At 44.6% G+C, this 57,671-nt stretch carries 52 protein-coding genes, 1 riboswitch and 1 other annotated feature (1 of these 54 only partly in view); of the genes, 14 read left to right on the top strand and 38 right to left on the bottom strand.

Features of this window, described 5'->3' with window-relative positions; translation table 11 throughout:
* Positions 1–107: 107 nt before the first annotated feature.
* The 9 genes from hisIE to AACT19_RS04590 all read right to left on the bottom strand — a co-directional run bounded on the left by hisIE (position 108) and on the right by AACT19_RS04590 (position 9,368).
* Positions 108–758, bottom strand: a complete 651-nt coding sequence (gene hisIE / locus AACT19_RS04550; RefSeq protein WP_076645492.1) for a bifunctional phosphoribosyl-AMP cyclohydrolase/phosphoribosyl-ATP diphosphatase HisIE — start codon at positions 756–758, stop codon at positions 108–110.
* Positions 755–1,528 (bottom strand): imidazole glycerol phosphate synthase subunit HisF, encoded by a 774-nt coding sequence (hisF, locus tag AACT19_RS04555; RefSeq protein ID WP_017060270.1) that lies wholly within the window; start codon positions 1,526–1,528, stop codon positions 755–757. The genes hisIE and hisF overlap by 4 nt, the downstream gene beginning before the upstream one ends.
* Entirely contained in the window at positions 1,510–2,247 is a 738-nt protein-coding gene (gene hisA / locus AACT19_RS04560; protein WP_017083265.1) for a 1-(5-phosphoribosyl)-5-[(5-phosphoribosylamino)methylideneamino]imidazole-4-carboxamide isomerase, read from the bottom strand. Before hisA ends, hisF begins: the two co-directional genes overlap by 19 nt.
* Before the next feature lie 43 nt (positions 2,248–2,290).
* Complete coding sequence (gene hisH / locus AACT19_RS04565) at positions 2,291–2,905, bottom strand: imidazole glycerol phosphate synthase subunit HisH (protein WP_016794414.1); 615 nt, start codon at positions 2,903–2,905, stop codon at positions 2,291–2,293.
* Positions 2,906–2,929: 24 nt separating this feature from the next.
* On the bottom strand, positions 2,930–4,018 hold the full coding sequence (gene hisB, locus AACT19_RS04570; RefSeq protein ID WP_054541046.1) for a bifunctional histidinol-phosphatase/imidazoleglycerol-phosphate dehydratase HisB: 1,089 nt from the start codon (positions 4,016–4,018) through the stop codon (positions 2,930–2,932).
* A 131-nt stretch (positions 4,019–4,149) separates the two neighbouring features.
* Positions 4,150–5,190 (bottom strand): histidinol-phosphate transaminase, encoded by a 1,041-nt coding sequence (gene hisC, locus AACT19_RS04575; RefSeq protein WP_017086080.1) that lies wholly within the window; start codon positions 5,188–5,190, stop codon positions 4,150–4,152.
* Between the two features lie 9 nt (positions 5,191–5,199).
* Entirely contained in the window at positions 5,200–6,501 is a 1,302-nt protein-coding gene (hisD, locus tag AACT19_RS04580; RefSeq protein ID WP_076645494.1) for a histidinol dehydrogenase, read from the bottom strand.
* A complete protein-coding gene (gene hisG, locus AACT19_RS04585) occupies positions 6,501–7,397 on the bottom strand; it encodes an ATP phosphoribosyltransferase (protein WP_029222074.1) in 897 nt (298 codons plus the stop codon). The genes hisD and hisG overlap by 1 nt, the downstream gene beginning before the upstream one ends.
* 53 nt (positions 7,398–7,450) lie before the next feature.
* Positions 7,451–7,586 (bottom strand) — a sequence feature (His leader region).
* Positions 7,587–7,775: 189 nt separating this feature from the next.
* Entirely contained in the window at positions 7,776–9,368 is a 1,593-nt protein-coding gene (locus AACT19_RS04590; RefSeq protein WP_026012259.1) for a Na+/H+ antiporter NhaC family protein, read from the bottom strand.
* 112 nt (positions 9,369–9,480) lie between these two features.
* A riboswitch (Lysine riboswitch) is annotated at positions 9,481–9,658 on the bottom strand.
* Between the two features lie 364 nt (positions 9,659–10,022).
* Between AACT19_RS04590 and AACT19_RS04595 the strand changes: the two genes are divergently transcribed.
* Positions 10,023–10,433 carry an H-NS family histone-like protein gene (locus AACT19_RS04595; protein ID WP_004734569.1) on the top strand — a complete coding sequence of 137 codons (411 nt, stop codon included), beginning with the start codon at positions 10,023–10,025 and terminating at the stop codon, positions 10,431–10,433.
* A gap of 166 nt (positions 10,434–10,599) precedes the next feature.
* Here AACT19_RS04595 and AACT19_RS04600 read toward each other — a convergent pair whose 3' ends face one another.
* On the bottom strand, positions 10,600–11,904 hold the full coding sequence (locus AACT19_RS04600; RefSeq protein ID WP_065681205.1) for an inosine/guanosine kinase: 1,305 nt from the start codon (positions 11,902–11,904) through the stop codon (positions 10,600–10,602).
* A 102-nt stretch (positions 11,905–12,006) separates the two neighbouring features.
* Positions 12,007–12,276, bottom strand: coding sequence for a hypothetical protein (locus tag AACT19_RS04605; protein ID WP_004734567.1), 270 nt, complete (start codon positions 12,274–12,276; stop codon positions 12,007–12,009).
* Positions 12,277–12,479: 203 nt separating this feature from the next.
* On the opposite strand from AACT19_RS04605, the gene mnmA reads away from it, so the two are divergent.
* The 3 genes from mnmA (at position 12,480) to purB (ending at position 15,801) form a co-directional block, all read left to right on the top strand.
* Positions 12,480–13,616, top strand: coding sequence for a tRNA 2-thiouridine(34) synthase MnmA (mnmA, locus tag AACT19_RS04610; protein ID WP_004734566.1), 1,137 nt, complete (start codon positions 12,480–12,482; stop codon positions 13,614–13,616).
* Positions 13,617–13,669: 53 nt separating this feature from the next.
* Positions 13,670–14,287 carry a high frequency lysogenization protein HflD gene (hflD, locus tag AACT19_RS04615; protein ID WP_076645496.1) on the top strand — a complete coding sequence of 206 codons (618 nt, stop codon included), beginning with the start codon at positions 13,670–13,672 and terminating at the stop codon, positions 14,285–14,287.
* A gap of 143 nt (positions 14,288–14,430) precedes the next feature.
* Entirely contained in the window at positions 14,431–15,801 is a 1,371-nt protein-coding gene (gene purB, locus AACT19_RS04620) for an adenylosuccinate lyase (protein WP_076645498.1), read from the top strand.
* A gap of 261 nt (positions 15,802–16,062) precedes the next feature.
* On the opposite strand, the gene htpX is transcribed toward purB, so the two are convergent.
* The gene (htpX, locus tag AACT19_RS04625) at positions 16,063–16,926 is read right to left on the bottom strand and encodes a protease HtpX (protein WP_010439977.1); all 864 of its coding nucleotides are present in this window, start codon (positions 16,924–16,926) and stop codon (positions 16,063–16,065) included.
* A gap of 277 nt (positions 16,927–17,203) precedes the next feature.
* Between htpX and AACT19_RS04630 the strand changes: the two genes are divergently transcribed.
* Positions 17,204–17,371, top strand: a complete 168-nt coding sequence (locus AACT19_RS04630) for a hypothetical protein (protein WP_017078977.1) — start codon at positions 17,204–17,206, stop codon at positions 17,369–17,371.
* A gap of 110 nt (positions 17,372–17,481) precedes the next feature.
* Here the strand turns inward: AACT19_RS04630 and bioD are convergent, their stop codons facing one another.
* The 4 genes from bioD to bioB are packed head-to-tail and all read right to left on the bottom strand — an operon-like array spanning position 17,482 to position 21,216.
* The gene (bioD, locus tag AACT19_RS04635) at positions 17,482–18,165 is read right to left on the bottom strand and encodes a dethiobiotin synthase (protein WP_076645500.1); all 684 of its coding nucleotides are present in this window, start codon (positions 18,163–18,165) and stop codon (positions 17,482–17,484) included.
* The gene (gene bioC, locus AACT19_RS04640; RefSeq protein WP_076645502.1) at positions 18,162–18,965 is read right to left on the bottom strand and encodes a malonyl-ACP O-methyltransferase BioC; all 804 of its coding nucleotides are present in this window, start codon (positions 18,963–18,965) and stop codon (positions 18,162–18,164) included. The genes bioD and bioC overlap by 4 nt, the downstream gene beginning before the upstream one ends.
* A complete protein-coding gene (gene bioF, locus AACT19_RS04645) occupies positions 18,966–20,177 on the bottom strand; it encodes an 8-amino-7-oxononanoate synthase (RefSeq protein ID WP_076645504.1) in 1,212 nt (403 codons plus the stop codon).
* Complete coding sequence (gene bioB / locus AACT19_RS04650; RefSeq protein ID WP_004734551.1) at positions 20,164–21,216, bottom strand: biotin synthase BioB; 1,053 nt, start codon at positions 21,214–21,216, stop codon at positions 20,164–20,166. Before bioB ends, bioF begins: the two co-directional genes overlap by 14 nt.
* Positions 21,217–21,375: 159 nt before the next feature.
* Here bioB and bioA point away from each other — a divergent pair, with 159 nt between their 5' ends.
* On the top strand, positions 21,376–22,653 hold the full coding sequence (bioA, locus tag AACT19_RS04655) for an adenosylmethionine--8-amino-7-oxononanoate transaminase (RefSeq protein WP_076645506.1): 1,278 nt from the start codon (positions 21,376–21,378) through the stop codon (positions 22,651–22,653).
* Between the two features lie 104 nt (positions 22,654–22,757).
* On the opposite strand, the gene AACT19_RS04660 is transcribed toward bioA, so the two are convergent.
* The 6 genes from AACT19_RS04660 to lrp all read right to left on the bottom strand — a co-directional run bounded on the left by AACT19_RS04660 (position 22,758) and on the right by lrp (position 30,617).
* Positions 22,758–23,024, bottom strand: a complete 267-nt coding sequence (locus AACT19_RS04660; RefSeq protein ID WP_017083256.1) for a DksA/TraR family C4-type zinc finger protein — start codon at positions 23,022–23,024, stop codon at positions 22,758–22,760.
* Between the two features lie 211 nt (positions 23,025–23,235).
* A complete protein-coding gene (gene serS, locus AACT19_RS04665; RefSeq protein WP_076645508.1) occupies positions 23,236–24,543 on the bottom strand; it encodes a serine--tRNA ligase in 1,308 nt (435 codons plus the stop codon).
* Between the two features lie 142 nt (positions 24,544–24,685).
* A complete protein-coding gene (locus AACT19_RS04670) occupies positions 24,686–26,041 on the bottom strand; it encodes a replication-associated recombination protein A (protein ID WP_017089177.1) in 1,356 nt (451 codons plus the stop codon).
* Between the two features lie 64 nt (positions 26,042–26,105).
* Positions 26,106–26,702, bottom strand: coding sequence for an outer membrane lipoprotein chaperone LolA (gene lolA, locus AACT19_RS04675; protein WP_004734556.1), 597 nt, complete (start codon positions 26,700–26,702; stop codon positions 26,106–26,108).
* A 75-nt stretch (positions 26,703–26,777) separates the two neighbouring features.
* Positions 26,778–29,960, bottom strand: coding sequence for a DNA translocase FtsK 4TM domain-containing protein (locus AACT19_RS04680; protein WP_065607786.1), 3,183 nt, complete (start codon positions 29,958–29,960; stop codon positions 26,778–26,780).
* Positions 29,961–30,122: 162 nt separating this feature from the next.
* Entirely contained in the window at positions 30,123–30,617 is a 495-nt protein-coding gene (gene lrp / locus AACT19_RS04685; protein ID WP_004734558.1) for a leucine-responsive transcriptional regulator Lrp, read from the bottom strand.
* Between the two features lie 156 nt (positions 30,618–30,773).
* Here lrp and ald point away from each other — a divergent pair, with 156 nt between their 5' ends.
* Positions 30,774–31,898, top strand: coding sequence for an alanine dehydrogenase (gene ald, locus AACT19_RS04690; protein ID WP_004734559.1), 1,125 nt, complete (start codon positions 30,774–30,776; stop codon positions 31,896–31,898).
* Between the two features lie 186 nt (positions 31,899–32,084).
* Here the strand turns inward: ald and AACT19_RS04695 are convergent, their stop codons facing one another.
* Positions 32,085–33,293, bottom strand: a complete 1,209-nt coding sequence (locus tag AACT19_RS04695) for a methyltransferase (RefSeq protein ID WP_076645510.1) — start codon at positions 33,291–33,293, stop codon at positions 32,085–32,087.
* Between the two features lie 342 nt (positions 33,294–33,635).
* Positions 33,636–34,610: an HTH-type transcriptional regulator CysB gene (gene cysB / locus AACT19_RS04700; RefSeq protein WP_004734561.1), complete on the bottom strand. Its 975-nt coding sequence runs from the start codon at positions 34,608–34,610 to the stop codon at positions 33,636–33,638.
* 322 nt (positions 34,611–34,932) lie between these two features.
* On the opposite strand from cysB, the gene AACT19_RS04705 reads away from it, so the two are divergent.
* Positions 34,933–35,697: a hypothetical protein gene (locus AACT19_RS04705; RefSeq protein ID WP_004734562.1), complete on the top strand. Its 765-nt coding sequence runs from the start codon at positions 34,933–34,935 to the stop codon at positions 35,695–35,697.
* A gap of 102 nt (positions 35,698–35,799) precedes the next feature.
* Entirely contained in the window at positions 35,800–36,594 is a 795-nt protein-coding gene (gene miaE, locus AACT19_RS04710) for a tRNA isopentenyl-2-thiomethyl-A-37 hydroxylase MiaE (RefSeq protein ID WP_276527053.1), read from the top strand.
* Positions 36,595–36,703: 109 nt separating this feature from the next.
* Here the strand turns inward: miaE and pyrF are convergent, their stop codons facing one another.
* From pyrF to AACT19_RS04765, 11 genes are all read right to left on the bottom strand, one after another.
* A complete protein-coding gene (gene pyrF / locus AACT19_RS04715) occupies positions 36,704–37,399 on the bottom strand; it encodes an orotidine-5'-phosphate decarboxylase (protein ID WP_017078954.1) in 696 nt (231 codons plus the stop codon).
* 122 nt (positions 37,400–37,521) lie between these two features.
* Positions 37,522–38,697: a lipopolysaccharide assembly protein LapB gene (lapB, locus tag AACT19_RS04720; protein WP_004734543.1), complete on the bottom strand. Its 1,176-nt coding sequence runs from the start codon at positions 38,695–38,697 to the stop codon at positions 37,522–37,524.
* Positions 38,698–38,709: 12 nt separating this feature from the next.
* On the bottom strand, positions 38,710–38,982 hold the full coding sequence (locus AACT19_RS04725; RefSeq protein WP_004734544.1) for a LapA family protein: 273 nt from the start codon (positions 38,980–38,982) through the stop codon (positions 38,710–38,712).
* Positions 38,983–39,111: 129 nt separating this feature from the next.
* Positions 39,112–39,396 (bottom strand): integration host factor subunit beta, encoded by a 285-nt coding sequence (gene ihfB, locus AACT19_RS04730; RefSeq protein ID WP_010439923.1) that lies wholly within the window; start codon positions 39,394–39,396, stop codon positions 39,112–39,114.
* A gap of 121 nt (positions 39,397–39,517) precedes the next feature.
* Complete coding sequence (gene rpsA, locus AACT19_RS04735; RefSeq protein WP_017057038.1) at positions 39,518–41,188, bottom strand: 30S ribosomal protein S1; 1,671 nt, start codon at positions 41,186–41,188, stop codon at positions 39,518–39,520.
* Positions 41,189–41,294: 106 nt separating this feature from the next.
* Positions 41,295–41,975 carry a (d)CMP kinase gene (gene cmk / locus AACT19_RS04740; protein WP_017078952.1) on the bottom strand — a complete coding sequence of 227 codons (681 nt, stop codon included), beginning with the start codon at positions 41,973–41,975 and terminating at the stop codon, positions 41,295–41,297.
* A 279-nt stretch (positions 41,976–42,254) separates the two neighbouring features.
* Entirely contained in the window at positions 42,255–43,001 is a 747-nt protein-coding gene (kdsB, locus tag AACT19_RS04745; protein ID WP_004736427.1) for a 3-deoxy-manno-octulosonate cytidylyltransferase, read from the bottom strand.
* Entirely contained in the window at positions 43,001–43,180 is a 180-nt protein-coding gene (locus AACT19_RS04750) for a Trm112 family protein (RefSeq protein WP_004736429.1), read from the bottom strand. Before AACT19_RS04750 ends, kdsB begins: the two co-directional genes overlap by 1 nt.
* Complete coding sequence (lpxK, locus tag AACT19_RS04755) at positions 43,161–44,168, bottom strand: tetraacyldisaccharide 4'-kinase (protein WP_076645512.1); 1,008 nt, start codon at positions 44,166–44,168, stop codon at positions 43,161–43,163. Before lpxK ends, AACT19_RS04750 begins: the two co-directional genes overlap by 20 nt.
* 14 nt (positions 44,169–44,182) lie before the next feature.
* Entirely contained in the window at positions 44,183–45,931 is a 1,749-nt protein-coding gene (gene msbA / locus AACT19_RS04760; protein ID WP_004736248.1) for a lipid A ABC transporter ATP-binding protein/permease MsbA, read from the bottom strand.
* 31 nt (positions 45,932–45,962) lie between these two features.
* Positions 45,963–48,290: a DNA internalization-related competence protein ComEC/Rec2 gene (locus tag AACT19_RS04765; protein ID WP_017095642.1), complete on the bottom strand. Its 2,328-nt coding sequence runs from the start codon at positions 48,288–48,290 to the stop codon at positions 45,963–45,965.
* 17 nt (positions 48,291–48,307) lie between these two features.
* On the opposite strand from AACT19_RS04765, the gene AACT19_RS04770 reads away from it, so the two are divergent.
* On the top strand, positions 48,308–48,820 hold the full coding sequence (locus AACT19_RS04770) for a DUF2062 domain-containing protein (RefSeq protein ID WP_017078948.1): 513 nt from the start codon (positions 48,308–48,310) through the stop codon (positions 48,818–48,820).
* A gap of 214 nt (positions 48,821–49,034) precedes the next feature.
* On the opposite strand, the gene lolE is transcribed toward AACT19_RS04770, so the two are convergent.
* Genes lolE through lolC form a run of 3 tightly spaced genes read right to left on the bottom strand, consistent with a single transcriptional unit; the run spans position 49,035 to position 52,173 of the window.
* The gene (lolE, locus tag AACT19_RS04775; protein ID WP_004736253.1) at positions 49,035–50,279 is read right to left on the bottom strand and encodes a lipoprotein-releasing ABC transporter permease subunit LolE; all 1,245 of its coding nucleotides are present in this window, start codon (positions 50,277–50,279) and stop codon (positions 49,035–49,037) included.
* A complete protein-coding gene (gene lolD, locus AACT19_RS04780) occupies positions 50,280–50,972 on the bottom strand; it encodes a lipoprotein-releasing ABC transporter ATP-binding protein LolD (RefSeq protein WP_076645514.1) in 693 nt (230 codons plus the stop codon).
* A complete protein-coding gene (lolC, locus tag AACT19_RS04785; protein ID WP_076645516.1) occupies positions 50,965–52,173 on the bottom strand; it encodes a lipoprotein-releasing ABC transporter permease subunit LolC in 1,209 nt (402 codons plus the stop codon). The genes lolD and lolC overlap by 8 nt, the downstream gene beginning before the upstream one ends.
* Positions 52,174–52,400: 227 nt before the next feature.
* Here lolC and AACT19_RS04790 point away from each other — a divergent pair, with 227 nt between their 5' ends.
* From AACT19_RS04790 to AACT19_RS04805, 4 genes are all read left to right on the top strand, one after another.
* Positions 52,401–52,970: a hypothetical protein gene (locus AACT19_RS04790; protein WP_009847150.1), complete on the top strand. Its 570-nt coding sequence runs from the start codon at positions 52,401–52,403 to the stop codon at positions 52,968–52,970.
* 6 nt (positions 52,971–52,976) lie between these two features.
* The gene (mfd, locus tag AACT19_RS04795) at positions 52,977–56,438 is read left to right on the top strand and encodes a transcription-repair coupling factor (protein ID WP_017078944.1); all 3,462 of its coding nucleotides are present in this window, start codon (positions 52,977–52,979) and stop codon (positions 56,436–56,438) included.
* A gap of 63 nt (positions 56,439–56,501) precedes the next feature.
* Positions 56,502–57,269, top strand: a complete 768-nt coding sequence (locus AACT19_RS04800; protein WP_076645518.1) for a peptidoglycan binding protein CsiV — start codon at positions 56,502–56,504, stop codon at positions 57,267–57,269.
* 137 nt (positions 57,270–57,406) lie between these two features.
* A protein-coding gene (locus AACT19_RS04805; RefSeq protein ID WP_017080433.1) for a GNAT family N-acetyltransferase crosses the window boundary here: on the top strand, positions 57,407–57,671 show its beginning. It continues 281 nt past the right edge of the window; 265 of the gene's 546 nt are visible here — the first part of the coding sequence; the start codon lies at positions 57,407–57,409; the stop codon falls past the right edge of the window.

The following is a 57,671-nucleotide window of genomic DNA, read 5'->3' on the forward strand; positions in this document are numbered from 1 at the left end:
TGAAATCTTGAAATCTTGAAAATTAAAAAGCTAAAAAGCCCCGTAAACATACTTGTTTACGGGGCTTTTATCTGTCTTTTACGTGGTTTTATTAATCCAAAAAGAGCTTACTTATGGCGCTCTTTTAATTTGTTCACCACATCGTTCATCGATAAGCCTTGGTCTTGTAAAAGAACCATCAAGTGATAAATCAAGTCTGCTGATTCACACACTAATTCCGCCTTATCGCCCGACGTCGCCGCAAGCGCGACTTCAACGCCTTCTTCGCCCACTTTTTGCGAAATACGCTTGGTGCCACGGGCATATAAACTGGCAGTATAAGAAGATTCAGGGTCTGCGTCCTTGCGGGCAGCCAGTAGCTGCTCAAGCTGATGAAGCCACACCATCTGTGTTTCTTCTTGCTTGTCTCCATCCCAACACGTTGTTGTACCTGTGTGGCACGTTGGGCCAATGGGATTGACTTTAACCAGCAAGGTGTCGTTGTCACAATCCAATGACATGTTTTGCAGTTGCAATACGTTACCCGACGTTTCACCTTTGGTCCAAAGGCGCTCTTTAGTGCGAGAGAAAAACGTCACTTGGCCAGTTTCACCTGTTTTCTCGAGCGCTGCTGGGTTCATGTATCCCATCATCAGCACTTGGCTCGATTGGTAATCTTGAACAATAGCCGGCACTAAGCCATCTACTTTTTCCCAATCAATACGCTCTGACAATGCGCCTACTTCTGTTTTTGATAAGCTTGCGGTTTCAAAACTCATAGTCGCACCTCTACATCTTGTTGTTTTAAATACTGTTTAAGTTCACCAATATTGATGACTTGCTTGTGGAATACCGAAGCTGCTAACGCTCCGTCCACGTTGGTCTTCTTATAGGCTTCAGCAAAGTGCTCCATTGCGCCTGCGCCACCAGAGGCAATCAATGGCACATTACACACTTCACGCACCATGTTTAACTGGTCGATATCATAGCCGTTGCGAACGCCATCTTGGTTCATCATGTTCAACACAATCTCTCCTGCGCCACGCTTCTGTACTTCCTGCACCCAATCTTTGGTTTCCCACTTGGTTGCTTTGGTACGCGCTTCATCGCCTGTGAATTGGTAAACCTGATATTTACCCGTCTCTTTATCGAAGTATGAATCGATACCGACAACGATACACTGCACGCCAAATTTATCAGCTAGGTCAGTGATCAGCTGTGGGTTAGCCAATGCAGGCGAGTTGATGGATACTTTATCTGCACCAAACTCAAGAATGCGTGCTGCATCTTCCGCAGACTTAATACCACCAGCCACACAGAAAGGAATATCAATCACTTCTGCTACACGTTTCACCCAGCTTTTATCGACCACACGGCCATCACTTGATGCGGTGATGTCATAAAATACTAATTCATCAGCGCCCTCTTCTGCGTAGCGTTGTGCTAGCGGAACGATGTCACCAATAATTTCGTGATTACGGAATTGAACGCCCTTAACCACTTGTCCATCACGGACATCCAAACAAGGGATTATTCGCTTTGCCAACATGCAAATGCCTCCTCTGCGGTGAACTTGCCATCAAGCAGTGCACGACCAACAATCACACCCGCAACGCCGCTGCCTTTCAGTGCTTCGATATCAGCTAGGCTACCAATGCCACCCGATGATTGGAATTGCACTTGTGGGTACTGTTTACAGAGATCAACATAGAGCTCTACGTTTGACCCTTCTAGCGTGCCATCACGTGAAATATCTGTACACAGAACGTGTTTAAGGCCAACCGTGAGGTAATCTTCAATTAGCGCTTCAATGGTCACGCCTGAATCTTCTTGCCAACCTGAAATCGCCACTTTACGTGTGCCGCTTTCGTCAATGTTGATGTCCAGAGCCAGCACGATTTTTTCCGCGCCGTACTTCTCCATCCAACTTTTCACCAACTCAGGTTGCTTTACTGCTGTAGAACCAACCACAACGCGCTGTGCGCCAGCTTCTAGTAGATCAACAACATCTTGTTCGTTACGCACGCCACCACCAATCTGGATGTTCGCAGGCGTGCTAGCAAGTAGCTTAGCAATCAAGTCTAACTGACGAGCAGTGGTATCTTTTGCACCTGTTAAGTCAACAAGGTGAAGCCAGCCAGCACCAGCTTGGTGATAAAGGTTGAACTGCTCTGCTGGATCGACTTTGTATTCTGTTACTTGCCCGTAGTCCCCTTGAAATAAGCGAACTACTTGGCCTTCAATTAAATCTAATGCGGGAATAATCATTTACATTCCTTATCTGGCAACGGTAGCCGCTGCCTAATCCTTGTTACAATTCCAAGAAGTTCTGAATCAGCTTAGAGCCAGCTTTTGACGAACGTTCTGGGTGGAACTGAACACCATAATAGTTGCCACTTTGCACTGCGGCAGTGAACGGATTGCCGTAATCACATTGTGCGATTGTGTAGTCACCCACTGGCATTGCGAAGCTGTGTACAAAGTAGAAGTACTCGCCCTCTTCAATATCTTTGAATAGAGGGTGGTTAGGTGTCGCGGTTACTGTGTTCCAACCCATGTGTGGTAATGGCAAATCACCCGTTTCAAGTAAACGAACTTCGCCATCACACAATCCTAGGCATTCAACCAGCGCGTCAGCCTTTTGGCCTTTCTCTTGAGATAGTTTGCCTAACAGTTGCATACCTAAACAGATACCCAGCAGAGGCTTCTCTACTTGCTTCACAAGACTAACAAGGTCACGCTCTTGCAAGTTTTTCATTGCCTCACTTGCTGTACCTACACCGGGTAGGAACAGCTTGTCCGCAGCTAGAACAACTTTTGGTTCTTTCGAAATTTCAACTGCGTAGCCCAGACGTTCAATCGCAAACTTCACTGAGGAAACGTTGGCACAACCAGTATCAATAATAACGACTTTTTGATCTTTCATTGTTTTTCCTTGCTAACGTTAGCCTTACAGAACGCCTTTGCTGCTTGGTAACTCATTACCTTCAACTTTGATTGCTTGACGAAGAGTACGACCAAACGCTTTGAACAGGCTCTCAATAATGTGGTGATCATTATTACCAGCTGAAGAAAGGTGCAATGTACAAGCCAATGTATCGGTTAGAGAGCGGAAGAAGTGAACCACCATCTCCGTAGAAAGGTCACCCACTTGCTCGCGGCTAAACTTAGCATCAAATTTTAGGTACGGACGACCAGATAGGTCTAAAGCACACTGAGCTAAACACTCATCCATAGGCAAGCTGAAACCGAAACGGCCGATACCACGTTTGTCGCCTAATGCATCTTTAAGTGCTTGGCCTAAAGCAAGAGCGGTGTCTTCGATTGTGTGGTGATCATCAATGTGTAGGTCGCCCTTCACAGTCAGGTTCATCTGGAAACCGCCGTGTGTCGCGATTTGATCAAGCATGTGATCGAAGAAACCCATGCCAGTATCGATCTTGTTACCACCGGTTTCATCAAGGTTTACGGCTACCTTAATGTCAGTTTCTTTCGTTGTACGAACCACTTCAGCAACACGAGCATTAACCGTTAAATCTTTAACGATCTGTGGCCAGTTGAGTGTGCCTTCCGTTTCTGCATCCGGGCCGTATTGGATACCACGAATTGCCATGTTCTCAGCAAGTTGAAGATCCGTCATTCGATCGCCAATGACAACAGAGTGTTGGAAGTCGACTTTGCCGCCTTGTAGGTATTCTTTAACCATACCCAGTTTAGGCTTACGGCAAGAGCAGTTGTCTTCGTCAAAGTGAGGGCAAATAAGTACATCGTCAAACTTAACGCCTTGAGATTCGAAGAACTCCATCATCATATTGTGTGGCGCATCGAAATCTTCTTGTGGGTAGCTGTCGGTACCTAGGCCATCTTGGTTAGTGACCATCACTAAGCGGTAACCCGCATCTTGCAATGCCAGTAGGCTAGGGATCACTAGCGGTTCGAATTTTAGTTTGTCTAAACGGTCTACTTGAAAGTCAACTGGCGGCTCAACAATTAAGGTGCCATCACGGTCTATAAAAAGTATTTTCTGTTGTTTACTCACTTGAACTTCCTTTTAATTTTAAATCTGCTGGCCTAGCTAAAATCAAACGCTAACCCAAAATATTGGTTTCATTTGCCAGTCTGTTTTTAATCAACTCAGACTGACAAATGTTATTAATGGTAAGCCTTTCGTTACTGAAAAAAGTTACGAATGAATCCAAGTGTCTTTTCGCACTCTTCGCGGTTACCAATACTAATACGAACACAGTCTTCAATTGGCGAATTACGCAAGATGATGCCCGTGTCCCATGCCGCTTTGAACAACTCATCGCCGTTCGGGAATTTAACCAGCAGGTAGTTACCCCAACCATCAAATACCGTCACTTGAGGCATACCCAACAAACCAGCTTGCAAATACGCTCGGTTAGCACTTAAATCCAGAACTTGGAACTTCGCTCGCGCAAGCCCTTGTTCAGAAAGCGCTTGAACGGCAATGTCAGCAACTGGAATCGGAACCGGGTAAGGCGCAATCACTTTCAACAGTACATCGATAAGCGCTTTGTTCGCCAGCGTAAAGCCACAACGTAAACCCGCCAGAGCAAAAGCTTTCGACAAGGTACGCAGAATCGCAAGGTTCGGATATTGCTCAAGCAAGTCGACCGTTGACGCTTCTGGACAAAAATCGATATACGCTTCATCCATCACCACAATCGCTTTGTCTTGCGTCATTTCAAGCAGTTTGATGATGTCTTTGCGATCAACCAAGTTACCCGTTGGATTGTTTGGGCTACAAACAAACACTACTTTCACGTTGTCTAGTTGAGCTTCAATAGCAGGAAGATCCAATTGCCATTCAGCCGTCAAAGGCACAACCTTGCGCTCAACACCAATCGTCTCGGCACTGATAGCATACATACCGTAAGTCGGAGGGCAGTACAGAATCGAGTCTTCGTTCGGCTCGCAGAAAGCTCGAATCAAAAGTTCGATACCTTCGTCAGCGCCACGAGTGGTCAGCGTTTGCTCTGATTTCACGCCTGCATATTGAGCGTAAGCATCGATCAGCTCTTTAGGCTGGCACTCGCTGTAGCGATTAAGACGAGACAAGTTTAGGTTGTACTCGTTATCAAACGGAGACTCGTTAGCGTTTAGCCACACATCTCCGCTGCCACCAATGCGTCTTGCAGACAAGTAAGGTGTAAGAGCCTGAACTTGTTTTCTTGCTAACTTTTCCATGCCCTACCCTTATTTCGCTTTATTTAACTTTTCAATTCGGATGGTCACAGCACGTTTGTGCGCATCCAAACCTTCGGCTTCCGCCATTGTAACTACCGTTGGCGCTAGGCCTTTCAAGCCATCAGCCGTTAACTCTTGTACCGTCATACGCTTAGAGAAATCAGCCAAACCTAGACTTGAATAGGTTTTGGTATAGCCGTAAGTAGGAAGAACGTGATTTGTACCTGATGCGTAGTCACCTGCAGACTCTGGAGACCAGTCACCAAGGAAGATTGAACCTGCATTGTCTAGTAACGGCAGCAATTCACGTGGATTCTTGGTCTGAACAATCAAGTGCTCTGGACCGTAGAAGTTAGAAATCGCAATCGCTTGAGTGATCGATTCAGCAATGATGATTAGGCTTGAAGCCAATGCTTGCTGAGCGATGTTCGCACGAGACAGTTCTTTCAGTTGCTTCTGAACCGCATCGGTTACTTGGTCGGCAATAACTGGCGATGGTGTTACTAATACAACCTGTGAATCTGGGCCATGTTCAGCTTGGCTCAGTAGATCAGCAGCAATGAAGTCAGCATCCGCTGTTTCGTCTGCAATCACCATCACCTCCGATGGGCCTGCCGGCATATCAATCGCAGAACCACGGAAGTCGTTACTCACTTGGCGCTTAGCTTCCGTTACATACGCATTACCAGGACCGAAAATTTTATCTACTTTAGAGACACTCTCCGTACCGTAAGCCATCGCCGCAACAGCTTGACCACCACCTACATTGTAAACCTCATCGATTTTACAAAGATTAGCGACATACAAGATTTCATCCGCGATTGGCGGAGGTGAACAAAGCACAACCTTGCGACAACCCGCGATTTGAGCGGGTACACCTAACATAAGAACCGTTGACGGAAGTGGCGCGCTGCCACCCGGAATATAAAGGCCAACAGTATTAATAGCGCGTGTCACTTGCTCACACACAACGCCTGGCTGTGTTTCAACCTTAATTGGCTGCGGCTTCTGAGCTTCGTGAAACTTAGCAATATTGCTATAAGCTTGCTCTAACGCTTGCTTCATTTCTGGTGTTAAACGAGCACATGCCTCTTCAATCTCAGTCGAGCTGACTCGAATGGATTCTGGAGTCACACGATCGAACTTTCCAGTCAGTTCTTTAAGTGCGGCATCGCCTTCATTTCGTACTTTTGCAATAACATCAGAAACAGTCGCTGTGATGTTTGCACCTTCAGTAATAGCTGGACGCTCTAGTACCGAGTCTTGCTGTGATTCACTTAAAGATTGCCAAACAACGGTTCTCATCGTCACTACCCCATCATTTTTTCGATTGGTAATACTAGAATCGAGCTTGCACCCAACTCTTTCAGCTGTTCCATAGTTTCCCAGAACAAGTTCTCGGTACTTACAAGGTGAACGGCAACTTTGTCTTTGTCTGTTGATAGTGGAAGAACAGTAGGATCTTCAGCGCCAGGCAATAATGCTTTGATTTGCTCTAGCTGAGATGTTGGAGCGTGAAGCATGATGTACTTCGACTCTTTCGCTTGCTGAACACCTTGCATACGAGTCAGTAGCTTTTCAATTAATGCTTCTTTGTCTGCATCAAATTCGCCAGTGCGTTGAATTAACGTTGCTTTAGATTGGAAGATAGCTTCTGCTTCTTTTAGGCCATTCGCTTCTAGCGTAGCGCCTGTAGAAACCAAATCTGCGATAGCGTCTGCTAGGCCTGCGCGAGGCGCAACTTCAACCGAACCCGTTAGCATACAAGCGCTGAATTCAACACCCTGCTCATCCATGTAGGCTTTCAGTAGTTGTGGGTAAGTTGTCGCAATACGTTTGCCTGCTAGATCTTGTGGGCCGTTGTATTCTTCGTCTTTGTTAATCGCGATAGAAAGGCGGCAACCACCGAAGTCTAAACGACGTAGTGTGCGAAACTCTGATGGCTCTTTTAAAGCAACACGGTCTAGGCGAACTTCTTCTAGTTCATTTTCACCGATGAAACCAAGGTCAACCACACCATCCATGATAAGACCTGGGATGTCGTCATCACGAACTAATAACAAGTCGATTGGCATATTTAGTGAATGAACAACTAAACGCTCACCCATGATGTTAAATTTAACACCACATTTTTTAAGTAGATCTTGGCACTCTTTACTTAAGCGACCTTTCTTTTGAATTGCGATTCTTAGGCGTTGTGTCTGCATTGCTGTATCCCTGTGCAAATATTTGAATTTATTGATTATTTAAAAGTGCTAAAACTAAAAAACCCTCGGAAGACTTTGTCGTCCCGAGGGTTTAAATCTAAATTCTTTGACTTAACCTCCGGGAGAATTCTTGCTCCCGGGTATACGTAAATCTCCCCGAAAGACTAGATAGGGTGATGATGGTGATGAATGTTCATTACTAATTTACGCATACTTATCAGCTCTTAGGTTGTTTGCTGTCTTGTCTCCACACTAACTAAGCTGACACCCTTTTTCAACCATTTATTCGAACTTTTTTCACGAAATTTAAAATTAAATTAACGAGCACAAAAAAAGGGAGGCAAACGCCTCCCTTTTCATTATTCAATCAAGTGATGATTAGCTTTTGCACGTCGACATTTTACAACGTGAGAAATAAGCCAATGCAAAACATACTGCCACAAACGTTAGAGACGCTGCCCCGAATGCGATGCCAGTTGATGATGTCATACCTAGAGTGATGAAGCCGATACACGATACGAACGCCACAGACAGCGCATAAGGAAGCTGAGTCGATACGTGGTCAATGTGGTTACAACGAGCACCTGTAGAAGACAGAATCGTTGTGTCTGAGATTGGAGAACAGTGGTCACCAAATACAGAACCAGCAAGAACCGCACTTAACATCGGTAGAATCAGCGCGATGTCAGAAGCTGCAGCCATGTCACCCGCGATAGGAAGCATGATACCGAACGTACCCCAAGATGTACCTGTCGAGAATGCCATTAGGCCAGCAAGAAGGAACAAAATAACCGGTAGCCAGTGGTAATCAATGTTGCCAGTTGCTAGAGATGATAGGTACGAACCTGTTTTCATGTCACCGATGACAGAACCGATAGTCCAAGCGAACACAAGAATCAGGATAGCGCCAAACATAGAGCTAGCACCGATCCACATTGTTCTTGCGATATCAGACATTGGTAGCTTTTGCTTAAACACTGTCGCTAGCGCAACAAGCAGACCTAAAACACCACCGTAAACAAGAGACTTGCCTACATCTGTATTTTCGAACGCACCAAGCAGGTTGAATGCTTGACCGTCAGCAGCCAGCGCTTGGCCACCCGTGTAAAGCATAGCGGCAACTGTTGCTACGATTAACGATACGATTGGCATAACGAGATCAGAAACAGAACCGTTTTCGCTCTCTTGAATATCTAGCTCTTCGTTTAGATCGTGAGCTTGCTTTTGATCGTTGTCGCCTTCAAAGCCACGGCCTTGAGATGCTTCGATCTCATGTTCACGCATCTTACCAACGTCTAGACCGAACCACGCAACGGCAAATACCATTAATAATGCGAACACAGCGTAGAAGTTCATTGGGATAAGACGAACGTAAGCACCCAGTGCAGAATACTCTGTCACACCGTGTGTCACTAGGATGCCACCAATAATAGTGATGATGTAAGCACCCCAGCTAGAAGCCGGCATAATTACACACATTGGAGCAGCGGTAGAATCTAGAATATAAGCTAGCTTAGCGCGAGATACGTAGAAGCGGTCTGTTACAGGACGAGAGATAGCACCTACCGCTAAGCTGTTGAAGTAATCATCGACAAAGATGAATACGCCTAAGAAGGCAGCAAGTAGTTTTGAACCACGTTTGCTCTTCACACGAGACTGTGCCCACTCTGCGAATGCGCGAGTACCACCAGATAGTGTGAGTAATGCAGTTGTCATTCCGAGAATAATTAGGAATGCGATGATGCTCATGTTCCAAGTGTTAATGCCACCATCTTCGATGAAAACACCAGATGCTTTAGTGAACACGTAACTAGCTGCGTTACCTACTGAGTAGTCAGCAAGTAGAATCGCACCCATAAAAATACCAACACCTAAGGAAACCAATACACGGCGGGTAACAATTGCTAGAGTCAATGCAACCAAAGGAGGAAGCAGCGATAAAGGCGATGTTGCAAAATCTATTAAATTCATGATCTTCAAAAACCAGTTTTTTATTTGGCTAGAGATCTACTGCAGACAAACTTGATACGACTTATCAAGCTCATGTTGAACTAAGCGAAAGGGAAGTGAACACTTCACCCAACCCTACAGTAGCGCTCCATAGTTTAAAATTAAGACTATGGCAGTGTTGTACCTATTGAGCACAACCCCAGCAAATTGCTTAGATATACAATTTACTTCGGCAATTAGACCTTTCATTCCCGCTCATTGGCATCACCCCAACGAAAACTACTTTTTATAATTGCACCTCTACGTGCGATAACATTATTAACTGTGTAAACCAGAGTTTAACAACAAATTAACCAAAGCATCGCATCAGGTAGCCGCAATTGTACCCATCAAGAGCAACAATGCAACATATCATTCCGACAAAAATGTCTTTTTGTTAATGAACTAATCAATAAAAAAATAGTCTACATATAACAATTACTCCACCAGTCACATATCGATTTTTAAGATAATCTTAATAATTATTATAAATTCATCAAAAGTGAGTCGTTTCTTTTTCAACTATTCATCTCACTTTTATATTTAAATAACCAATACAAGAAATACTATTTGTTTTATTCCTAGGCTCTGTTTATTATTAGGAGGATTATTTAGTTTACCTTGATGGGAAATATCATGTCTGAATTAACAAAAACACTATTAAATATCCGCAGCCTTCGTGCGTTCTCACGTGAATTAACTCTTGAGCAACTTGAAGAAGCGCTAGACAAGCTGACTATTGTTGTACAAGAGCGTCAAGAGTCTGAAGCTGAAGAACGTGCTGCTAAAGCAGAGCAAGAAGCTAAGCTTTCTGCTATTGCTGAACAAATTGCAAAAGACGGAATTGATGTTGCAGATCTTATTGCTGCACTTTCTGGTGAAGCAAAATCTAAAACAACTAAAGCTAAACGTGCTCCTCGCCCAGCGAAATACAAATACGTAGACGCAAACGGCGACGAGAAAACTTGGACAGGTCAAGGCCGTACGCCTTCAGCTATCCAAGAACAGCTAGATGCTGGTAAATCTCTAGAAGAGTTTGCTCTTTAAGGCATCATGTTTGCTAAGTGAATAATCAATAAAACACTAAGCAATAGAATTAATATTAAGTCGACTAAAGTATTATTTACGGCTTCAATATATTCAGAAACAAAAAAGGCTCCTTTCGGAGCCTTTTTTATATTTCACTATTAGAAATATAAATGAAAAAGATATCTTATCTTTCCCAGTATGCTTCTTCTAGACTATCTTCTCTTTCAGGAAGGCCACGAGACAAGCGAGGAGAGTGCTGAACCAACACTTCATAACTTGCACGGTTTGAATATTTACAAACTTGTGAGAAAGATGAATACGTTAAAAATGCATGTTGGTGTTTGCTAGAATTCGGTACATTTTCTTTATGATATTTATTTGCTGCCATATCATGTAATAAAGCCGACAGCGCCGCATCCCCTGCACCATTGGTATTCTTGATCTTTTCTGGACCACCCATGTAAGGCGCGATATGCGAATAGATTTTCGTTGGGTTGTCACATAACTCTTTATGTGCAGGACGGCTAAACTCATAGCGATTAAATTCTGCAATCGAGCCTGGTAACAACGGCAATGAAGTTTCACGCTTCACCGCGTCTTCAGTATAACCCGCCATGAATAAGCCAACAGGGCCTGCCGTACATAGAACTAAGTCTACCCACTCTAGTGCTTTGTCTGAAGCAGCAAGAGGATCGCTTTCTCCGGTTAAGGCTTCAGCTTCGTCTTCATTCATTGCAACAACAGTGACGTGCTGTTCAAGGAAATCTTTCCAGAACTCTGGATCATCTTGAATAACGAACTTAGTACCAAGAGTTAAAACAACAGGCACATCGTATTTCTTCGCGTATTCGATAGCTTTCATTGTTGCTTCAGGCATAGGGTCACCTGGTTTACAACGAACTAAATACGCCGTTAACACTAAAGCAGAAGCACTTTTGAAAATTTTCTCAGGGATGCTTTCTGGTTTTAATTGGTTCATTTGTCCTTCGCTAATTGCGAAAGTACGTTCACCATCTTCTGTAATTAATGCAAAGCAGCGACCAATTGCGCCATCTACCCCTTGTAAATGGTTCAGATCCATTCTGCTTGATGTATTACATAAATAGCGGTAACCGTAGCTACCAATTTTAATATCTTGGCTCATTACACCCAATAGCGTTGAACGGTCATCCGCAAGTACTGAATAGTTGTGTAATGTATTACCAATAGTGCCACCAGCGTATTCATTGGTAATCAGACACTGTTCTTTTAATTCTTGATACAAGGATTCAGCAGCGTCATCACCAATAACCAGTGAGTGTCCCTTACTTAGGCCATATTTTTCGATTAGCTCAGAACTCACTTTCGCTTCAATATCCACCAAAGTTTGATCAATACCGATAATATGAGTACGTGACATTCTTTTGCTAGTTTGAGCTTGGCTTACTAAAGGATCACGAGCGTGAACCGGAAAATAGTGCTTTGATTTACGTTGTCCAGGGAATTTCATAAGGCTAGTCTAAGTCAAGGGGAAATAGGTGGCGGATTCTACCGCGCTATATTTAACGCGGCAATCTTTCAAACTATAGCAAACGTTTGCGAGGCTATTTTTTTATTCGCCTTCCATAAAGCTTAAGTCAGGTAGCATACCCAAATGCTCGGCGTAACGTTTTTGATTAAACTCAGCGCCGTTTTTCATTACATCAAATACTTCAATAGCCAGTGCACATGCCATAGCCGCAATCGCCTCTTCACGAGGAGTTCCTGTCATCATTAAACGCATCAGCGTCTCTTTCACTTTCACAGGTTGGCCATCTTCAAGTTGGTTTTCGATAATCTCGATCAACTGTTCTTCTTGCATAAACTCATTTTGTTCAGACATTTTTTATCTCAGGTCTTGGATTTCGAGCGACTATGCCACATATAGATCTGACATCCTAGCGAGTCTCCTCGCGTTCATGCGATTCTCTAACGAATTCAGCGCAATATTTGTGCAAATGAAACTGTGATTCCGGTCTCGGATCTGTCGCGGTGTTTCTCTTTCTGTTAGAATCTGCGACCAAGTAATAGTAACGGTGTTTAGACATGTCAGATATCAGCTCTGGAAACAGCGAAAAGAAAGTAATTGTCGGTATGTCCGGCGGTGTAGATTCGTCAGTATCGGCGTATCTTCTTCAGCAACAAGGCTATCAGGTAGAAGGCCTTTTCATGAAAAACTGGGAAGAAGACGATAACGAAGAATACTGCACGGCAGCTGAAGACCTTGCTGATGCTCAAGCGGTATGTGACAAACTAGGTATCCACCTTCACACTATCAACTTTGCAGCAGAGTACTGGGATAATGTATTCGAGTACTTTCTTGAAGAATACAAAGCGGGTCGTACACCGAACCCAGATATCCTTTGTAACAAAGAAATCAAATTCAAAGCATTCTTAGAGTTTGCGGATGAAGTATTAGACGCAGACTACATCGCGATGGGTCACTATGTTCGTCGTACTTTCCCAACACAAGAAGAGCTCGATGCTGGCGTAAAACCAGAAATGCTACGTGGCTTAGACGGCAACAAAGACCAAAGCTATTTCCTATATACGCTAAGTTCAGATCAAGTGGCACGCAGCCTATTCCCAGTTGGTGAATTAGAGAAGCCTGAAGTGCGACGCATTGCTGAAGAGCAAGACTTGATCACAGCGAAGAAAAAAGACTCAACAGGTATCTGCTTTATTGGTGAGCGTAAGTTCACAGAATTCCTTGGCAAATATCTACCGGCTCAACCAGGTAACATCGAGACACCTGAAGGCCAAGTTATTGGTCAACACCAAGGTTTGATGTACCACACGCTAGGTCAACGTAAAGGCCTGCATATCGGTGGCACCAAAGGCGGTGGCGGTAATGAAGACCCATGGTTTGTTGGTGAAAAAGACCTTAAACGTAATGTTCTGATCGCGGTACAAGGTAAAGACCACCCTCTTTTAAAATCAGAAGGTTTGATCGCTTCTCAGCTTCATTGGGTAAATCGCACACCAATTACTGAAGTTATGACATGCACGGTAAAAACACGTTACCGTCAGACTGATATTCCTTGTACAATCATCCCAATTGACGATGATAACATTAAGGTTATCTTCGATGAGCCGCAAATCGCTGTAACGCCAGGCCAGTCGGCTGTGTTCTACCAAGATGAAGTCTGTCTTGGTGGTGGTATCATTGAAAAGCGCATCTAATCGAATCTAATCGAACGAACAACAAACGATAGAAAACAACTAGGAGTTACTACGTGGCTAATACACTTTATGACCGTACTATTGCTTTCGCTGGAATTTGCCAAGCTGTGGCTTTGGTTCAACAAGTAGCGAAAGACGGCCGTTGTGATAAAGATGCCTTCGAAGCTTCACTCAATGCCATTTTAAATACTAACCCAGCGAACACTGTGGGTGTATTTGGCCGTGAGGCGAACCTAAAGCTAGGCCTTGAATGCTTAGTAAAAGGTATCGACAGTACTCCTGCTGGTAGCGACATTACTCGCTACATCATCAGCTTGATGGCGCTTGAACGTAAACTATCTGCTCGTAATGACTCTATGTCACAGCTTGGCGATCGCATTCAAACTGCAGAGCGTCAAACTGAGCACTTCGATCTGTTTGACGAGCAAATGATCAGCAACCTTGCGAGCATCTACTTAGATGTAGTGAGCCCTATTGGCCCTCGTATTCAGGTTTCTGGTACGCCAGCAGTACTTCAACAGACATCGAGCCAGCATAAGGTTCGTGCTCTGCTGCTATCAGGAATTCGAAGCGCTGTGTTATGGCGTCAAATTGGCGGCAAACGTCGCCACCTTATCTTCGGTCGCAAGAAGATGATCGAGCAGGCTCAAATCCTGCTAGCTCGCATGTAATTTATTAGCTCGCGCCTCGTCGCGAGCTTGTTTTTTGTACCAACACAACTCTCACGCAAACGATTGCGCAATATGCGTGACAATTGAGATTGTTACTGGTATAAACCTCTCAAAATTTAGAAAACTCAATTCAGGAGAACACCATGGAACTGTCAGCATTGACTGCTGTTTCACCAGTAGACGGCCGTTACGGAAGCAAGACTGTTGCATTACGCAGCATCTTTAGTGAGTTTGGCCTACTAAAGTACCGCTCTATCGTTGAAGTTCGTTGGTTACAAAAGCTTGCAGCTACAGATGCAATCAAAGAAGTACCAGCGTTCAGTGCAGAAGCTAACCAGTTTCTTGATGAACTAGCAGCTAACTTCAGTGAAGAAGATGCTCTACGTATCAAAGAGATCGAGCGCACGACTAACCACGACGTTAAAGCGGTTGAGTACTTCTTGAAAGAGAAAGTTGCTGGCGTTCCTGAACTTCACGCTGTAAATGAATTTATTCACTTTGCATGTACTTCTGAAGACATCAACAACACCTCTCACGCGCTTATGCTTAAAGAAGCTCGTGACACAGTGATTCTTCCAGAAATCCGTAACGTAATTGATGCTATCAAAGCACTTGCGAACGAGTACCGTGACATTCCATTACTGTCTCGTACACACGGTCAGCCAGCTTCTCCTTCTACGATGGGTAAAGAGATGGCTAACGTTGCGTACCGTATGGAACGTCAATTCAAGCAAATCGAAAACGTTGAGATCCTTGCGAAAATCAACGGTGCTGTAGGTAACTACAACGCACACCTTTCTGCATACCCAGAAGTTAACTGGCACGAATTCAGCGAAGAGTTCATCACTGAATCTCTTGGCGTAAATTGGAACCCATACACAACTCAAATCGAACCTCACGATTACATCGCTGAGCTATTTGATGCGGTTGCGCGTTTCAACACCATCCTTCTAGACTTCGACCGTGACGTTTGGGGCTACATTGCTCTTGGTCACTTCAAACAGAAGACTATTGCTGGCGAAATCGGTTCTTCAACAATGCCGCATAAAGTTAACCCAATTGACTTCGAAAACTCTGAAGGCAACCTTGGTCTAGCTAACGCAGTATTTAGCCACCTAGCACAAAAACTTCCAGTTTCTCGCTGGCAACGTGACCTAACTGACTCTACGGTTCTTCGTAACCTAGGTGTTGGTGTTGGCTACGCTATCATTGCATACACTTCGACTCTGAAAGGTATTAGCAAGCTAGAAGTTAACCGTGCTGCGCTACTTGCTGAACTAGACAAGAACTGGGAAGTATTGGCTGAACCAGTACAAACAGTAATGCGTCGTTACGGCATCGAGAAGCCATACGAGAAGCTAAAAGAGCTAACTCGTGGTAAACGTGTAGATGGCGAAGGCATGCGTGCATTCATCGATGGTCTTGAAATCCCTGAAGACGAGAAAGTACGTCTAAAAGAGATGACGCCAGCGAACTACATCGGTCAAGCAATCGAGCTAACTGACAAGCTGTAAAATTCGAATTTCGAATCACAGAATAGACTAAGGCTTCCCATGTGGAAGCCTTTTTGTTGCGTAGAAAAAATGTCTCGAACAGTAGTCCCTAAGTAAACGACAGTCGTCAATCAAACCTGACTTGTCCTACTCACCTCCCCCATTCAAATACTGCAAGCCACATTAGACAAACATCCTTAAATGCCAAGATCAAAAAAGGCCTCCCGAAGGAAGCCTTTAGAATACATATTGCCGCTTAACGATAGCAGCTTGTGTTAGAAATTACATGTTACGTAAAGACGCAATACGCTTGTCTAGCGGTGGGTGGCTCATTAGAAGCTCTGTTAGAGACTTCTTACCGTTGATACCAAATGCCATCATAGAACCTTCTAGTTGTGGCTCATGGCTCACCTTTAGACGCTCTAGCGCTGCAATCATCTTCTCTTTACCCACTAGGTTCGCTGCACCTGCATCGGCATGGAATTCACGATGACGGCTGTACCACATCGTAATGAAGCTTGCTAAGAAACCAAATACCAATTCCAACACCATAGACACACCGAAGTACACCATCATGTTGCTGCCACCCTCTTCTTCGTTGTCATTCGACGCAACAATGTTGGCGATGAAACGAGATAGGAAGATAACGAACGTGTTCACTACACCTTGCATTAACGTCATGGTCACCATATCACCGTTCGCGATGTGGCTCACTTCATGCGCTAATACTGCTTCAGCTTCATCACGCGTCATGTTGTGCAGCAGGCCTGTTGATACTGCGACCAATGAATCGTCACGCTTAGCACCTGTCGCGAATGCGTTGATGTCAGGCGAGTCGTAGATCGCCACTGTTGGCATACCAATACCAACTTGTTGAGATTGACGGCTTACCGTCTCCATCAACCAATGTTCTGTTTCGTTACGTGGGCTTTCAATTACCATGCCGCCTACTGAGCGTAGCGCCATTTTCTTTGACATCATTAATGAGATGAATGAACCGCCAAAACCAAACACCGCAGCCATTAACAACAAGCCTGAAAGGCTTCCTGGTTGCATACCTGTGACTGCATATACAATATTAAGAACAACACTTAGTACCAATACAACCGCAAGGTTGGTTGCAAGGAACAACATTACTCGCTTCATTACTTATCTCCGCATGAAAGCTGTTTTTATAAAACTTATTGTTATAGACAAGGCAGACAGCAATAGATTCCAACCTTGAAGACTTATACTTACTTATACATATAGTCTTAGATTAAGAAAACAAGGTTAAGCATTAAATTGCAACATTTGATTACGAGATTGTAGATGAGTTAATCACGGTCTATTAGACCTAAGTCGTATGGTGTCGATATAACAATCCGTTTACAGTGACCTCAGATGATTTATTGGCTAGTCCATGTACAAAAAGGGAACGATCATGGTTGAAGGTACTAACACTCAAATGGCTATCGATTTACTGTGCTGTCACCTAGGGATTACTGAAGAAGAAGCAAAAAAGCAGATTGGGATCCTAACACCACAAACGGCACAGACAAAAATCACAGAAACGCAACAAGCATTAATGGGACTGACAAAAGAACATTAATCCCAAACTTGTTCAAAAGACCCGTTTTTACAAACGTATGGTCTAAAGGCTTAAAATAGCAAAAGGGCTGCAATCGCAGCCCTTTTCTTATTTAGTACACAAGGTGAGAATTAAAGCGCAAGCAAAGGCTGCACATCAATGTACTTACCAATGTTCTTAGACTTTGCTCTTGGTACGTAAGGGATTTCACCTAACTTCGGCGCACCTAGCTTGTCTTCAAGCATCGCAATAATATCAGCATAATGTTCAGTGCCTGGATTAATGCGGTTCGCTACCCAACCTACTAGGTTTAGACCATCTGCACGAATCGCTTCAGCAGTTAACAGAGCGTGGCTCAAACAACCCAGCTTAATACCCACAGTTAGGACAACTGGAAGCTGCTCTTTCTTAACCCAACTAGATAAGTATTCGTCATCTGACACGGGGACACGCCAACCACCAGCACCTTCAACTAAAACGATGTCAGAGTTTTGCTTATGCTCTTCTAGCTTCGCTGATAATACCGCTTCATCAACCACGACACCGTCATGCTTAGCTGCGATATGAGGTGATGATGGTAGCAACAATGCATACGGGTTAACGTCTTCGTAAGCAACATCTTGCGTCGCAGCTTCTTGAAGGTGCAATGCATCACTGTTACGTAACCCTTCAGGGTATTGTTCACACCCTGCAGCAACTGGTTTATAACCAATTGTTGATAAATTCTGTGCGGCCAAAGCTTGAAGAATCGCTTTTGAAACCACAGTTTTTCCCACTTCGGTATCCGTACCTGCAATGAATAATGCATCAATCATAATTGAATAACCCCTAAACAAACTTGATATGTTGCTGGTAAGAAACCTTGATGGTTTTTAAACTCTCGATATTCCCGTTCAACAAGCTGCAACATGCGGCGACTTGTTAAACCTTGTGAGCGACCACTTACGTGATTAGCGCCGATACCTTTAAGGTCGCGCATCAGTTCAAACGCAGTGTCGTACCAAACGGTGATGGTGGACAAGTCTAGTTGATGAGCAGTACAGCTAGATTGCGCTAACGCAATTTTTACCTGATTGATTGTAATAAAATGGTTAACGTGTTGATGTGCGTCAATTTTGGACCATGATTTTTCCAGTTCAAACAGTGACCCATCAAGCAAAGTTGAGAAAATCACACGCCCGCCAACCGCTACAACGCGCTTCATCTCTTTTAAAGGCGAGGATAAATCATCACACCATTGCAACGCTAAGCTTGAAAAAACGATGTCAAAACACCCATCTTCAAACGGCAATTGTTCAGCATCGGCTTGTTGATATAAAGAAACCGATGCACCACAGCGCTGCTCTGCCCTTTCTAACATTCCAACAGAAAGATCAGCACACACCACTTCAGCACCACGCTTTATCATCTGCTCAGAGAAGTAGCCAGTACCACAACCTAAATCGAGCACCTTTAAGCCAGAGAGGTCTCTCGGTAGCTTGTCTAGGAGTCGGTAGCCGACATCGCGCTGGAACTCAGCGTGCTTGTCATACGTTGTCGCTGCTTTACCGAAGGCTTCGGCAATCGCACTCTTATCTTGGCCTACGTAATTATGCACTACTGCTTCTTGTGACATTTACTGAGCCTCTTTCTTTAATTCAAAGCTTGATTCTATGCTTGGTTTGCTTCCAGAGTCGTTGCTTCGCTCTATTGCTTGAAGCAACGAGTCAGTTAACTGAAGAATCTGTTCCTGACTATGGTTCGCCGTTAAGGTAATACGCAAACGAGCAGTCCCAATAGGCACCGTTGGTGGCCTTATTGCCGTTACCCAAACTTGATTGCGCTTTAACTCTTCGGCAATAGATAATGCAGCTTGAGCTTCGCCAATAACGAACGGCTTGATTGGGGTCTGAGTATCAATAAAGCCTTTCACGCCACTCATCTGCTCAGCATAAAGGGCGCCAAGTTCTGTCAACTTCTCTCGACGCCATTCTTGCGTCTGAATCATCTGACACGCATGAGACAAAGCCACCGCTTGTGAAGGGGGCATCGCTGTCGAATACACATGATGACGAGCAAACTGAGTTAAGTAGTCACCCACCTCTGACGAACAAAGAATCGCAGCACCAGAAAGGCCAAATGCTTTACCAAAGGTCACCACCAAGATATCAGGTGAGATTTGTGCCGCACTGCAGCTCCCAGCCCCTTTATCACCTAATACGCCAATACCGTGGGCATCATCAACCGCCAACCAACTGTCGTATTGATGAGTCAGGTTAGATATCTGGTTAAGAGGCGCTTTGTCGCCATCCATGCTAAACACACCTTCAGTCACGACTAACGATTGTGGAGAGCGACTTAGTAAAGACTCGAGGTGCTGCGTATCGTTGTGCTTGAAACGTTTCATTGTCGCAGGAGAAAGCATCCCCGCTTCCATCAAAGAGGCGTGGTTAAGCTTATCTTGCAGTAGAGAATCGTCTTTCTCGAGCAGAGAAAACAACAAGGCTTGATTAGCACTGAAACCAGAACTAAAGAGAATGGCACGTTCAAAGCCAAGCCATTCACACAGCTGAGCCTCTAAATTTCGATGAGCAGGACTAAAGCCCGTGACCAATGGCGATGCTGCACTGCCAGCACCATATTGGGAAAGTCCGGTTTGCCATGCATCGACCAGTTCAGGATCGTTTGCCAAGCCTAAATAGTCATTACTCGAAAAGTTAATGAAGCGAGAACCTTCACTATTAAGCAAAGGGCTATTGCTGTTTTCGAGTACCTTAAGTTGACGAGTTAAACCTTGCTCACGGCGATGAGCAAGGGCACTTTTGATACGAAGTTTAAACAGTGGCATCGTAGAACATGTCATCTTTCGTTGGACGAGCAGCAACGCGCTCCACCACTTGATCTAACAGTTCGTTTTCTTGAATTTCATCAGGCTTCTGAGCCACTTGTTGGCTGTTGATACCTAACTTCTTAAACAGCTGCATATCCGTGTCTTCATCTGGGTTTGGTGTAGTCAGTAACTTACAACCGTAGAAGATAGAGTTCGCGCCAGCCATGAAACACATCGCTTGCATCTGTTCATTCATATTCTCACGACCCGCTGATAGACGAACCGCAGACATTGGCATCATGATACGAGCAATGGCAATCAGTTTGATAAAATCGAAAGACTCAACATCGTCGACGTTTTCCATCGGTGTGCCTTTCACTTTTACGAGCATGTTGATTGGCACACTTTCAGGGTGTACAGGAAGGTTAGCAAGTTCAACAAGTAAGCCGGCACGGTCATTGGTGCTTTCACCCATACCAATAATACCACCAGAGCAGATCTTCATACCGGCATCACGCACGTGAGATAAGGTATCTAAACGATCTTGGTAAGTACGAGTAGTAATGATGCTGCCGTAAAACTCAGGAGACGTATCAAGGTTATGGTTGTAGTAATCCAAACCCGCATCCGCTAACTCACCCGCTTGATCGGGCGTTAACATGCCCAGTGTCATACAGGTTTCCAAACCCATGCCTTTCACACCTTTGATCATGTCTGTAAGGTGAGGCATATCGCGCTCTTTCGGGTTTTTCCATGCAGCGCCCATACAAAAGCGAGTTGAGCCCGCATTCTTAGCTTTTAGCGCAGCATCCAAAACACGCTCGACTTCCATTAAGCGTTCTTTGTCGACATCCGTTCGGTAGTGAGCACTTTGAGGGCAGTACTTACAATCTTCAGGACAAGCACCCGTCTTTATCGATAGAAGCGTACTCACTTGCACGTGGTTGTGCTCTTGGTACCGTCTATGAACGACTTGAGCTTCAAACATTAAATCCATAAACGGTTTTTCAAGCAGTGCTGTTACTTCAGCAACTGTCCAGTCATGACGAACTTCCACGTGTCGATCCTTTTTTATTATTTGATGTTGCATCTCTATTAATAGAGATTGCATTTATGCTTGGCTAGTCTACCGACAAGCTTTAGACTGTCAACACATTGATAATATCAAAAGTTTACATCTGGTTATTTTTTAACCACGTCAAGAATGGAAGTTACTATGGATCTCGCCTTTGACCGCCAGCATATCTGGCATCCTTACACATCAACGTTAACACCTCTGACCTGCTACCCAGTCACCAACGCAGACGGTGTTTACCTAGAATTAGAAGGCGGAAAACGAATTATTGATGGTATGTCATCTTGGTGGTCAACCATCCACGGCTACAATCATCCAAAGCTCAATGCTGCGGCTCACAGCCAAATCGATAAGGTTTCACACGTTATGTTTGGCGGTATCACCCACCAGCCCGCTATCGATTTATGTAAGAAACTGCTGAATTTAACGCCAAGTAATCTAGAGCACGTATTCTTGGCCGATTCAGGTTCAGTGGCTGTGGAAGTTAGCCTTAAAATGGCACTGCAGTACTGGCATGCTAAAGGGCAACCGCGTTCAAAGTTCCTAACGCTAAGAGATGGTTACCACGGCGATACCTTCGCAGCAATGTCGGTGACCGATCCAGATAACTCGATGCACAGCCTTTACAAAGGCTTTTTGCCTGAGCACATTTTCGCTGATTCGCCAAAAACTGGCTTTTGGGATGAGTGGAATTCAAGTGACATCAATAGCTTTCGAGAGAAACTCACAACCCATCATGCAGAGGTTGCCGCCGTAATCTTAGAGCCTATCGTTCAAGGCGCTGGCGGCATGCGTATCTACCACCCTGAGTTCCTAAAACAAGTTCGCTTACTGTGTGATGAATTCAACGTATTACTTATTTTGGATGAGATTGCGACCGGGTTTGGCCGAACAGGCAAACTGTTCGCCTGTGAGCATGCCGATGTTCAACCAGATATCTTATGTGTAGGCAAGGCTTTAACTGGCGGCTATATGACGCTGTCAGCGACGCTTGCGAGTAAAGACGTTGCTGACACGGTATGTGGTGGTGAAGCCGGTTGCTTTATGCACGGGCCAACCTTTATGGGCAACCCTTTAGCTTGTGCTGTGGGTGCAGCAAGTTTATCCATCATCGAGCAAGGCCATTGGAAAAATCAGACTCAACAGATTGAGCAACTCTTTTCTGAGTTGCTACCACCGTTGCGAGAGCATGATCTTGTCAAAGACGTTCGTTGGTTAGGCGCTATTGGCGTTGTTGAAACACATACACCTGTCGATATGGAAACCATTCAAGCGCACTTTGTAGAGCAAGGTGTTTGGATCCGCCCGTTTGGTAAGTTGATTTATATGATGCCTCCGTTCATTAGCAAGCCTGAGCACATCGAGAAACTTGTTTCCGCTATTAATTGCGCATTAAAAGATCGCCACTGCTTTAAATAGAAGACAAAGCTATTACCTCTCCTTACTGGTTCATTTGCTATCTGCAATATTGAAGTTAAGGAGAGGTCGGTTCATTATTATCGACAATAGAGAACGACCGCCTTCTAACGAAGTTGGCTGTCTTTACTTGCTCTGCGATTGAACAATGAGTGACGATGTGCAACGTGTTCAAACATGGACTGGCATCCAATACAGAAACGCACGCCTTTAATCGCTAGCCGTCTCTTTTCTGATATTTCATCACCGCACTCGTCACAATAATGCAAGCTTTCCCCACTTTGAATGCTCCCTCTTACACGAGAGATTTCATCATCAATGGTATTTTGAATTTGCTGACTGACGCTATCGTCACCTGCCCATCCTACGGCCATAAGTCCTCCTCTGTATTTGCATGAGAAAATTTGTACCTACCGCGGTAAGAGCGCATTATAACCATTTCTGAGTGATGTAATAATAACCAAAATTAGAGAAACACTATTACAAATGAGTAATGAAACTGGCCCTCGACTTACTGCTTTCCGGTGTAACAGATAATAAAAAACCCAGCCGATTGACTGGGTTTTCGTATAACAGTTTTACTGATTAACCAATGTGCGTTACGCCGCCCATGTATGGTTGAAGTACTGTTGGGATAACAATACGGCCATCTGCTTCTTGGTTGTTCTCAAGAATAGCAACCATAGTACGACCAACAGCAAGACCAGAACCGTTTAGTGTGTGTACAAGTTCAGGTTTCTTCTCGCCTTTACGACGGAAACGAGCTTGCATACGACGCGCTTGGAAATCCCACATGTTTGAACAAGAAGAGATTTCACGGTAAGTCTCTTGTGCTGGAACCCATACTTCTAAGTCGTAAGTTTTCGCAGAACCGAAGCCCATGTCACCTGTACATAGAATCACTTTACGGTAAGGAAGCTCTAGAAGTTGAAGTACTTTCTCAGCATGACCTGTTAGCTCTTCAAGCGCTGCCATTGAGTCTTCTGGCTTAGTGATTTGTACTAGCTCAACTTTGTCGAATTGGTGCATACGGATAAGACCACGAGTGTCACGACCGTAAGAACCCGCTTCAGAACGGAAACATGGCGTGTGAGCTGTCATCTTAAGTGGCAGTTCAGCTTCATCAGTAATCGTGTCACGAACCATGTTCGTTACCGGTACTTCTGCCGTAGGGATAAGCGATAGAGTCTTAAGAGGTACGTCACTTACTTGTTCAGTTAGCGGGCTTGTGTGGAACAAGTCTTCGCCGAACTTAGGAAGTTGACCAGTACCGTATAGGCTATCGTGGTTCACTAGGTACGGTACGTACATTTCTGTGTAGCCGTGCTCATCAGTGTGAAGGTCCAGCATGAACTGAGCAATAGCACGGTGTAGACGTGCAAATTTGCCTTTCATCACGATGAAACGAGAACCTGAGATTTTAACTGCGCTAGCAAAATCAAGACCGCCAGACATTTCGCCAAGATCTACGTGATCTTTCACTTCGAAGTCGTAAGTCTTAGGTTGACCCCAACGAGAAACTTCTACGTTGTCGTCTTCATCTTTACCATCTGGCACTTCTGCATCAGGTAGGTTAGGAATTGACATGGTGATCGTTTCTAGCTCAGATTGAAGCTCAGCCAATGTTACTTTAGCTTGGTCTAGTTCTGCGCCTAAGTTGCCTACTTCAGCAAGGATACGCTCAGCTTCTTCATGGTCGCCTTTTGCTTTCGCTTGACCAATGGACTTCGATCGAGAGTTACGTAACGCTTGCAGCTCTTCAGTTTTCATCTGAAGGGACTTACGTTTTTCTTCAAGTTCACGAATTGTCTCTACATCAAGGGTGAAGCCTCGACGTGCTAATTTTGCCGCTGTTTCATCCAGCTCAGCTCGAAGTAATTTAGAATCCAGCATTGCTAATCCTATGCTTTAGTTATTTGAATATTCAGTAGATTGCTACTGAATCACTGCTAAACCCCTAAAACTGGTGCTATTTCGACCAATTTCAAACGATTTAATTGAATTTTTATGACTGGGTAACGATATCCAAAAAAGACTACTTTTCATAGCGTTTTTGTGGGCTTTTTGCGTCCAAATCCGCCAGATAATCTAGCTTCTCGCCAATTTTAGTCTCTAAGCCTCGTTTTGTTGGGAAATAGTATTGCTTCTCTCCCATTTCAGGGGGCAAATACTTTTCGCCAGCTGCGTAGGCACCAGGTTCGTCATGAGCATAACGGTATTCTTGCCCGTAGCCCATGTCCTTCATCAAAGTTGTGGGTGCATTTCGTAAATGATGAGGAACTTCATACTCAGGCAGATTGTGTGCATCCGTTAACGCTTGCTTCCAAGCGGTGTAAACGGCGTTACTCTTTGGCGCACACGCGAGATAAACAACCGCCTGTGCAATAGCACGCTCACCTTCGGCAGGACCAATTCGAGTGAAGCAGTCCCAAGCGGACATTGCGACCTGCATTGCTCTTGGGTCAGCATTACCGATATCTTCAGAAGCTATCGCTAGCAAGCGTCTTACGATATACAAAGGGTCACAACCCGCAGCAATCATTCTTGCTGACCAATACAACGCCGCATCAGGGTTTGAACCGCGAATCGATTTGTGAACAGCGGAGATCAAGTCGTACCAAATATCGCCCTTATTATCAAAGCGAGCGACTTTCTCCCCTGCTACCTCAGCCAGCAACTGTAACGTTATCGCTTTCTCGCCTTTGTCGTTGTCTTCCGCCATGTCATACAGCAGCTCAAGATAGTTGAGCGACATACGTGCGTCACCGTTGACCAGTTCAGCGAGGCGATCTAAGACGTTATCAGCAAAATCAGCCGTTACATCACCCAGACCGCGCTGTTTATCTTCAATAGCTTGGCGAATAACGAGAGAAATATCATCGGTATGAAGCGAAGTCAGCTTGTAAACACGCGCACGTGACAACAAAGCGTTGTTCAGTTCAAAGGATGGGTTTTCTGTGGTCGCGCCAATAAAGGTCACGGTGCCATCTTCAATGTGTGGCAAAAAGGCATCTTGCTGACTTTTGTTAAAGCGATGGACTTCGTCCACAAACAGAATCGTTCTGCGCCCTGCTTGTTTGTTTTCACGCGCTTTTTCAATCGCGATACGAATGTCTTTAACACCCGAGGTTACCGCTGATACGCGCTCAACTTCAGCATTCGCATAGTTTGCTGCCACTTCCGCCAGCGTGGTTTTACCGGTGCCAGGAGGCCCCCATAAAATCATCGAGTGAATATGGCCCGCTTCCAATGCTCTGCGAAGTGGTTTACCTGGGCCTAATATATGCTGCTGACCGATGTACTGTTCGACAGTTTCAGGTCTCATACGAGCAGCAAGGGGACGAAAATCTTCGTCCCCTGCAAAATCTAAGCTGTAATTACTCAATTGCAATCTCTTGATTCGTTGATGGCATCTGTGCCTATCGACGTACTACCAAATGATCTGCTTCATTAGATCAGTTTCTTTGGTCGTCGACCTCGACACCTTCCGGTGCCACAAAAGTAAAGCGGTCTGCTGCAGGTTTACCCAAGTCAACATTGCTAAAGGTAAACTCACCTTTCTGACCGTCTTGTTCAATCACGTTAAAGCCCTGAACAATGCCCTTTTCAGTGATCTTAATCTGGAAGTCGCCCTGATTAGAATCCACAGCTGTCGGCGTTAGCGTAAATTGGTTACCCGTTTGCGCGACATTGTAGTTGTCCCAATCGCTTTCTTGATTACGAGTCAGCAAGACAAAAGGTGTTTGTGATGTTGCTTGCTCTTGCCAGTAAATACTAACCTGCTCAATGAACGGGCTGTAGTACCACAAGCTTTGACCATCAGATACCAACACGTTTTCATCAGGGAAAGTCGTTTCCCAACGGAATAAGCTTGGGCGTGCAATCTCAACCGTGCCCTCGCCTTCCATAACAACATCACCATCAGGGCTAGTCACGACTTGTTTAAAGTCGGCGCTAAAACCTGCATTCAATGACAAGCGGCTACTCAGTTCTTCTTTCGGAGAAGCCAATACTGAAAAGCTCATAAATAAAAGTGCGAATACTTTTTTCATCAATAATCCTGTTAGAACATACGTCGGTCATATTTTCGATTTGACCGACTGAATAGTTATGAGTTCCGAGCGGAACTAATCTTTTGGTGGCGCTGGTGCTAGGACTTCACGGTTACCGTTATGGCCCGGAGCACTCACAATGCCTTGAGCTTCAAGCTGCTCAACAATTCGTGCCGCACGGTTATAGCCAATCTTGAATCGACGTTGTACGCCAGAAACTGAACCACGACGTGAATGGACAACGTGTTCTACCACTTGATCAAACAGTGGATCGACTTCTTCATCGCCTTCCATCTTCTCACCCGGTAACAGTGTTTCCGGGGTTTGGTCGCCGTTCGTAATCTCTTCAATATAGTTTGGCTTACCGCGTGCTTTCCAGTTGTTCACTACCGCGTGTACATCATCATCAGATGCAAACGCACCGTGTACACGAGTTGTGTGGCTTGAACCCGGTGGTAAGTACAACATATCACCCATACCCAATAATGATTCTGCACCACCTTGGTCAAGAATAGTTCTTGAATCCGTTTTGGTTGATACCGTAAAGGCAACACGTGTTGGGATGTTTGCTTTAATAAGACCAGTAATAACATCCACCGAAGGACGTTGAGTGGCTAAGATCAAGTGAACACCAGCCGCACGCGCTTTCTGCGCCAAACGTGCAATCAGTTCTTCAACTTTCTTACCGACTACCATGATTAAATCAGCGAATTCATCGACGACAACCACAATATAAGGCAGTTTTTCCAACAATGGAGCTTCAGGGTCCATGCTGTCGCCCGGTTTCCACAGTGGGTCATGAATTGGGTGACCCGCTTCCGCGGCCATCTTCAATTTGTCGTTGTAGCCTTTGATGTTACGAACACCGAGAGCCGACATCAGTTTGTAACGACGTTCCATTTCACCTACACACCAACGAAGGGCGTTAGACGCATCTTTCATGTCAGTCACAACTTCAGACAATAGATGTGGAATACCTTCATAGATAGACAATTCCAACATTTTCGGGTCGATCATGATGAAACGAACTTCTTCAGGCGATGCCTTGTAAAGCATACTCAAGATCATCACGTTCACACCCACAGATTTACCAGAACCGGTTGTACCTGCAACCAGAACATGTGGCATCTTCGATAGGTCAGCAATAACTGCTTCACCAGCAATATCTTGCCCTAGAACAACGGTCGTTGGTGACTTCGCTTCTTGGAACTGAGGGCTGCCCACCACATCGGAGAAGAATACGGTTTGACGGCTCATGTTCGGCAATTCCAAACCAACATAAGGTTTACCCGGTATTACCTCGACGACACGTACTGCCAATGCAGAAAGCGAACGAGCTAAGTCCATAGAAAGGCCAGAAATACGGCTTACTTTGACGCCAGGAGCCAGATCGAGTTCGAATCGAGTGATGACAGGACCTGGGAAAATATCAACCACATCAGCTTTAATCTTGTAGTCCGCTAGCTTCGATTCAACAAGACGAGCGATCGCCTCTAGTGCATCGCGGTCAATAAAGGTTTCACGTTTTTCAGGGTGGAACAACAACTCAAGCGTTGGCAATGGTTCGGCCGGTTTCGGTAAGTTAACATCTTGCTGTACCAGGAACGGGTTTTGTGTCGCCGCCATGTTCGCTTGTGCCTCAGAGACAAGGCTTTGGAAGGCTGCAACATCTTGATCTTGGTGAAGAGGCTCTTCTTCTGTTACCTGTTCCCAAGGAAGATCAACCGTTGGCTCTTGAGTTTGTTCGTTTGATTGCTCAAATTCTGAATTATTTTGTTGGTTAACTAAAGACTCAGATTGCTCTGCATTATCTTCTTCAGTCGATACAGACTCGAACTCTGTAGACTGTTCATAACTTTGTTCTTCAGCCACATCAAACGGTGATGCTTGTACTGAGAAATCGTCTTCGCTTGGTTCTTCTGGTTCACCCATTGGCGAAGCGTATAACGATTCAGGTTGAACATCTTCCGTATCGAATTCACTCTCAACTTCTGGAGTGCGATCAACTTCTGAAGTGCTATCGACTGCTGACTCAGCACTTTCAAGGCCAATGTCAGTAGGGACAACTTCTGGTTGGTCGTTCTGCATGTATTGTTGGTACGCAGCCTGAGATTCGTGAGCATCCGTCTGATCTTGCTCAGCAAGATCATCTTCATACATAGCGGCATTTTCTAGCTGCTCTATCGTCGCATTCAACTGCTTCGAGCGCTCAATACCTTCTTCGAAAGGTTCTTCTGGCGCGTGGTAAACAGGAGCGACAGAGATAGGTTGCTCTGGTTGAATTTCAGGTTGAACTTGCGGTGCCTCATAAGTAGAAACCTCTGACTTAGCTGGAGCCTCTACTGGCATATGAATATTGTAATGACGCTTCGACGTTGCACTGTTGTCCAACGCATTTACGCCAGTGTCTGAAGAGTCGTTGGTCGCAGAGAAGCTCATCGCAGGGTCGAGCTGATCTTGTTCTGCTTCTTTATACCCTTCTATAGCCTTACCTTCGATAAGATTGTCTTCTAACGCAGGGACATCACGGAAAGTCGGCTTTTGATGACGTTCTGTTAGAGAATCTCTGTCTGTCGATTCTTTCAATTCAGGCTCAAGTAGCTCTTGATCTTGGCCACGCGCCTTATTAACAGCAGATGTAAAAAATTTAATGGCACATTCGCCTAGCCATTCCACAATACTTAACCAAGAAATTCCAGTTAATAGCGTCAAGCCAGCTCCCCATAAGAAAAGAAGAACTAGCGTACTACCGAGAACATTTAACGTGGGAAGCGCAAGGCTTGTTAGTACATCACCCACGACGCCACCTGACGAAAAGTACCAAATGTCGTCAAAGTTGATATCGGCTAGACCGCAACTAGTAAGAATAAGGACAGTAAGGCCAAGTAAGCGAGTACCCCACAGCATGAAATCGATCTGCTCGTCTTCATTACGTTTACGGAATAATACCCACGCAGCAACCGTTACCAAGATAGGTAAAGGGTAAGCCAGAGAACCAAACACAAAGAAAAGCGTATCCGCCAACCATGCACCTAAGTAGCCACCCGCATTTTGAATGTCACCACCCCACGCCGTTTGCGACCATGATGGGTCTGCAGGACTAAAAGTTAATAACGCAACGGCAAGTAGAATAGAGAAGAGAACACCCATAATCAGGCTGCACTCTTTTAGACGTTGAGAACCATTCAAACGAGGAGACTGAGGCTCTTCACTCGTTTTAATGATTGTTTCTACTTTATTACTGCTCTGCTTGAACATAAACCAACTTAATAATTAAACGGAATAAAACATCTCGAGCGACCAAAGCCGCCCGTTTCAATGAAACTACTGTTGATTTAACCATATCAAACAGAAAAACCCAATTCCAGAAAGCAAGAAAGCGGAACAAATGTCCGCTTTCTTTCATTTCACCAATTGTGACTAACGAGTTTTAATCACAAGTTGATTGGTTTGTTTCACTTCTTCCATTACAACGTAAGTTCGAGTGTCGTTTACGCCCGGTAGACGAAGTAACGTATCACCCAGTAGCTTACGGTAAGCACCCATATCCGATACACGTGTTTTTAGAAGATAGTCAAAATCACCCGACACTAAATGACACTCTTGGATGTCATCCAGTTTCTGCACAGCGGTGTTGAATTGTTCGAACACATCTGGAGCACCACGGTTCAACGTAATTTCAACAAACACTAAAAGTGAAGCATCAAGATACTGTGGGTTCAGCAACGCTGTGTACCCAGTAATGTAACCTTGACGTTCTAAACGACGAACACGCTCAAGACATGGAGTTGGAGAAAGTCCTACTCGTTTTGAGAGTTCAACGTTTGAGATACGACCGTCTTTTTGCAACTCATTAAGAATGTTGCGGTCAATACGATCTAGTTCCTTGGACGGCTTCTTATAATTGTCTGCCATTTTTTATTCCACCTTATTACTTCCTTGCAAAAAAATATACTACAACTTTTTAATATTCGGTATCAAATTCTATCTGAACCTATCTATACTAGATATTAATTCGACAGAATTACCCTACACATAGATAAAACAACCATAATATAATGAGGAGTCAGGATGATCATTGGCGTACCGAAGGAAATCAAGAACCACGAATACCGCGTTGGTATGACCCCAGCTAGCGTGAGAGAACTAATCTCACATAGCCACCAAGTTTTTGTTGAAACCAATGCCGGTACTGGTATCGGTTTTTCAGACGATGATTACATCGCTGTAGGCGCATCCATTCTTCCTACTGCTGCTGACGTTTTCGCGAAAGCAGAGATGATTGTAAAGGTTAAAGAACCTCAAGCTGTCGAGCGAGCTATGCTTCGTGAAGGGCAAATATTATTTACCTATTTACACCTTGCACCAGATTTTCCACAAACGGAAGAGCTAATCAAGAGCAAAGCTGTCTGCGTAGCCTATGAGACTGTAACAGATAATATGGGTCGCTTGCCACTATTAGCACCAATGTCTGAAGTCGCTGGTCGCATGTCTATTCAAGCAGGTGCACAAACACTAGAAAAATCTAACGGTGGTTGTGGTCTTCTTCTTGGCGGCGTTCCTGGTGTTGAACCAGCGAAAGTTGTAGTTGTTGGCGGCGGTGTTGTGGGTGCTAACGCAGCACGTATGGCTGTTGGCCTTCGCGCAGACGTAACCATTCTTGATCGCAACGTAGATACGCTTCGTCGTCTTGATGAAGAATTCCAAGGTCGCGCAAAAGTGGTTTATTCTACTGAAGACGCTATTGAGAAGCATGTTCTAGAAGCAGACCTAGTGATTGGTGCAGTACTAATCCCAGGCGCAGCCGCTCCTAAACTGGTTACAAAAGATCACATCGCTAAGATGAAGCCAGGTTCAGCAGTTGTTGATGTTGCAATCGACCAAGGTGGTTGTTTTGAAACTTCACATGCAACGACTCACGCCGATCCAACTTACATTGTTGATGACGTAGTTCACTACTGTGTTGCTAACATGCCAGGTGCCGTTGCTCGTACTTCTACTTACGCACTAAACAATGCAACACTTCCTTACATTGTTAAGCTAGCGAACAAAGGCTACCGCGAAGCACTTCTATCTGATGAAGGCTTCCTAGAAGGTCTTAACGTTATTCACGGTAAAGTAACTTGCAAAGAAGTTGCAGAGAGCTTTGACCTTGAATACGTAGATCCAGCTGAAGCAATCGCAATGTTTAACTAATGCTGTAATAGCTAACTGAGCGCAATAATCTTCTCGTTGAAGCGTTCAGTTAACTCATACACATTAAACAAAAAGCCAGTACGACATTATGTCGCGCTGGCTTTTTTACATTTATAGCTTTGTCTTGTATTCATAGCTTCATTTTTCATTTATGAGTTTAGCTCGTAAAACACGCAACAGTTCTGTCTACTGATAACGCTCAACTTTAACCCCATGAATCAATAGATTTCTTGGCGTAATACTACGTTCACAGAACTCTTCAATCAAAGCTTCATAGCCTTGTTCTTGCAGATAGATGGCACGATCTAAGGCCAACCATATCTCTAATGGTCGTCTAAAGACTTGTTGTACTAAGCTCAACCTCTCCATTTCCCAGAAAAGCGCCTCGCCTTGGGCTAAGTAGAAATCAAAATCGACGTCTGAACCAAGCGATACTTTTTTAACTTCAGATGCCCAGCGGCAGAATGATTCAAAACCCTTAGATAACTCTGACTTTTTAATGCTTGGCACTGGAATGTATTCGTCGATATGACGTTCAGCTTTGAGCAGTTTGCTGAAGCCCAAACGATAACTCATCTCTAGTTGGCGATGTCTCTTTACTCTTTCACCACCAGTGACGGTTTCTTGAAGCGGGATTCTTAAGTCGCTTTTGCTCAACGTTAGTGCTGAACCTTTGGCCACGGTAGACATAGCTTGATACACATCGCCTCGAATAAGGTGATAGCAACAAGGGGAAATTGTTACCGCCGATAGCCCATGTGAAACAGACTTTTTCACCAGTTCAACATGCAGATCACCACAAGCATGGAGCGCAACAGCGTGTTGATCAGAGTTAAATACGCCATCTGCTTCCTCTGAAAACGCGTCACCTTGGACAAAGTGCATTTCTAATTTCTGGTCGTCTGCTACCTTTTGTCCGCTTTCACATAACGATTGTTGCCATTCAAAGCTAGTGACCTTTTGATCTGATTGTTGAGATAAAATTCGGCCCAGAAAACCTTTGCCAGAACACCACTCTAGCCACTCTTTACCATGATGGTGTTCAAGTGCAGCCTCTCCCATCGCCACGATTTGTTGCAGCTTTCTGCCGGGAATACCATCAGCAGTACCACGTGGGAGGTCTAATCCAACCAAAGCCGTGTTATCAAACTGGATATTTTGGTTAGCAGCATCTAATCGAGGAAGGAAGCGAGTCAGTTCCTCGACCAAAAGCTGAGGCTGCTCTTTTAACGTTTGAATGCGCTCAATACTCAAACCTTCTAACCAATCGACAAGTGGACGATTCACATCTTTCCATGGTTGATGGTGAGTTTGGCATAGATGAAAAGGCTCCGAACGCCAATAGACTTGGTGCTCTAACAAGAATGAGTCGAGTATTGTAAATCGTGAATGCATGCTTCCCCCTATAATGCGAGGATTGTAGGGGTAAGAGGCCAAAATGGAAAGGAAGGATACAAATCGAGGCTATAGGGACAGGCTATCAGTAAATAATACCAGTCACGGAAAGTCAGTGAACAGAAGTAGCACAGGTAAAGGATTGAGAACAAGGCAGCTCTGTTCGGCAAGTCGTTTCGATAAGTACTTATTCTGCAATCAAAAGTTCTAACAACGTCATCGAGCGTTTTAACAAGCTAGAGTGACCCGTTATTTACTACTATTGGTATAAACCAAAACCGAGTTCAAATGAAAACGGCCTGTAAACAGGCCGAATAGGTATCGAATTAAAGACTGTGCCCCTTAGCGAACAGGCAGGTCGATGTCTTTAAACATCTCTTCGATTTCTTCATTCGATTTCAAAGAAATAGCTTGTTCAACCACAGGACGAGTTAAGTGCGGTGCAAAACGCTCCATAAAATCAAACATGTAAGAACGCAGGAAAGTGCCTTTTCTAAAGCCAATGCTTGTGGTGCTCGCACCAAATAGGTGGCTCGCATCAATAGCAACCAAATCTGTATCTTGTTCGTGGTCAATCGCCATACTTGCGATTACACCAACTCCGATCCCCATACGAACATAAGTTTTAATTACGTCTGCATCCGTCGCGGTAAAAACAACTCGCGGTGTTAATCCTACTTTGTTGAATGCAGTATCAAGCTCAGAACGGCCAGTAAAACCAAATACATAAGTCACGAGAGAATAAGCAGCAAGATCTTCAATCGAGATAGTTCGTTTTTGCGCAAGAGGATGATCTTTAGTTACGACGATTGAACGGTTCCAGTGATAACAAGGCAGCATAATTGCATCTTGATAAAGGTGCAGCGCTTCCGTTGCAATCGCAAAGTTCGCAGTCCCTTTAGCGACCGCTTCTGACATCTGGCTTGGTGTACCTTGGTGCATGTGAAGCGACACTTTTGGATAACGTGCCGTGAAACCTTTAATCACATCAGGGAGCGCATAACGAGCTTGAGTATGAGTGGTTGAAATATTCAATGTGCCCATCTCAGGATGAGTGTGCTCACCCGCGACTGCTTTAATACTCTCTACACGTGCCAAAATCTCTTGAGAGATACGAATGATATCCTCACCGGCTTGTGTAACCTGAGTTAAATGCTTACCGCTACGTTCAAAAATCTGAATGCCTAGCTCGTCTTCAAGTAACCTAACTTGCTTACTAATGCCGGGCTGAGATGTATACAAACTCTCTGCTGTCGCTGAAACATTTAGGTTATGGTTTAGAACCTCAACAATGTACTTCAGTTGCTGTAACTTCATATCTAACCTCGTAATCCTTTACTCATTTCTGCGCTAACTTATTTGCAAATAGAGCTTTATAGTCTCGTGTAATATAATTAATAGTTATAACGCTTCGAGAACCAAAATGACAGAAATAATGAGTTTTTCTAGCTTAACAAACAAAAACATCACTAACGCTTTGCAACCCACACCTCATTCTCATACATTAGTTGGTAAGTTTTGATTGCCGATTGTGCTCAACAAGAGATAATCAGAAATTGCAATTTACGAGTGCCGATACACAATGGAATCGTGTATCCTCTCAAGTTAGCTATAGAAAACAACAAGCAGACACAAATATATGAATATTGGTTTAATAATCGCCTTAGTCGCCGTTCTTTTGGTGTTGGTTTTAGGCTACAACATCATGCTTCAATACAAAGTTAAGGTAGAAACAGCGAAGAAACAGGAAGCTTCTCGTTATCTAACCATTATTGACGGAACAGAAGAGTTGATTGGTAATGCTCACCACATGCCGTTTAGCCAAGATCTTCTTATATGCTTAAACAATCGAATTCTTGATGCGTTAGAAAACATGTATCAGCTCGATCCCAAAAACAAGCAGCTTGCCCAACGCATTGAAAGCGTAAAACAACAAATCACTCAGCTTAAAGAGAACTACCAAGGTGGTGAAAGTACTACCTTCCGCGTTCCGAGCAGTGACAAACAAGCGATCATGATGCTGAAGCTAGTTAAGCGCCTACGTGATACGGTCCGTAACGAGCACAATAAAGGCCGCTTCGAGACTCAAGCTTATGTGGTTGAAAACGCTCGTTTAGAGACGATTCAAATTCGCATCAACATCGAAAATGTTATCAAGCGTGCAAACGACTCGATTTCTCGCGGACAGCCAGGCACAGCAATTCAGTTACTGCGTAAAGGTATCGACGCATTAGCAACTAAGAACGATTCATACTCTACTCAAGCGAAAGAAAAGCTTCAGCAGATGCTTAACGATCTAGATCAGAAGCGCCAAGATAAAAACGCGCAAGATTTACAACAGATCGAATCTAAAGAGCGTGACGAAGACATGGACGCCCTCTTCGGTCAGAAGAAGAAATGGTAACTGTCTAACGCAATACTTAAAGGCCGCTTATTTACATTAAATTAGCGGCCTTTTTTGTACCTGTTGAATTTCCTTTCTCTGTATAGGGAGATCTCTTGAGCTGTGATAAAATCCCGCATTATCAACAAACTTGCCCTGACCATGTATCAAGAATTATTAGCTCCAATCCACTCTTTTCTTAAAGCTGAAACGCCAGATTCATGGATCGATGAAGCCAAAAAGCCTGAAAACCTTCACATCATTCTACGCGATCACATGCTTTGTGAGCTTAAGGCGGCACAGAGTGCTTTGTTCCTTATCCGCAAGTACGCAGTTGATAAAGAAAGCGCAAAGCAACTGAATGAATGGATTTTGCCCTACGAGCAATTTGCTTACCGTCGTGTCGGAGACTTAGAGTCTCTGCGTGGTAAAAGCAACGTATCAAAGCAAATTACAGCGAAAGAAGGCTGCAATTACGGCGCTGACCTGATCGATAAAATGGTATTGCTGATCAAAGAAGAGCTGCATCATTTCTACCAAGTCATGGAATTGATGGTAAAGAAAGGCGTCACTTACCAACCGATTGAAGCGGGTCGCTACGCTAAGGGTTTAATCAAGCAAGTCAAAACTTACGAACCCGATGCTCTAGTTGATAAGCTCATCATCGGTGCGTTTATCGAAGCTCGCTCTTGTGAGCGTTTCGCTAAATTAGCTCCATTCTTGGAAGAAGATATGGAGAAGTTTTACGTGTCTCTGCTTCGCTCAGAGGCTCGACATTACCAAGATTACCTTGAGTTAGCAGAGCAGATCGCAGGGAAAGATATCTCAGAGCGTATTGCTCATTTCGCGCAAGTAGAAGCGGATCTTATCACTTCAGAAGACAGCGATTTTAAGTTCCATAGCGGCGCTCCGGTTTAGGCTAGGCAAGATAACTCAAGTCCAGACCAATTCAATGCCTCGTACACAAATGAAAAGGCCAGCAATTTGCTGGCCTTCCTTCTTATTCGAATAGCTTTCTGATGCAAACTTAAGCTAGCGTACCGTTGATCTCTGCAAGTACAGCGGCAGGATCTATCGCTTGAGTGATAGGGCGACCGATAACAAGGTAGTCAGAACCTGACTCAATCGCTTTAGAAGGCGTCATAATTCTCTTCTGGTCACCAACATCAGCACCTACAGGACGAATACCAGGAGTTACTAGCTTGAATTCTTGGCCAAGTGCACCTTTAAGCAAAGAAGCCTCTTGTGCCGAACATACAACGCCGTCTAAGCCTGAGTTTTTAGTCAGAGATGCCAAGCGCATCACCTGCTGCTGTGGCTCAAGATCCAAACCAATACCCGCCAAGTCAGATTGCTCCATACTAGTCAGTACTGTCACGCCAATTAGCAACGGACGATCTTTACCATACGGTTCCAAAATTTCGCGAGACGCCGTCATCATGCGCTCACCGCCACTAGCATGTACGTTCACCATCCAAACGCCTAGTTCCGCGGCAGCTCGCACAGCTTTTGAACATGTGTTCGGGATGTCGTGGAATTTGAGATCCAAAAATACTGAGAAACCACGTTTATGCAATTCACGAACAAATTCAGGACCAAACAAGGTAAACATCTCTTTGCCCACTTTTAGACGGCAAGATGCTGGGTCAATACGATCAACAAAGGCTAACGCATCCGCTTGGTTATCATAATCCAATGCTACAATGATTTTTTGGTCGTTCATTTCATCTCCTAACGCAGTTAACTTTCTACAAAATATTTATACCAATCAGGCCATAAATAACAGTCATAAAAATGCAGCCCGAAAGCTGCAATTAATAATTTGGTCTTAAAATGACCACGAATCTATTCACCATCAAGCCCACGAATAGGCTTGATCGTTCCCCATCCCTTACATGAAGGGCAGTGCCAATACATTGAGTGTGTTGAGAAACCACACTGACGACAACGATAATGAGGCTTAACCTTAAGTTGTTCACCAACCATAGATTGAAGTGTGGTTAAGCTGTCTTTCGCACGACCTTCTTCTGCTTCCGCTAGGTGATAATCGATTAATCGATAAAAACCCTTCATGGTTGGATTTTTGACTAGCTGCTTTGTTAGTAGCTCTTGAGCAGAACCAACATCTTCATGGTGAGCAACCAATTGAGCGAGCATCAGTTCAGCGGACACACCAGCTTTATTCTGAATACAGGCTTTAAGGAACTCGACTAATTGAGCCTCTTGCCCAAGCTTGTGGTAACACTCAGCAAGGGTTGGCAACACCTCACTAATAAAGTCGATATCTTGCTCGAGTACCGATTCCAAACAATCGATTGTCTTTTGGTAGTCTTCGTTCGCTAAGTGGAACTTGCCTAGAGCGATGCTAGCACGGACACATTTAGGGTCTTCAGAAAGTGCCTTTTTGAAATGCTGAAGCGCTTTAGAACGATTACCATCGGCTTGCTCTTGCATCGCAAGTTCACACCAGAAATGTGCAACTGTCGCACGCATCTTCATTTTCTTCTTACCGAGCTTAACTAGGATATTTCCGTAATGAATAGCCTTGTTCCACTCTCGAGTTTGCTGATAAATAGCAACCAACTGCTGTAGAGCACCCTCTTTGTGATCGGGTTCTTCTACAAGCTGTTCAAAGATTTTTTCGGCGCGATCAAGAAAGCCAGAGACCATATAATCTTTAGCTAATTGTTGTAGTGCGAGGTTTTTCTGATCGAGAGTAAGCCCCGAACGAGAGATAAGATTTTGGTGAATACGAATAGCACGGTCGACTTCGCCTCTTGAGCGGAACAAGTTGCCCAAAGCTAAGTGAGTATCGATGGTTTCATTGTCGACTTGAAGGAGTTCAATGAAGTGATCAACCGCTTTGTCAGACTGATCTGACAGTAATAGGTTCAAACCCGTCACGTATTGACGGGAAATCTGGTGTGATTGTTTCTGTTTTTCTTGCTGAGCATTACGATTACCCATATACCAACCGTAAGCGGCGGCAATAGGTAAGAGCAAGAACAGTAACTCTAACATCAAATAAGACCTTTAAGCTTTGGTATCAGCAGCTACCTGCTTTGATTGCTTATTGAGTTGTTTCTTCAAACGATGAATTCTCAGTTGAGATCGCATGTGCATATTGCCGAAGACTAACCAAGCAAGACCAAAACCTGAAACGAAGACAACACCTAATAAGCTTGATAGGTGGAAGTCACCTTGCGCTAGCAGATAGTTGAAATTCACACTTGTTTGGTTTTGAGAGCCTAAAGCCAGTGCAATTAGGAAAAGTGCGATAACGGCGACTATTTTTATAATTTTCATAGTTCATCACTCATTGGTTAGTTAGCTGTACGATTATGCAGGAAAATTACTAATCAGACCACCATATTATGGTCATAAAAAAGCGGCATACATTATAGTATGCCGCTTTTCTTAATTCCGATAAGTAGTCTACAGTCCTGAGTTTACTCGTTCGCGTAGCTCTTTACCTGGTTTAAAGTGAGGAACGTATTTGCCTTCCAACTCAACCTTGTCACCAGTTTTAGGATTACGTCCAACACGAGGTTCACGGTAATGCAGAGAAAAACTGCCAAATCCGCGAATTTCGATTCGATCACCACTTTCTAGTGTTGAAGCCATGTGCTCTAAAATGTCTTTTACAGCGTCTTCAATTTCTTTTGCAGAAAGGTGCGTTTGCTCAGCGCACAGTCTTTCAATCAATTCAGACTTAGTCATAGTTACCCTCGTTGGTTTTCTTTTTAGAAATTATAGACCTATCGGAAAAATAAGCAAAAAAAAAGGAGCCTTACGGCTCCTTTCTTGGCTATATAGCTATAATTCTCTTAACGAGAAGCTATTATTCGCCTTTAGCAGCTTTGAATGCGTCTGCCATTGCGTTACCGAACGCGCCTTCATCAGACTTGTTCAGTGAAGCCATTGCTTCTTGCTCATCAGCTTCATCTTTAGCTTTGATAGATAGGTTGATTACGCGGTTCTTACGGTCTACACCAGTGAACTTCGCTTCAACGCTGTCGCCAACGCTTAGGATTAGAGATGCATCTTCGATACGGTCACGAGAAACTTCAGAAGCGCGTAGGTAACCCTCAACGCCTTCGATTAGCTCGATAGTAGCGCCTTTCGCGTCAACTGCAGTTACAGTACCGTTTACAAGAACACCTTTCTTGTTGTCAGCAACGTATGCGTTGAACGGGTCGTTTTCCATTTGCTTAACGCCAAGAGAAATACGCTCACGCTCTGCATCTACTGCTAGAACAACAGCAGAGATTTCGTCGCCTTTCTTGTATTCACGTACAGCTTCTTCGCCGGCAGCGTTCCAAGAAATGTCAGATAGGTGTACAAGACCGTCGATACCGCCTTCTAGACCGATGAAGATACCAAAGTCAGTGATAGATTTGATCTTACCAGTAACTTTGTCGCCCTTAGCTTGCATTTCTGCAAATGACTGCCATGGGTTAGCTTTACACTGTTTCAGACCTAGAGAGATACGACGACGTTCTTCGTCGATATCAAGAACCATAACCTCAACTTCGTCGCCAACATTAACAACTTTAGAAGGGTGGATGTTCTTGTTAGTCCAATCCATTTCAGAAACGTGTACTAGACCTTCAACGCCTTCTTCGATTTCAACGAAGCAGCCGTAGTCAGTTAGGTTTGTAACACGACCAGAAAGCTTGTGACCTTCAGGGTAACGCTTAGCGATTGCTACCCATGGATCTTCGCCTAGTTGCTTAAGACCTAGTGAAACACGAGTGCGCTCACGATCGAACTTAAGAACTTTAACTAGGATTTCGTCACCAACGTTAACGATCTCTGATGGGTGCTTAACGCGCTTCCAAGCCATATCTGTGATATGTAGAAGACCGTCAACACCGCCAAGGTCAACGAATGCACCGTAGTCAGTAAGGTTCTTAACGATACCTTTAACTTCAGTACCTTCTTGTAGAGTTTCAAGAAGTTCGTCACGCTCAACACTGTTTTCAGATTCGATAACAGCACGACGAGAAACAACAACGTTGTTACGCTTCTGGTCTAGCTTGATTACTTTGAACTCTAGCTCTTTGTTTTCTAGGTGAGCAGTGTCACGGATAGGACGTACGTCTACTAGAGAACCTGGAAGGAAAGCACGGATACCGTTAAGTTCAACAGTGAAACCGCCTTTAACTTTACCGTTGATGATACCAACAACAGTTTCAGCTTCTTCACAAGCTTTCTCAAGTACGATCCAAGCTTCGTGACGCTTAGCTTTCTCACGAGAAAGTTGAGTTTCACCGAAACCATCTTCAACAGCGTCTAGAGCTACGTCTACTTCAGCACCAACTTCAACTTCAAGTTCGCCAGCAGCGTTCTTGAATTGTTCAGCAGGGATAGCAGATTCAGACTTAAGACCAGCATCTACAAGAACGAAACCGTTCTCGATAGCTACTACAGTACCTTTAACGATGCTGCCTTGTTGGAATTCAGTTTCAGATAGAAACTCTTCAAAGAGTTGAGCAAAAGATTCAGTCATTATTTAATCTTCAATAATTAAACGTCCATGGGTATCCTACCGCATGGGGTTGATAAATTCGCCGGTCATCATCCTTGCGACCAACGTTCGTACTAGCTCGGCGAAATTACCCAGCCAGTTTCGATTCAATATAGTGTAGTGCTTTTTCTACTACCTGCTCAATATTCATTGAGGTGGAATCAAGCACTAGAGCATCCTCTGCAGGGCGAAGTGGCGCCACTGGGCGATTACGATCTCGGTCGTCTCGCTCTTGGATCTCGCTCAAAAGGTCGTCAAATTTAACATCTAACCCCTTCTGTTGCAACTGTTTAAGGCGGCGACTCGCACGCTCTTCAGCACTTGCATCTAAAAATATTTTCGCTTCAGCTTCAGGGAACACAACCGTTCCCATGTCACGGCCATCAGCAACCAAACCAGGTGCCGCGCTGAATGCACGTTGACGACGAAGCAGAGCTTCACGAACGCGAGGTAAAGCGGCCACTTTTGAAGCTGCCATGCCGGTTTCTTCTTTGCGAAGTTCACCAGACACATCTTCACCTTCTAGGATAACCTTAACTAAGTCGCCTTCAGCAATAAACTGCACGTCTAAGTGTGTCGCAAGCGGTACTAAAGCATCTTCTGATTCAGTATTCACACCATGGTGAATTGCCGCTAAAGCCAATACGCGATAAATCGCGCCTGAATCTAGAAGGTGAAAGCCTAGCTTATCTGCTAGCAACATACACAGGGTACCTTTACCTGCACCACTTGGTCCATCAACCGTAATCACTGGGCTTTGAGAAGGCATCTTTTACTCCACGTTTTGTCGTAAGTTTTATTCTGTACTAGCGATTCGCTACTACTTTATAGGCGGCATATTATAGAGAAAAATTGGAAGTCGAGCGAGGTAAATCTCAGATAATTCCGAGTTGATGATGCATAAACCAATGCAACCAGCCCAATATCCGTTTGCTTAGGTCAATACGCGAGCTTAGATCCATAAGAGACGTTCGCAATTTTCTATAGACATAAAAAAGCCTCACAATAAGCAAGGCTCAGCGGTGTTCTGTAAACAGCTCAAAGAAGCTTAGCCAATAATAGCTCGAACCGCTTCTAGATCTTCAGGCGTATCAACACCAGCAGCTGGCGCCTCTTCTGCAACTGCCACATGAATTTTTTCACCATACCAAAGTACACGTAACTGCTCTAGGCACTCAATACGCTCAAGAGTACTTGGTTCCCAATTGATATAGGTATTGATAAAACCCGCACGGTAAGCGTAGATGCCAATGTGACGAAGCAGTGGAGATTCCGCTGCTGTACCGTTGTTCGCGTAAGCATCGCGATCCCAAGGAATAGTAGCTCGGCTAAAATACAGGGCATACCCATCTTTGTCAGTCACAACTTTTACGGCGTTAGGATTAAACACTTCATCAGCATGAGTAATTTCCACACCGAGTGTTGCCATCGGAGCTGTACTGTTCGCAAGATTGTTAGCAACCTGATTAATGATCGCTGGTGGGATAAGTGGCTCATCACCTTGAACATTCACGATAATATGATCATCAGGAATCTTCATAACTTCAATCACTTCAGCTAGGCGTTCAGTACCTGACTCATGATTCGGTGATGTCATACAAACGGTCGCGCCAAATGCTTTAGCCGCTTTTTCAACTCGAGCGTCGTCGGTAGCGATAATAACGTTATCAGCACCCGCCTTCATTGACTGTTCGTATACCCATTGAATCATCGGCTTTCCACCAATGTCAGCAAGCGGCTTCCCAGGTAAACGGCTCGATTGGTATCTCGCAGGTATAACAACCGTATAAGACATTACTTACCCTCATCCATAGAAACGGTGCGAGCTTCAGGTTCTAAAAGAACAGGGATACCCTCTTTAATTGGGTAAGCAAGGCGATCAATTTTACAAACAAGCTCTTGCTTATCCTTGTCAAAAGTTAGTTTACCTTTACATACAGGGCAAGCAACGATCTCAAGTAGACGGTGATCCATAGTATTCCATAACCTCTTTTATTCTTTTTAAAATTTGCTGTCGCGAATCTTCATCAAACTGCGCAGAAACTGGAAGATACCACCAGTTATCTTGAGCATATTCTTCGCATTTTACAGCGTCTTTTTCTGTCATAATCAGATTCATACCTTTCTTAGCTAAGGCATGAAGTTCATCTTTATCAAAATCTTGATGGTCGGCGAAGCCCTGTGTGAAAACCACATCACCATCAAGATCTTCCAATGTTTTAAAAAAGCGTGGTGGGTGGCCAATACCAGCAAAAGCCACCAACTTCTGTAGTTCTGCTACCGATATTTTCTCACCGGTCTTTAGGTTAACTGCTTGGCTTGGTAGCAAAGACATAGAGAACTCTCGTCCTTGCACTTTACCGCCATTGTTAACCAAAAAGTCTACGTCATCTAAACGAGATATAGGCTCTCTTAACGGGCCTAAAGGAATTAGGCATTCGCTACCAAAGCGTCTAGCACCGTCGATAACCGCAAATTCAATATCACGTTCAAGTGCATAATGCTGAAGGCCATCATCCGTGATGATGACATCAACCCCTTCGTTCAACAAAGCCTTTACCGCGTTTGCACGCACAGGATCGACAGCGACAGGCGCACCGGTTCGCTTTCGAATTAAACGAGGTTCATCGCCAGAGTGTTCAGCAGGCGTGTTTTCATCCAATACTAAGGGGTAGCTTGGCGCTTTTGCCCCATAACCTCGAGAAACCACTCCAGGCTTAAAGCCGTTAGCTTGAAGCACCTCAACTAACCAAATCACAACCGGAGTTTTACCATTGCCACCAGCGGTAATATTACCAACAACAATTACTGGTAAGGGCGGACGGTAGGTCTCTTTTTTACCGGATAGATAGGCGTCACGTCTTTGACCGCTGATCATTTTGAAAAGCAGACTCAATGGCCATAGTAGCGGCCAAAGAAGGTATTTTAACGGATGATTGTTAAACCAAATCTTTTCGATCACAACAAGGCCTAATCTTATCCGCTGAACTGAATTCGGTGGAGTTGTGCATAAGCGCCATCATGCGCGATTAGCTCCGCGTGTGCACCTCTTTCTACAATACGACCATCATCAACTACTAAGATCTCATCGGCTTGTTCGATAGTAGAGAGTCGGTGTGCGATAACCAATACTGTCTTGTCCTTTTGCAGCTCTTCTAACGCAGATTGGATCGCTCTCTCTGATTCAGTATCCAAAGCCGATGTAGCTTCATCAAGAATCAATACTGGAGCCTCTCTTAACAACGCTCTTGCAATAGCGATACGTTGTCTTTGGCCGCCAGATAGGCTTGCCCCATTCTCCCCAACAATCGTATCAATGCCGTTTTCCATGCCTTCGATAAATTCAGTAGCATGAGCAAGCTTAGCCGCGTGTTCGATTTGTTCGCGAGAATATTTAGCTTCTGCTGCGTAAGCAATGTTGTTGGCTACCGTATCGTTAAACAAGTGTACATTTTGAGAAACAAGCGCAAAGTGCTCACGTAGGTTTCTCAATTCATAATCACGAATATCGTGGCCATCAAGTTCGATAGAGCCTGAGTCTACATCATAAAAACGAGTAAACAGGTTCGCAATGGTACTCTTGCCCGAACCTGATCGGCCGACAAGTGCAACGGTCTTGCCCTTCGGTATATTAAAACTGACCTTATCAAGCGCTGGTTTCTCAGCACCTTGGTAAGTAAATGTCACATCTTTTACTTCGACTTCACCCGCTACGGTTTCAGGCTTCAACGTACCTTTATTTTGTTCCGTATCTAGATCCATCAAACCAAATAGGGTCGTACTCGCTGCCATACCGCGTTGGAATTCAGACGTTACATTGGTTAAAGCTTTAAGGGGGCGCAGTAAGCCAAACATCGCGGAGAAAACAACTGTAAACGTACCTGCTGTTAGCTCAGCTTTAATTGAATCAACACTCGCGAGATAAAGAACAACAACAATCGCAATTGAGGCAATCATCTGAATAATTGGGTTAGCGGCAGCTTGAGCCGTTACCAGCTTCATGCTTTGTTGGCGCATCTGGTTGCTAACGGTATCAAAACGGCCTCTTTCTAGCTCTTGACCACCGTAAGTTAGAACCACTTTATGACCTTTCAGCATTTGTTCTGCTGAAGAAGCAACATGTCCCATGCTGGTTTGCATGTTCTTAGAAATTTTTCTGAATCGCTTTGATACAATACTAATTGCCCAAGCAACAAAAGGAGCGACAGCAAATAGAACTAAAGACAACTGCCAGCTATTCCAGAACATCAGCGTCAGCAAGCCAATGATGCTGGCACCTTCACGCACGATACTCACCAAAGCTTTACTGGTCGCAGCAGACACTTGTTCTGAATCGTAAGTAATTCGAGATAGTAGTGCGCCCGTCTGCTCTTTATCAAAGAAAGAAACAGGCATGTGCATAAAGTGGCTAAAGATCTTACGACGAATTTCCATGACCACATTGCCAGAAACCCAACTGAGGCAATAGGTTGAAACAAAACCACTGACGCCACGCACAAACATCATAACAAATATGATAATTGGAAGTGTACGTAGGAAGTCTGACTCAGCGTTACCAAAACCTTCATCAAGCAGAGGCTTCAGTAAAGAAATCATATAGGTATCAGAAACGGCATTTATAATAAGCGCAATAACCGCAACACCAAGGCCGGCCTTATACAGTCGAATATAAGTCCAAAGTCTTTTAAATGTGACCCAGGTAGTTTCATCTGTTTGTGTTGACATAGAATCGCTTAATTTTCTCACAATAATCTATCTATTCTACTCCCTTACGAAGCATCTGCCTATACCACTGCCTGCCTTGTTGTTCTCTAATCGTATGATATTTCCAACCTTCCTTACTGATAGTGATGGTTATTTGTCCGCTTTCTCCGGTATCAAGCCAAGCACTACCCGTTTCATGATAACGTTCAATCACAGATTTGCTGGGCATTCCCCACTGATTACCTTTAGCCAAAGAAGCGATTGCTAACTGAGGTGAAACTGCCTCAATAAACAGCTTAATCGACGACGAATTACTGCCATGATGCGGGACAAGCATCACGTCGCTCTTGAGCCGCTGACCTTCACGAGCAAGTAGCCACTCACTTACCCGTTCAATATCACCAGTTAGCAACATCGAGAACTCAGAATTGGGCTCAAAAATCCTGACCACACACGAATGTGGGTTGTACGCCCTCTTTACTCTTTGAGGTGGCCATAAAACCTCAAACTCTAGACCCTGCCAATTCCACGCCTCGCCAAAAGTACATGTTTGGATATTCGACTGAACTTGAACAGTCGATTGTGTTTGTTGATTGATGTTCTGACTGGCTCTTATCCACTTAGGATTGTAGTTTTCAAGTAACGCCGGATAGCCACCAGCATGGTCAGAATCGAAATGACTCACTATCACACCTTCCACCTCATGAACTCCTCTCTGATTCAAGGTGGGAATCAGCAAGGATTCAACAATCGAACCTCCCTGCCACGCGTTGCCGAGATCGTAAACAACGACCCGATTGTTCTTTTCCAAAACTAAAGACAACCCATGCCCAACATCCAAGATATCGATTGTTAATTTGTTTTGCTGCTTACCGAACTCCCACCACAGTACAAACACTGCAATGACCAATATTGATAGTGTTCGTTTGAGATATCGACTGACGAACCCGAAAAATAAGATGAGGAATACAGACAACGCCATACTGTGATTATCAACTTGAATCCAAAATCGTTCAGAGAAAGGAAGGCTAAATACGAGAGGATCAAGCGACAAGTCGACCAACATCCATAGCTGTTCAGAAAAACCATTGCTTAACGCTGTCAAACTCATCACCTCAGACACTGACTCCAATATTAAGCTAAGTAACATCGCAAGAAACAGCAGCGGGATCGTCACTACTGATACCCAAGGCAAAAGGAGCAAGTTGTAGAGAACAGAGACTAGACTCACCCCTTTGAAAAACAGTATCGAAAAGGGAGCAATAAGAAATGTCAGCATCAGTTGAATCTTGATGAGCTGCAGCACTCGATCGATCAGAGTGGCGTTTGAAGATGATGGCCGACTATTCAAGGCGATATAAATAACGGCACCCAACGCACCAAAGGATAGCCAAAAGCTGCTCGACAATGCTGAAAACGGCCAAATCAGCAGAACCACGCACAGGCTTAAGACGACATACCGAAGCACACTGATATTTTGCCCACGCCACAAGAAATAGCTCGCAATAATACACATCACTAAAGCTCTCAAGGTTGGCAGCGTGAATCCAGCAAACCAACTGTAGAAATAGGCTAAGCCGAGACCGAATATTGTGGGAAACCAAAGAAATGAAGGTGAGAGTAACCTGAATATCTTTCCTACCTGATAGCCGATACCAAAGGCAATTCCAATATGTAGCCCCGAGATAGCCATCAAGTGAATCAAACCACTGCTTTTGAGCAAATCCCAACGCTGAGGATGGATAAGTTCTCGATAACCAAAACTCAAAGCCATAATAAGGTCTTGATTTGCTAACTCACTTAACCTTTCAAGACGGTTTTCAAACCAATGAGACCGCATATTGGTATTGGTGTGAATTCGATATTTGGTATCGGCTCTGTAAGTTGCATTGGCAACCACACCGGTGCTAAACAAATACTTTTCTAGATCAAAGCCTGCTTCATTGAGTTTACCCCACACTGGTTTTATTGAGACTGATAAATAGACATCATCTCCAAGCGTCAACTTAAAAGGAGTAAACAAACGCAATTTTATCAATTGGGGAAAGATTAATTTTTCGCCGCCAATTGATCTGGCTACTATTACGCTTTCAAAACCGTGGCTATTTTCACTAAAAAGGCTAACAACCGAAGCATTTATGGTAGTATTCTGCCCTGATTGGAATAAGCGACTCGTTTGTATTTCAATCGCATTCCCTAGGCAGAGAACTAGTATCAATGCTGTTGCTAGACCTCTTGCACTCCGGAAAACGCTATACTTTGTTGATGCTAGCAGTAACAACAGCATCAATGGTGCCCAAACCCAATGTGGCATCACAGGCCAGAAGCTGGCAGACACAACTGTCGCAGCAAATGAAATCAAGAACCAAGTGTTAAACAAGAGAGTAGCTTCCTCCTATGCCAAGAAAGTTTATCAAACGATTTATGCCTGACCATGAGCTAATCAAACGTCAGAAAGCATTGAAAGTTTTTGGCAATGTTTTGTACAACCCCAACTTATGGTGCCTTAATCGTCGCTCTGCGGCTGGTGCGTTCGCTGTTGGGTTATTCATGGCGTTTGTCCCTTTACCAAGTCAAATGATTATGTCTGCAGGTCTTGCGGTCGCATGTGGTGTTAACCTACCACTGTCTGTCGCATTGGTTTGGATCAGTAATCCTGTGACTATGCCGGTGCTGTTCTACTTTGCTTATAAAGTAGGCGCGTTTGTGATGCACGTGCCGCCTCAAGCCTTTCATTTCGAACTGTCTTGGGATTTCATCTTGGCGCAAATGAGCACCATAGGACCTCCGTTCCTGCTGGGTTGTCTGATTTGTGGTGTGGTTTCTGCAATGGTTGGCTACTTTGGTATTCGCGGGTTATGGCGTTACTCAGTAGTAAGAAGCTGGAAGAAGCGACAAGCAAGGTACTGAACGACCGTTCCTTTTTATTCAATCTATCCTTGTATGCGCTTCTCTTAAAACGCACATAAGTTAAAGTCAGATGAACCACTGAACTCTGCAAGATTGACATGTAACGAAAGTCGTAAAGAACACGAATTGAATTCAATAAAAAAGGATCCCATCAGGGATCCTTTTTTTGTTTATGCCGTTAGTCTATCGCGCAACGTGACGTTTACTTAGCGTATTACTTTGAGCTAAGCACCGAGGCCGGGTTTAGCTTAGCCGCTCGTGAGGCTGGGTACCATGTCGCCAGTAAGCTCAACACAATCGCGGTACCGGAAACCACAACAACATCCGTCATATCAAGTTGTGATGGCAAGAAGTCGACAAAGTAGATATCACCGGACAAGAATTGGTGATCGACCAACGTTTCGAGCCCTTTGATAAGCGTAGTGAGATTAAGCGCCACCAAGACACCTATCGCACTCCCGACTAAGCTGCCTAACACACCCGAGAATACGCCCTGCCAAACAAAGATACGTTTTACAAGGCCGTCTGATGCGCCCATGGTTCTTAAGATCGCGATCTCCGATGCTCTGTCTTTGACTGCCATCATTAAGGTCGAGACAATATTGAAACAAGCAACACCAATAACCAGTACCATCACCAGATACATAATGGTGCGAACCAACTGAATATCTCGATACAAGAAGCCAAATTTCTGTTGCCAGCTTCGTAGATACACGTACACATCAAGCTGGTTACCCACTTCACGCACAATAGAGTTCGCGTTCAGCACATCGGTCACTTTTAAAGAAACCCCGGTTACTGCCTCGCCTAGGTTTGCATAAGCTTGAGCATCGCCAATCGGGATTAGCGCCAAGCTGTGGTCGATCTGGCCATTAAGCGTCAGTAAGCCAACCACTTTCACTCGAACTCGTTTTGGCGCCTGAACTTTCACAGAACCGTTAACCGTTGGAATCATCAAAGTCAGATAGTCACCCACTTTCGCCCCCAACACGTTAGCCACACCAGAACCTAAGATGATTTGTTGTTGCCCTGCTTTAAACTCACTCCAAGCTTGTTTATCGATAAATTTCGATAGGCTTGATACCTGTTGTTCAAGTTGTGGGTCAACACCGCGAACTTCAATTGCTTTGAGTTCTTTGCCCTTTTCAGCAAGCGCGGTAATTTTTACATAGGGTGCTGCAGCTACAACTTTATCATTTTTCACCGACTGCTCAATCACGTGCTCCCAGCGAGTCACCGGTTCATTGACACCCTCGAATTCACCATGTGGAATAACGGAAAGTACACGCGACTCAAGCTCTCGCTCAAAGCCATTCATTGCAGACAAACCGATAATGATCACGGCCACACCAACGGCAATACCAATCGTCGAAGACAAAGAGATGAACGACACCATTTTGTCTCGTTGTTTCGCTCGGCTAAATCGGCCACCTATCAATAGAGATAAAGAAGAAAACACTTAGCTCTCCTCTTTTTCTACGTTGACCAATAAACCATCTTGCATGTGAAGCTGGCGATCCATCTTACCTGCAAGTTCACCATCATGAGTTACTACCAAAAAGGCCGTGTCGTACTCGCGGTTTAGTTCACGCATTAAGTCGTAAATAGAAAGTGCGGTGTTGTGGTCAAGGTTGCCGGTAGGCTCATCCGCCAACACCAAAGCCGGCTTATTCACTAAAGCTCGAGCAATCGCCACACGTTGCCTCTCACCACCAGAAAGCTCTGAAGGTCGGTGGTCAACACGATGACTCAATCCAACTTTATCCAACAGACGTTGCGCCTCTTCTTTTGCTTTAACTGGCTTTTCACCACCAATCAGCAGCGGCATTGCCACATTTTCTAACGCTGAAAAGTCCGAAAGAAGATGATGGAATTGATAAACAAAGCCAAGATGCTGGTTGCGAAGCTTCGCCTGCTTATTTGAGCTCAAAGATGCTAAGTCTTGTCCGAGAAAGCTCACGCTGCCGTCAGACGCATCATCCAATGCCCCTAAAATATGCAATAACGTACTCTTACCGGAACCAGAGGTACCAATGATAGCGACTAGCTCACCCTTATCGATTTCAAAGCTGACTCCCTTGAGAACCTCAGTATCTAACGAGCCTTCACGGTACGTTTTACGGATATCATTACATTGAAGAAAATTACTCATAACGAAGGGCCTCAGCAGGTTTCACAGACGATGCACGATAAGATGGGAATACAGTGGCAATCAAGCTAAGTGCAATAGCCAGAACCACAACAACAGCGATTTGAATTGGGTTAATTAAAATTGGCAACTGTCCACCAAATGAAAACAGAGCGACACCCATCGCCTCTAAAATAGTATTGAGGTTCGAAGCCAAGATCACTCCAAGAATGCCACCAGATAACGCACCGATGACACCGCTACTCGCGCCTTGAACCATAAAGATCCCCATGACTTGACCATCGGTCATACCTTGGGTTTTAAGAATAGCCACTTCAGACTGCTTCTCCATCACCACCATGATAAGTGCCGAAATAATATTGAAAGCTGCAACACCGATGATCAGCCCAAGCATTAAGCCCATCATATTTTTTTCCATTCGAACGGCCTGGAATAGTTCACCACGTTGGTCTCGCCAATCACTCCACAACCAACCTTCAGGTAACGGTTGATTAGACAGTTTCGCCACTTCAAACGGGTCTTCAAAGAACAAGCGCCAGCCTGAAATGGTATCGGATTTATAGCGCATCAAACGCCCAGCATCTTTAATATCTGTCACCATCAGTTGAGCATCAATATCAGATCCTGTATTGAATATGCCGGCTACCGTGAAATTTCGCTGGCTAGGAATACGTCCGAGCGGTGTGTATTGACTGGCACTGGTCACCATTAGGCGAACTTTGTCACCCATAGATACCTTCAAATTTCTCGCCAAGGTATGGCCAAGAAATAGCTGATACTGACCCGCCTTAAGTGAAGACAATCTGCCCGCAATCAAGTGGTTCTGAAGAGGGTCATCTGAATTAGGTTCAATACCGATTAATAGCCCCGCAGATAACTGAGCCGGACTCTGAATCACTGCCTCACTGCGGACAATCGGTTCAACGTGACCATTAAGCGAGATTTGCTCTGCAAAATTAGGCGCTTGGGCAGCAAGAGAGGTGGTGCCACCTTGCTCATAAACCACCGCTTGAGGAAGAACACCAAGAATTCGGTCTTTTAACTGCGCTTCGAATCCATTCATTACCGATAAAACAGTAACCAAAGACAGCACACCAATGGTGATACCTGCCGTCGACATATAAGAAACAAAACGGCTAAAGCGATCACCTGAACGACCTTTCAAATAGCGCAGGCCAACAAACAACGAAATAGGATGAAACATACTTTGAACCATCTAAAGGGGATGCGGGTTAATGTAACGGGTATTGCTGTTACTGTGTAGGGGTTAATTGAAAATATAGAGTGAATTAACTCAATTAGTTAGGCTTGAAAAACAGAACCTTGTCAAATAGCCAACTTTCAAACAACTATTTGAGACTTTCAATTAACTGACCTTGATTACTGCGGCCACATAGCGATAATCAATAGATCACTTCAAGGAACTAACGCATGACAGAACAAGAGTTTTTCACCGTTCATCACAGCCTTACCGCTAATATTGAGCCAATGGACAGTAACTTCGCTTTACCTTCTCAAATTCAATTCGAATCTGAGATCCCTGCCCCTTTTGTTGTGGCAAGTGAGTTTAGCCAATTGGACCTATTAGCCGACAGTGCTCGCAACGAACTGAAAAACAGCGACTTGAAGAATGTCATCAGTTTATTGGATGCACAGAACTCTAAATTAAACCTCTTGTTGAGCTTTATGTTATCGCAACAAGATGATGAACAATTTCGTACCCACACGTATTCATTTGGCGCGAGTCAGTTCTCTTGTTTTTCCAAAACAGATATCGAAGCGGGTCGCTTAGTTAAAGCTAAGCTCTTTATCGAGCACCCAGCCGCCGCTATTTATTGCTACGCAGAAGTCTTCGCTAGCGAACCAAAAGATTCAGGCTTCGAAATCAAATTCAAATACGCTCATCTTCGTGATACTGACCAAGACTTGCTGATCAAAGCTGCGCTTCATCAACAACAAAAGCTCTTACGTCAACGCTCTCTAGAACGAGATAACAAGTAAATAGACATGACAAAACAATCCATTTTTACACTACCTAAGCTCAAAGGTGCCGGTGATAAAAAACACATCGGTAACCTAGTTGGTTCATCTCTCGCGCTTGCTATCGCTAGACTTGCGGAGCAGCATAACAGCCATACTTTACTTGCAGTGCCCGATCCTCAAATCGCACTCAAGCTTCAATCAGAAATTGAACAGTTTACGTCACATGAAGTAGCACTATTCCCTGATTGGGAGACTCTGCCATACGACAGCTTCTCACCGCACCAAGAGATCATTTCTGACCGTATCGCTCGCCTTTATGCACTACCAACGTTAAAAGATGGCATCACGATCGTACCGATCAGCACGCTACTACAACGTCAGTCGCCACGTGACTTCTTGTTGCAGCACACCTTAATGGTGAAAACGGGCGACCTGTACTCGTTAGAGAAGCTGCGTCTTCAACTTGAAAAGTCTGGCTATCGTTACGTAGACCAAGTGTTTGGCCCGGGTGAGTATGCGAGCCGAGGTTCAATTCTCGACTTGTTCCCAATGGGCAGCAAAGACCCGTATCGTATCGACTTCTTCGATGACGAGATCGACACCATTCGTACTTTCGATCCTGAAAATCAGCGCTCTATCGAAGACATCTCTGAGATCCGTTTGCTGCCAGCTCACGAGTTCCCAACCTCTGAAAGTGCTATTGAAGATTTCCGCATTCGCTGGCGCCAACAGTTTGATGCGCGCCGTGAACCAGAATCGGTTTATATGCAGGTTTCAAAAGGCACTTGGCCCGCAGGTATTGAATACTGGCAGCCGCTTTTCTTCGACCATACTGAAACCTTGTTTGATTATGTTGCCGATGAAGCGCAAATCCTCGTTCTAGGTGATGTCGAGACTGCGGTAGATTCATTCCTAACAGACGTTTCTCATCGATACGAACAACGCGGTGTTGACCCGTTACGACCACTGCTGAAACCAGAACAACTTTGGCTACAAAAAGACGAACTGTTCGCACATTTCAAACAAAAGCCACAGGTCAATCTGAGCTTAGATTCAATTGAAGAAAAAGCCGGACGAACCAACCTTCCGGTTGTGTCTCTGCCTGATCTCAGCGTTCAACATCAGAATAAAGAACCTTTGTCTAACCTAAGAAAGTTCACTGAAGCCTTCGACGGCAAAGTGGTCTTTTCGGTTGAGTCTGAAGGCCGCCGTGAAGCATTGAGTGAATTGCTTCGAGGCATCAAAGTTCGTCCAAGCGAAGTTGAAAACCTCGACGCGGCGATTAAAGGTAAAGATAAGTTCACCCTGATCCTAGGTTCTGCTGAGCATGGTTTTATCCACGAAGAGCAAAACATCGCCCTTGTCTGTGAAAGCGACCTGTTAGGTGATCGCGTTGTACAACGTCGTAAGAAAGACAAGAAAAGCGTTAACAGCGACACTGTAATTCGTCACTTAGCCGAACTTAAACCAGGTCAACCTGTGGTTCACATTGACCACGGTATTGGTCGCTACATCGGCCTGCAAACACTTGAAGCGGGTGGCATGAAAACCGAATACGTAACGCTTGAGTATCAAAATGATGCCAAGCTCTACGTGCCTGTTGCTTCTTTAAACTTAATCGGCCGCTACTCTGGCGGCGCTGAAGACTCTGCACCACTGCATAAGTTAGGTGGTGAAGCATGGCAAAAAGCTCGTAAGCGCGCCGCAGAGAAAGTTCGTGACGTTGCAGCCGAACTGCTTGATGTTTACGCTAAGCGTGAACTAAAACCTGGCTACAAATTTGTACTCGACCGTGGCCAATACGCGACCTTCAAGTCTGGCTTCCCGTTTGAAGAAACGGATGACCAAGCAATGGCCATCAATGCCGTTATGTCGGATATGTGCCAAGCAAAAGCCATGGATCGCTTAGTGTGTGGTGACGTTGGTTTTGGTAAAACCGAAGTCGCGATGCGCGCGGCATTCGTTTGTACCGACAACAGTAAACAAGTAGCCGTGTTAGTTCCAACCACCCTACTTGCTCAGCAACACTTTGAAAACTTCCGAGACCGTTTCGCGAACCAACCGATACGTGTCGAAGTTCTGTCGCGATTTAAATCAGCTAAAGAACAGAAATTGATCATGCAAGATGTTGCCGACGGTAAGGTCGACATCTTAGTGGGTACTCACAAGCTGCTTTCCAGTGACCTTAAGTTTAAAGACCTTGGCTTGTTAGTCGTCGATGAAGAACACCGCTTCGGTGTGCGCCAAAAAGAGAAAGTGAAGGCGATGCGCGCGGATGTCGATATCCTCACGCTAACCGCGACACCGATTCCGAGAACGTTGAATATGGCAATGAGCGGTATGCGTGACTTATCGATCATCGCCACACCACCCGCACGACGCTTAGCAATAAAGACTTTTGTCCGTGAGAGTGATGACGCGATAGTCAGAGAAGCGGTACTGCGTGAAATCATGCGTGGTGGTCAAGTTTACTTCCTGCACAACCAAGTCGACACGATTGAAAAGACAGCTGAGTCACTACAAAAACTGATTCCAGAAGCGCGTGTCACCGTTGCCCATGGTCAGATGCGAGAGCGAGAGCTAGAACGCATCATGAATGACTTTTATCACCAGCGTTTTAACTTGCTAGTGTGTACCACCATCATCGAAACGGGTATCGACGTACCAACGGCAAATACCATCTTAATGGACAGAGCCGATAACCTTGGTTTAGCGCAACTGCACCAATTGCGTGGGCGTGTGGGTCGATCTCACCACCAAGCTTATGCCTACTTACTAACACCTCCCCCGAAAGCAATGACCAAAGATGCCGTCAAGCGATTAGACGCCATTGCTTCACTTGAAGACTTAGGTGCAGGCTTTACGCTAGCAACCCATGACTTAGAGATTCGTGGTGCAGGTGAACTACTCGGTGATGAACAGAGTGGTCAAATCCAGTCGGTTGGCTTTACGCTTTACATGGAGATGCTTGAACAAGCAGTTGAAGCATTAAAAGAGGGACGAGAGCCATCGCTTGATGACCTACTGCGTGAACAAACTGAAATTGAGATGCGCCTGCCTGCACTGTTGCCTGATGACTACATCCCAGACATCAATACACGTTTGTCTACCTATAAGCGTATTGCGAGTGTGAGTGACACGGACGAATTGGCCGAGTTGAAAGTCGAGCTGATAGATCGCTTCGGCCTTCTACCTGATGCGACCAAGAACTTGTTGTCAGTTTCTGAGCTAAAATTAGCCGCGGCGTCAATCAAAGCGAAGAAAATTGAAGCTCACGATAAAGGTGGATTCTTAGAATTCTACCCAGATGCTGACATAAACCCGGCCTACCTTGTTAAACTGTTGCAATCTCAACCGCAAAAGTTTTCAATGGAAGGACCAACAAAGTTCAAGTTTACGATACCATTGGTCGACAGACGGAAACGAATTCAATTTGTTAGTGATTTATTGGGCGAATTCAGACAGAACTTGCTGCCTTCAGCATAAGACCCAATCCACTTGCACATATAAATTATCCAGCCGATAGATCGGCTGGAAGACGGAGTAAAAATGAAAAGACTGATCCCACTGCTACTATTGTTCGTCTCACTGCCAAGTTTGGCGCAGAGACAATTTGATATAGAAGTGATCATTTTTAAGCGTGCTGTTGATGCAGAAAAAGTGAATGAATCTTGGCCGAACACACAGCCTAAGATTTCACTTGATCGCGTTGGTTCATTTCAAGATACCCAATACCGAGCAAAGAAAGGCGTTCAAATGCTGCCTTACTCGGAATACAAGTTAACGCCTCAGAAAGACAAGCTACGTAAACACGCTGGTTTTGAAGTGCTAATGCATACCGCTTGGCGTCAGGGCGACCAAGGTAAGAGCTCGGCACCTGTATTCCACATTCAAGCAGGTAAAGATTTCTCTAAAGACTTCAACGCTGACGGTTCAGAGAAAGGTGCAGTAACTGCAGCAAATACTGATGGCTTCAAAGAAGAAACCATTGATAAGCCACTTTACGAATTAGACGGCAAGCTGCAAATCTACGTTCAGCATTACCTCTACGCTGAAACAACATTGGATTTAAAAGCGCCGAGCGTTCGTGAAGTGACTCTTCAAGAGCAACAAATCGAGCTAGATTCACCAGTAAGTGGCGCCGAAAGCAATGTTCAAGTGGGCAACCTCACTGAAATCTCTCCGACGGTTGAAGTGGAAGAGTTCCTTAAGAGCTACCGCATGGACCAAAAACGTCGTATGCGCAGTACTGAGACTCACTACCTTGATCACCCGCTTCTTGGTATGGTGATTCAAGTTCGACGTGTGGCGCAGTAAGTTACTTGCCGATTCGGCTATAATTATATAAATAATTCAATCCGCCCTCCTAGTGAGGGCGTTTTATTAAGTGCTATCTATCTTTATTCTGTACTGACTCTCTTTGTTCAGTACTTACACGTTACTTGGTACGTCTTATGAGCCCTGACTTTCAGATCAATACACAAAATCTCAGCCTCAAAATTATTGAAGCCTCAGGCGCTCAAGAATTTTCGCAGCTGGTTAAGTCCTCCCCGAGTTTATTGCCATGGCTCGACTGGTGTCATAGCGAGTTTTCTATCATCGAGGCCGAGAAATTCATTCTGGCGACTCGCTTAAACTGGGTTAAAGCCGAAGCGTTTGGCTTTGGTATCTTCGAGCGAAAAAGCGATAAGTTAGTCGGTATGGTGGCCATTAATGAGC

The organism is Vibrio sp. 10N.222.47.A9 (assembly GCF_963872585.1).
Classification (GTDB): Bacteria; Pseudomonadota; Gammaproteobacteria; order Enterobacterales; family Vibrionaceae; genus Vibrio; species Vibrio splendidus.

Excerpts from the sequence above, each read along its gene's own strand:
- hisIE (WP_076645492.1), bottom strand. The coding sequence starts at position 758 with ATGAGTTTTGAAACCGCAAGCTTATCAAAAACAGAAGTAGGCGCATTG.
- hisF (WP_017060270.1), bottom strand. The coding sequence starts at position 1,528 with ATGTTGGCAAAGCGAATAATCCCTTGTTTGGATGTCCGTGATGGACAA.
- hisA (WP_017083265.1), bottom strand. The coding sequence starts at position 2,247 with ATGATTATTCCCGCATTAGATTTAATTGAAGGCCAAGTAGTTCGCTTA.
- hisH (WP_016794414.1), bottom strand. The coding sequence starts at position 2,905 with ATGAAAGATCAAAAAGTCGTTATTATTGATACTGGTTGTGCCAACGTT.
- hisC (WP_017086080.1), bottom strand. The coding sequence starts at position 5,190 with ATGGAAAAGTTAGCAAGAAAACAAGTTCAGGCTCTTACACCTTACTTG.
- hisG (WP_029222074.1), bottom strand. The coding sequence starts at position 7,397 with ATGCAGACACAACGCCTAAGAATCGCAATTCAAAAGAAAGGTCGCTTA.
- AACT19_RS04590 (WP_026012259.1), bottom strand. The coding sequence starts at position 9,368 with ATGAATTTAATAGATTTTGCAACATCGCCTTTATCGCTGCTTCCTCCT.
- AACT19_RS04595 (WP_004734569.1), top strand. The coding sequence starts at position 10,023 with ATGTCTGAATTAACAAAAACACTATTAAATATCCGCAGCCTTCGTGCG.
- AACT19_RS04600 (WP_065681205.1), bottom strand. The coding sequence starts at position 11,904 with ATGAAATTCCCTGGACAACGTAAATCAAAGCACTATTTTCCGGTTCAC.
- AACT19_RS04605 (WP_004734567.1), bottom strand. The coding sequence starts at position 12,276 with ATGTCTGAACAAAATGAGTTTATGCAAGAAGAACAGTTGATCGAGATT.
- mnmA (WP_004734566.1), top strand. The coding sequence starts at position 12,480 with ATGTCAGATATCAGCTCTGGAAACAGCGAAAAGAAAGTAATTGTCGGT.
- purB (WP_076645498.1), top strand. The coding sequence starts at position 14,431 with ATGGAACTGTCAGCATTGACTGCTGTTTCACCAGTAGACGGCCGTTAC.
- htpX (WP_010439977.1), bottom strand. The coding sequence starts at position 16,926 with ATGAAGCGAGTAATGTTGTTCCTTGCAACCAACCTTGCGGTTGTATTG.
- AACT19_RS04630 (WP_017078977.1), top strand. The coding sequence starts at position 17,204 with ATGGTTGAAGGTACTAACACTCAAATGGCTATCGATTTACTGTGCTGT.
- bioD (WP_076645500.1), bottom strand. The coding sequence starts at position 18,165 with ATGATTGATGCATTATTCATTGCAGGTACGGATACCGAAGTGGGAAAA.
- bioC (WP_076645502.1), bottom strand. The coding sequence starts at position 18,965 with ATGTCACAAGAAGCAGTAGTGCATAATTACGTAGGCCAAGATAAGAGT.
- bioF (WP_076645504.1), bottom strand. The coding sequence starts at position 20,177 with ATGCCACTGTTTAAACTTCGTATCAAAAGTGCCCTTGCTCATCGCCGT.
- bioA (WP_076645506.1), top strand. The coding sequence starts at position 21,376 with ATGGATCTCGCCTTTGACCGCCAGCATATCTGGCATCCTTACACATCA.
- AACT19_RS04660 (WP_017083256.1), bottom strand. The coding sequence starts at position 23,024 with ATGGCCGTAGGATGGGCAGGTGACGATAGCGTCAGTCAGCAAATTCAA.
- serS (WP_076645508.1), bottom strand. The coding sequence starts at position 24,543 with ATGCTGGATTCTAAATTACTTCGAGCTGAGCTGGATGAAACAGCGGCA.
- lolA (WP_004734556.1), bottom strand. The coding sequence starts at position 26,702 with ATGAAAAAAGTATTCGCACTTTTATTTATGAGCTTTTCAGTATTGGCT.
- AACT19_RS04680 (WP_065607786.1), bottom strand. The coding sequence starts at position 29,960 with ATGTTCAAGCAGAGCAGTAATAAAGTAGAAACAATCATTAAAACGAGT.
- lrp (WP_004734558.1), bottom strand. The coding sequence starts at position 30,617 with ATGGCAGACAATTATAAGAAGCCGTCCAAGGAACTAGATCGTATTGAC.
- ald (WP_004734559.1), top strand. The coding sequence starts at position 30,774 with ATGATCATTGGCGTACCGAAGGAAATCAAGAACCACGAATACCGCGTT.
- AACT19_RS04695 (WP_076645510.1), bottom strand. The coding sequence starts at position 33,293 with ATGCATTCACGATTTACAATACTCGACTCATTCTTGTTAGAGCACCAA.
- cysB (WP_004734561.1), bottom strand. The coding sequence starts at position 34,610 with ATGAAGTTACAGCAACTGAAGTACATTGTTGAGGTTCTAAACCATAAC.
- AACT19_RS04705 (WP_004734562.1), top strand. The coding sequence starts at position 34,933 with ATGAATATTGGTTTAATAATCGCCTTAGTCGCCGTTCTTTTGGTGTTG.
- pyrF (WP_017078954.1), bottom strand. The coding sequence starts at position 37,399 with ATGAACGACCAAAAAATCATTGTAGCATTGGATTATGATAACCAAGCG.
- lapB (WP_004734543.1), bottom strand. The coding sequence starts at position 38,697 with ATGTTAGAGTTACTGTTCTTGCTCTTACCTATTGCCGCCGCTTACGGT.
- AACT19_RS04725 (WP_004734544.1), bottom strand. The coding sequence starts at position 38,982 with ATGAAAATTATAAAAATAGTCGCCGTTATCGCACTTTTCCTAATTGCA.
- ihfB (WP_010439923.1), bottom strand. The coding sequence starts at position 39,396 with ATGACTAAGTCTGAATTGATTGAAAGACTGTGCGCTGAGCAAACGCAC.
- rpsA (WP_017057038.1), bottom strand. The coding sequence starts at position 41,188 with ATGACTGAATCTTTTGCTCAACTCTTTGAAGAGTTTCTATCTGAAACT.
- cmk (WP_017078952.1), bottom strand. The coding sequence starts at position 41,975 with ATGCCTTCTCAAAGCCCAGTGATTACGGTTGATGGACCAAGTGGTGCA.
- kdsB (WP_004736427.1), bottom strand. The coding sequence starts at position 43,001 with ATGTCTTATACGGTTGTTATACCTGCGAGATACCAATCGAGCCGTTTA.
- AACT19_RS04750 (WP_004736429.1), bottom strand. The coding sequence starts at position 43,180 with ATGGATCACCGTCTACTTGAGATCGTTGCTTGCCCTGTATGTAAAGGT.
- msbA (WP_004736248.1), bottom strand. The coding sequence starts at position 45,931 with ATGTCAACACAAACAGATGAAACTACCTGGGTCACATTTAAAAGACTT.
- AACT19_RS04770 (WP_017078948.1), top strand. The coding sequence starts at position 48,308 with ATGCCAAGAAAGTTTATCAAACGATTTATGCCTGACCATGAGCTAATC.
- lolD (WP_076645514.1), bottom strand. The coding sequence starts at position 50,972 with ATGAGTAATTTTCTTCAATGTAATGATATCCGTAAAACGTACCGTGAA.
- lolC (WP_076645516.1), bottom strand. The coding sequence starts at position 52,173 with ATGTTTCATCCTATTTCGTTGTTTGTTGGCCTGCGCTATTTGAAAGGT.
- AACT19_RS04790 (WP_009847150.1), top strand. The coding sequence starts at position 52,401 with ATGACAGAACAAGAGTTTTTCACCGTTCATCACAGCCTTACCGCTAAT.
- mfd (WP_017078944.1), top strand. The coding sequence starts at position 52,977 with ATGACAAAACAATCCATTTTTACACTACCTAAGCTCAAAGGTGCCGGT.
- AACT19_RS04800 (WP_076645518.1), top strand. The coding sequence starts at position 56,502 with ATGAAAAGACTGATCCCACTGCTACTATTGTTCGTCTCACTGCCAAGT.